The 53,348-nt window shown below is 48.5% G+C and carries 44 protein-coding genes and 1 other RNA gene; 29 read left to right on the forward strand and 16 right to left on the reverse strand.

Features of this window, described 5'->3' with window-relative positions:
* Together P8H32_RS04660 and gshB are read right to left on the reverse strand one after the other, a co-directional pair.
* The coding region (locus P8H32_RS04660) for an energy transducer TonB (RefSeq protein WP_301088581.1) at positions 1 to 862 on the reverse strand (862 nt) is incomplete at its 3' end.
* Between the two features lie 229 nt (positions 863 to 1,091).
* Complete coding sequence (gene gshB / locus P8H32_RS04665; RefSeq protein ID WP_297292356.1) at positions 1,092 to 2,048, reverse strand: glutathione synthase; 957 nt, start codon at positions 2,046 to 2,048, stop codon at positions 1,092 to 1,094.
* 360 nt (positions 2,049 to 2,408) lie between these two features.
* Here gshB and pilG point away from each other — a divergent pair, with 360 nt between their 5' ends.
* The 8 genes from pilG to P8H32_RS04705 all read left to right on the forward strand — a co-directional run bounded on the left by pilG (position 2,409) and on the right by P8H32_RS04705 (position 14,171).
* Positions 2,409 to 2,798: a twitching motility response regulator PilG gene (pilG, locus tag P8H32_RS04670; RefSeq protein ID WP_301088582.1), complete on the forward strand. Its 390-nt coding sequence runs from the start codon at positions 2,409 to 2,411 to the stop codon at positions 2,796 to 2,798.
* A 91-nt stretch (positions 2,799 to 2,889) separates the two neighbouring features.
* Positions 2,890 to 3,252 (forward strand): twitching motility response regulator PilH, encoded by a 363-nt coding sequence (gene pilH / locus P8H32_RS04675; RefSeq protein ID WP_297292354.1) that lies wholly within the window; start codon positions 2,890 to 2,892, stop codon positions 3,250 to 3,252.
* A 36-nt stretch (positions 3,253 to 3,288) separates the two neighbouring features.
* Positions 3,289 to 3,831, forward strand: a complete 543-nt coding sequence (locus P8H32_RS04680) for a chemotaxis protein CheW (RefSeq protein WP_297292353.1) — start codon at positions 3,289 to 3,291, stop codon at positions 3,829 to 3,831.
* A 73-nt stretch (positions 3,832 to 3,904) separates the two neighbouring features.
* Complete coding sequence (locus P8H32_RS04685) at positions 3,905 to 6,019, forward strand: methyl-accepting chemotaxis protein (protein ID WP_301088583.1); 2,115 nt, start codon at positions 3,905 to 3,907, stop codon at positions 6,017 to 6,019.
* A 150-nt stretch (positions 6,020 to 6,169) separates the two neighbouring features.
* Positions 6,170 to 7,036 carry a protein-glutamate O-methyltransferase CheR gene (locus P8H32_RS04690; RefSeq protein WP_297290807.1) on the forward strand — a complete coding sequence of 289 codons (867 nt, stop codon included), beginning with the start codon at positions 6,170 to 6,172 and terminating at the stop codon, positions 7,034 to 7,036.
* A gap of 56 nt (positions 7,037 to 7,092) precedes the next feature.
* Positions 7,093 to 12,717: an Hpt domain-containing protein gene (locus P8H32_RS04695; protein WP_301088584.1), complete on the forward strand. Its 5,625-nt coding sequence runs from the start codon at positions 7,093 to 7,095 to the stop codon at positions 12,715 to 12,717.
* Between the two features lie 8 nt (positions 12,718 to 12,725).
* Positions 12,726 to 13,670, forward strand: coding sequence for a chemotaxis protein CheB (locus tag P8H32_RS04700; RefSeq protein WP_301088585.1), 945 nt, complete (start codon positions 12,726 to 12,728; stop codon positions 13,668 to 13,670).
* 24 nt (positions 13,671 to 13,694) lie between these two features.
* Positions 13,695 to 14,171 (forward strand): chemotaxis protein CheW, encoded by a 477-nt coding sequence (locus P8H32_RS04705; RefSeq protein WP_301088586.1) that lies wholly within the window; start codon positions 13,695 to 13,697, stop codon positions 14,169 to 14,171.
* A 194-nt stretch (positions 14,172 to 14,365) separates the two neighbouring features.
* Here the strand turns inward: P8H32_RS04705 and P8H32_RS04710 are convergent, their stop codons facing one another.
* The 5 genes from P8H32_RS04710 to P8H32_RS04730 all read right to left on the reverse strand — a co-directional run bounded on the left by P8H32_RS04710 (position 14,366) and on the right by P8H32_RS04730 (position 19,823).
* Positions 14,366 to 15,109: a 16S rRNA (uracil(1498)-N(3))-methyltransferase gene (locus tag P8H32_RS04710; RefSeq protein ID WP_367279157.1), complete on the reverse strand. Its 744-nt coding sequence runs from the start codon at positions 15,107 to 15,109 to the stop codon at positions 14,366 to 14,368.
* A 107-nt stretch (positions 15,110 to 15,216) separates the two neighbouring features.
* Positions 15,217 to 16,047 (reverse strand): methylenetetrahydrofolate reductase [NAD(P)H], encoded by an 831-nt coding sequence (gene metF, locus P8H32_RS04715; protein WP_301088587.1) that lies wholly within the window; start codon positions 16,045 to 16,047, stop codon positions 15,217 to 15,219.
* Positions 16,048 to 16,159: 112 nt separating this feature from the next.
* Positions 16,160 to 17,527, reverse strand: a complete 1,368-nt coding sequence (ahcY, locus tag P8H32_RS04720; RefSeq protein ID WP_297291756.1) for an adenosylhomocysteinase — start codon at positions 17,525 to 17,527, stop codon at positions 16,160 to 16,162.
* Between the two features lie 33 nt (positions 17,528 to 17,560).
* Positions 17,561 to 18,778, reverse strand: a complete 1,218-nt coding sequence (gene metK / locus P8H32_RS04725; protein ID WP_297291757.1) for a methionine adenosyltransferase — start codon at positions 18,776 to 18,778, stop codon at positions 17,561 to 17,563.
* Positions 18,779 to 18,821: 43 nt separating this feature from the next.
* Positions 18,822 to 19,823, reverse strand: a complete 1,002-nt coding sequence (locus P8H32_RS04730) for a metalloregulator ArsR/SmtB family transcription factor (protein ID WP_301088588.1) — start codon at positions 19,821 to 19,823, stop codon at positions 18,822 to 18,824.
* A gap of 218 nt (positions 19,824 to 20,041) precedes the next feature.
* Here P8H32_RS04730 and tkt point away from each other — a divergent pair, with 218 nt between their 5' ends.
* The 5 genes from tkt (at position 20,042) to P8H32_RS04755 (ending at position 26,447) form a co-directional block, all read left to right on the forward strand.
* Positions 20,042 to 22,039: a transketolase gene (gene tkt / locus P8H32_RS04735; protein ID WP_297293156.1), complete on the forward strand. Its 1,998-nt coding sequence runs from the start codon at positions 20,042 to 20,044 to the stop codon at positions 22,037 to 22,039.
* Positions 22,040 to 22,042: 3 nt separating this feature from the next.
* Positions 22,043 to 23,065, forward strand: coding sequence for a glyceraldehyde 3-phosphate dehydrogenase NAD-binding domain-containing protein (locus P8H32_RS04740; protein WP_297293157.1), 1,023 nt, complete (start codon positions 22,043 to 22,045; stop codon positions 23,063 to 23,065).
* A gap of 54 nt (positions 23,066 to 23,119) precedes the next feature.
* A complete protein-coding gene (locus P8H32_RS04745) occupies positions 23,120 to 24,289 on the forward strand; it encodes a phosphoglycerate kinase (RefSeq protein ID WP_301088589.1) in 1,170 nt (389 codons plus the stop codon).
* Positions 24,290 to 24,352: 63 nt separating this feature from the next.
* Positions 24,353 to 25,417: a class II fructose-bisphosphate aldolase gene (gene fba, locus P8H32_RS04750; protein WP_297293159.1), complete on the forward strand. Its 1,065-nt coding sequence runs from the start codon at positions 24,353 to 24,355 to the stop codon at positions 25,415 to 25,417.
* 94 nt (positions 25,418 to 25,511) lie between these two features.
* On the forward strand, positions 25,512 to 26,447 hold the full coding sequence (locus P8H32_RS04755; RefSeq protein ID WP_301088590.1) for an alpha/beta hydrolase: 936 nt from the start codon (positions 25,512 to 25,514) through the stop codon (positions 26,445 to 26,447).
* Positions 26,448 to 26,536: 89 nt separating this feature from the next.
* Here the strand turns inward: P8H32_RS04755 and serA are convergent, their stop codons facing one another.
* Positions 26,537 to 27,766, reverse strand: a complete 1,230-nt coding sequence (gene serA / locus P8H32_RS04760) for a phosphoglycerate dehydrogenase (protein WP_297293161.1) — start codon at positions 27,764 to 27,766, stop codon at positions 26,537 to 26,539.
* Between the two features lie 128 nt (positions 27,767 to 27,894).
* Here serA and P8H32_RS04765 point away from each other — a divergent pair, with 128 nt between their 5' ends.
* Together P8H32_RS04765 and P8H32_RS04770 are read left to right on the forward strand one after the other, a co-directional pair.
* Positions 27,895 to 29,301 carry an FAD-binding oxidoreductase gene (locus P8H32_RS04765; protein ID WP_301088591.1) on the forward strand — a complete coding sequence of 469 codons (1,407 nt, stop codon included), beginning with the start codon at positions 27,895 to 27,897 and terminating at the stop codon, positions 29,299 to 29,301.
* A gap of 76 nt (positions 29,302 to 29,377) precedes the next feature.
* Complete coding sequence (locus P8H32_RS04770) at positions 29,378 to 30,073, forward strand: fumarylacetoacetate hydrolase family protein (protein WP_297293163.1); 696 nt, start codon at positions 29,378 to 29,380, stop codon at positions 30,071 to 30,073.
* Here P8H32_RS04770 and P8H32_RS04775 read toward each other — a convergent pair.
* Both P8H32_RS04775 and rpiA read right to left on the reverse strand, forming a co-directional pair.
* The gene (locus P8H32_RS04775) at positions 30,070 to 31,710 is read right to left on the reverse strand and encodes a methyl-accepting chemotaxis protein (RefSeq protein WP_301088592.1); all 1,641 of its coding nucleotides are present in this window, start codon (positions 31,708 to 31,710) and stop codon (positions 30,070 to 30,072) included. The two genes, P8H32_RS04770 and P8H32_RS04775, sit on opposite strands and share 4 nt — an antisense overlap.
* 181 nt (positions 31,711 to 31,891) lie before the next feature.
* Complete coding sequence (rpiA, locus tag P8H32_RS04780) at positions 31,892 to 32,560, reverse strand: ribose-5-phosphate isomerase RpiA (protein ID WP_297293176.1); 669 nt, start codon at positions 32,558 to 32,560, stop codon at positions 31,892 to 31,894.
* A 157-nt stretch (positions 32,561 to 32,717) separates the two neighbouring features.
* On the opposite strand from rpiA, the gene ilvA reads away from it, so the two are divergent.
* Positions 32,718 to 34,250, forward strand: coding sequence for a threonine ammonia-lyase, biosynthetic (gene ilvA, locus P8H32_RS04785; RefSeq protein WP_301088593.1), 1,533 nt, complete (start codon positions 32,718 to 32,720; stop codon positions 34,248 to 34,250).
* Positions 34,251 to 34,717: 467 nt separating this feature from the next.
* Here the strand turns inward: ilvA and P8H32_RS04790 are convergent, their stop codons facing one another.
* From P8H32_RS04790 to P8H32_RS04805, 4 genes are all read right to left on the reverse strand, one after another.
* Positions 34,718 to 35,293 carry a 5-formyltetrahydrofolate cyclo-ligase gene (locus P8H32_RS04790; protein ID WP_297293166.1) on the reverse strand — a complete coding sequence of 192 codons (576 nt, stop codon included), beginning with the start codon at positions 35,291 to 35,293 and terminating at the stop codon, positions 34,718 to 34,720.
* A 40-nt stretch (positions 35,294 to 35,333) separates the two neighbouring features.
* Positions 35,334 to 35,512: non-coding RNA, 6S RNA (ssrS, locus tag P8H32_RS04795), on the reverse strand.
* 150 nt (positions 35,513 to 35,662) lie between these two features.
* The gene (locus tag P8H32_RS04800; protein WP_297293167.1) at positions 35,663 to 35,986 is read right to left on the reverse strand and encodes a cell division protein ZapA; all 324 of its coding nucleotides are present in this window, start codon (positions 35,984 to 35,986) and stop codon (positions 35,663 to 35,665) included.
* Between the two features lie 75 nt (positions 35,987 to 36,061).
* On the reverse strand, positions 36,062 to 36,271 hold the full coding sequence (locus P8H32_RS04805; protein ID WP_297293168.1) for a TIGR02449 family protein: 210 nt from the start codon (positions 36,269 to 36,271) through the stop codon (positions 36,062 to 36,064).
* A gap of 252 nt (positions 36,272 to 36,523) precedes the next feature.
* On the opposite strand from P8H32_RS04805, the gene P8H32_RS04810 reads away from it, so the two are divergent.
* The 8 genes from P8H32_RS04810 to P8H32_RS04845 all read left to right on the forward strand — a co-directional run bounded on the left by P8H32_RS04810 (position 36,524) and on the right by P8H32_RS04845 (position 45,739).
* Positions 36,524 to 37,180, forward strand: coding sequence for a UPF0149 family protein (locus P8H32_RS04810; RefSeq protein WP_301088594.1), 657 nt, complete (start codon positions 36,524 to 36,526; stop codon positions 37,178 to 37,180).
* An 84-nt stretch (positions 37,181 to 37,264) separates the two neighbouring features.
* Positions 37,265 to 38,587, forward strand: a complete 1,323-nt coding sequence (pepP, locus tag P8H32_RS04815; protein ID WP_297293170.1) for a Xaa-Pro aminopeptidase — start codon at positions 37,265 to 37,267, stop codon at positions 38,585 to 38,587.
* On the forward strand, positions 38,587 to 39,855 hold the full coding sequence (gene ubiH / locus P8H32_RS04820) for a 2-octaprenyl-6-methoxyphenyl hydroxylase (RefSeq protein ID WP_301088595.1): 1,269 nt from the start codon (positions 38,587 to 38,589) through the stop codon (positions 39,853 to 39,855). The genes pepP and ubiH overlap by 1 nt, the downstream gene beginning before the upstream one ends.
* On the forward strand, positions 39,852 to 41,069 hold the full coding sequence (locus P8H32_RS04825) for an FAD-dependent monooxygenase (protein ID WP_301088596.1): 1,218 nt from the start codon (positions 39,852 to 39,854) through the stop codon (positions 41,067 to 41,069). The genes ubiH and P8H32_RS04825 overlap by 4 nt, the downstream gene beginning before the upstream one ends.
* Before the next feature lie 113 nt (positions 41,070 to 41,182).
* A complete protein-coding gene (locus P8H32_RS04830) occupies positions 41,183 to 42,208 on the forward strand; it encodes an extracellular solute-binding protein (RefSeq protein ID WP_297293173.1) in 1,026 nt (341 codons plus the stop codon).
* Between the two features lie 12 nt (positions 42,209 to 42,220).
* Positions 42,221 to 43,900, forward strand: coding sequence for an iron ABC transporter permease (locus P8H32_RS04835; protein ID WP_297293174.1), 1,680 nt, complete (start codon positions 42,221 to 42,223; stop codon positions 43,898 to 43,900).
* A gap of 104 nt (positions 43,901 to 44,004) precedes the next feature.
* Positions 44,005 to 44,394 (forward strand): glycine cleavage system protein GcvH, encoded by a 390-nt coding sequence (gene gcvH / locus P8H32_RS04840; RefSeq protein ID WP_297293175.1) that lies wholly within the window; start codon positions 44,005 to 44,007, stop codon positions 44,392 to 44,394.
* Positions 44,395 to 44,536: 142 nt separating this feature from the next.
* Complete coding sequence (locus P8H32_RS04845; protein WP_301088597.1) at positions 44,537 to 45,739, forward strand: class I SAM-dependent rRNA methyltransferase; 1,203 nt, start codon at positions 44,537 to 44,539, stop codon at positions 45,737 to 45,739.
* 107 nt (positions 45,740 to 45,846) lie between these two features.
* Here P8H32_RS04845 and P8H32_RS04850 read toward each other — a convergent pair whose 3' ends face one another.
* Positions 45,847 to 46,500 carry an HAD family phosphatase gene (locus P8H32_RS04850; protein ID WP_301088598.1) on the reverse strand — a complete coding sequence of 218 codons (654 nt, stop codon included), beginning with the start codon at positions 46,498 to 46,500 and terminating at the stop codon, positions 45,847 to 45,849.
* 231 nt (positions 46,501 to 46,731) lie between these two features.
* On the opposite strand from P8H32_RS04850, the gene P8H32_RS04855 reads away from it, so the two are divergent.
* Both P8H32_RS04855 and ptsP read left to right on the forward strand, forming a co-directional pair.
* Positions 46,732 to 47,235 carry an RNA pyrophosphohydrolase gene (locus P8H32_RS04855; RefSeq protein ID WP_297290915.1) on the forward strand — a complete coding sequence of 168 codons (504 nt, stop codon included), beginning with the start codon at positions 46,732 to 46,734 and terminating at the stop codon, positions 47,233 to 47,235.
* A 43-nt stretch (positions 47,236 to 47,278) separates the two neighbouring features.
* Positions 47,279 to 49,564 (forward strand): phosphoenolpyruvate--protein phosphotransferase, encoded by a 2,286-nt coding sequence (gene ptsP, locus P8H32_RS04860; protein ID WP_297290917.1) that lies wholly within the window; start codon positions 47,279 to 47,281, stop codon positions 49,562 to 49,564.
* A gap of 42 nt (positions 49,565 to 49,606) precedes the next feature.
* On the opposite strand, the gene P8H32_RS04865 is transcribed toward ptsP, so the two are convergent.
* The gene (locus P8H32_RS04865; RefSeq protein WP_301088599.1) at positions 49,607 to 50,359 is read right to left on the reverse strand and encodes an NRDE family protein; all 753 of its coding nucleotides are present in this window, start codon (positions 50,357 to 50,359) and stop codon (positions 49,607 to 49,609) included.
* 88 nt (positions 50,360 to 50,447) lie between these two features.
* On the opposite strand from P8H32_RS04865, the gene lgt reads away from it, so the two are divergent.
* The 3 genes from lgt to P8H32_RS04880 all read left to right on the forward strand — a co-directional run bounded on the left by lgt (position 50,448) and on the right by P8H32_RS04880 (position 52,826).
* Entirely contained in the window at positions 50,448 to 51,311 is an 864-nt protein-coding gene (gene lgt, locus P8H32_RS04870) for a prolipoprotein diacylglyceryl transferase (protein ID WP_297290913.1), read from the forward strand.
* A gap of 21 nt (positions 51,312 to 51,332) precedes the next feature.
* Positions 51,333 to 52,172, forward strand: a complete 840-nt coding sequence (locus P8H32_RS04875) for a thymidylate synthase (protein ID WP_301088600.1) — start codon at positions 51,333 to 51,335, stop codon at positions 52,170 to 52,172.
* 129 nt (positions 52,173 to 52,301) lie between these two features.
* Complete coding sequence (locus P8H32_RS04880) at positions 52,302 to 52,826, forward strand: dihydrofolate reductase (protein WP_297290911.1); 525 nt, start codon at positions 52,302 to 52,304, stop codon at positions 52,824 to 52,826.
* Positions 52,827 to 53,348: the final 522 nt, after the last annotated feature.

Genomic DNA, 53,348 nt, shown 5'->3' on the forward strand with positions numbered 1-53,348 from the left:
GCATGGCTTGGGGGAAAGGGTCATAGGGGGCGGCTAAGTGCACGATTTTCAGGGCTGCCTGGTCAAGAATTTTGTGGCCAGAGGATTGGAGGATTTTTACCTGATAGACATCGCCATTGGGCAGTATTGAAACCACCATCCGCAACTTGCCAAATAATTGCTGTTGCTTGGCCTTGCTGGGGTAGTGTTGGTTACCAATGGCCTCAACCTTGGTGCGCCAGTTGTGCAGGTAGAGCGCATCATCGGATTGTTTGGTGGCCACTGAAGTCAGCCTGCGAACCCTGGGCCTTTTGGCATAAGCTTGCCGCTGGATATCCAGCCTGGCCTGCAGGCTGGCAATTTCCAGGCTGCGTTCCATCACCGTCATATCATCCGTTGGTTGCTCATTGGCCTGCTCAGTCTGTTCCCGCTGCTGCTGGTGGCTGGCTTTGCTACGGCTAAAAGAATTTGTGGTGATTTTGGTATTGGCTGCTTGCTGGCGCTCACTTTGGCTTTGCTGTTTCTGCTGCGTGACTTCGCGAATAGCTGTGTCCTGAAAATCTGCCAGCTCCTGAGTTGTTAGCATGGCCTTTTCTTCCAGCGTGCCGCTACCTTGCTGGTTGCTTTGGGCTAAATAGTCGGCTTCTTCAGGGGCGGTTTTGCTGCGGTGCTGGGCCAGGGTAATTTCCAGTTTGGGTGGGGCTACGGCGGGTTTTTCGCGGGTAAAGCTAACACCAAGAATAAAAGCCGCGTGGATGGCCAGCGCCAGACAAAAGGCGAAGCCGAGGCGGTCGTGGTTAATCTCCACATCCGCGAGGCCGGGAAAATCCGGAAGGTTGTTGGTGGCTGCCCCCATTGAGCTGTTATTCCTGTTTTCTGTCATTCCCGCCCCCGACTAAAGCACTCGAGGGCAGGCTTCGGCGAAAATGACTATCGTCATTCCCGCCCCCGACCAAAGCACTCGAGGGCAGGCTTCGGCGAAAATGACTATCGTCATTCCCGCGAAGGCGGGAATCCAGTGCTGCAGATTTCCGCCTTGGCGGAAATAATAGCATAAGCATGCAGTCTGGGTTCCCGCCTTCGCGGGAACGACGAGTTTGTTTGATGATAGTTTAGCCGTTGTTATTCAACTTGCCTTCAATCGCATCCATCAGGGTCGCGGCTATATTGGTGCCAAATTGATCATCGATCTCCCTGACGCAGGTTGGGCTGGTGACATTGATTTCTGTCAGGTGCTCACCAATCACATCAAGGCCGACAAATAATAACCCTTTTTCCCTGGCCGTAGCGCCGATCTGATTCGCAATCCAGCGATCCCGGTCTGTTAAAGGTTGGGCTCGGCCAGTGCCGCCAGCGGCTAGATTGCCTCTAGTCTCACCCTGGGAAGGAATTCTGGCGAGGCAGTAATCAACAGGCTCACCGTCCACAAGCAAAATACGTTTATCACCATCAACAATTTCTGGCAGGTATTTTTGCGCCATAATCGTATTGGCGCCAAAGTCAGTCAGGGTTTCCAGAATAACGCCGAGGTTGGGATCGTCTTGCTTAACCCGGAAAATAGAGGCACCGCCCATGCCATCCAGGGGCTTAAAAATGACATCGCCATGTTCTTTGTGGAAATCACGGAGTATTTGTTCGTCACGACTCACTACCAGCGGCGGACAGCACTCCGGGAATTGAGTGGCGAACATCTTCTCATTGCAGTCCCTCAGACTCTGGGGTTTGTTAACAATCAACGTGCCCAGACGCTCAGCGGCTTCAAGGATGTAAGTGCTGTAGACAAACTCATTATCAAACGGAGGATCCTTGCGCATCAAAATTACATCGAGGTCGCCGAGGTTAATATCCTCCTCCTCCCCCAGCTGATAAAAATCCTTAGTGTTCCTGAATACTTGCAGAGGTTTGACCCTGGCTCTTGGCTCGCCGCCGGCCTGGTAAAGATCCTGCTGGCGCATATAACTAATTGACCAACCCCGGTCGCTTGCCGCCCATAGCATCGCCAGGGTGGTATCCTTTTTAATATTGATGGATTCAATAGGATCCATCACTACGCCAAGACAAATTTTCATAGATTTACTCATGATTTTTCGGGTTTGACCGAAATATATACTGATAGCTAAAACTTATCGATAATTGCTAGCGATTTCTCACTTCTCAAGGTGGGCGATATCATGAACCGCTTCTATACTGATACATTGTATACCGCTATTGCTGCAGCATTTTATCCTACCCGTGACAGCTGGCATTACGTTACGTTGCCACGAGAGACAAATCAAGGTTTCTACAAGTTTAGTCAGATAGAAATTTACTTTATTTATCTGGTACTTATGGACAAAAACTTGAGACCATGCGAAATGAAGCGCGTTAACAAAGATGTTAAGTATTAAAGGGTTAAAACCAAAAACGTCCCGGACAATAAGGCCTACGGTATGGAAGGAAATTTCGAAGATTTAAAAGTCATGGTGATTGATGATAGTAAGACCATCCGCCGCACAGCTGAGACGCTGTTGAAAAAAGTCGGCTGTGATGTCGTCACCGCTACTGATGGTTTTGATGCCCTGGCAAAAATTGCTGATACCCGGCCCAATATCATCTTTGTTGACATTATGATGCCGCGCCTCGATGGCTACCAAACCTGCGCGCTAATCAAAAACAACAGTGAATTTAAAAACACGCCAGTGATTATGTTGTCGAGTAAAGATGGCCTGTTTGATAAGGCTAAAGGTCGTATCGTCGGCTCTGATGAATATTTGACCAAGCCCTTTAGTAAGAGCGAATTATTAGGTGCTATCCAGACCCATGTGGGTGAAATTCAGTAATATTCCGATTGGGTGCCGACCAGCGGGTGCCCATCAAAACATTAAGCATAACGATACCAGGTGCTTAGCACTTTTGTGACGGGGAGGAAATATGGCTCGAGTGTTAATCGTTGACGATTCACCGACAGAAACACACAAAATGTCCACTATTTTAGATAAACATGGACATGAAGTAATCACCGCCGAGAGTGGCGAAGAAGGAGTGGCTAAAGCTAAAGAGACATTGCCCGATGTAGTACTTATGGACATTGTTATGCCAGGCTTAAACGGTTTTCAGGCAACCCGCCAGTTAAGCAAGCACGATACAACCTGCCATATCCCAGTGATTATTGTAACCACCAAAGATCAGGAGACCGATCGTTTGTGGGGTAAGCGACAGGGCGCGAAAGGCTACCTGACCAAGCCGGTTGATGACGGTACTTTGATGCATGCTATTAAGGATGTACTGCCATAATTAATCTTTAACAAGTACTTATCATGAGTAACTCTTATGAGTAGTAACCCAGCAGAACCTTTTGAGCTATTACAGGATATTGCCCAGCGCAGTCTTGGTAATGCCCGGGGTTTGCCCGCACAGGTTGATATTAAACCCCACTGGTCGGGTATTGGTTTTAAACTGGCAGGGCATCACTTTGTTGCCCCTATGGGAGAAGTTGCAGAAATTTTGGCCCAGCCACCAGCCACCCGTCTGCCGGGGGTGCAGTCATGGGTGCACGGAGTGTCCAATGTTCGCGGACGCCTCTTACCTTTAATCGATCTCGAAAGTTTTTTTGGCGGGTCACTTGGCGCCCGCAAGAAACGCAGGGTGCTAGCTTTAGAGCTAGGCGACCTTTATAGCGGTTTAATCGTTAGCGAGGTGTTTGGAATGCAGCATATTCCCACCGATTCCTTTCGCGAGGATGTACCAGAAGTATTAGGTTCCTTAAAGCCGTTTCTGGCGGGGTCTTATCAGCATAACAACCAGGTTTGGTCTGTGTTTAGTCCCTATAAACTGGCGCAAAATGCTGAATTTTTTAACGCGGCGGCAACGTGAGTTGCGGCTTAAATTTTTTAAACGATGTGTAACAGTTGTAGTTAACCTTAACTAGCAGCGGAGAGTCCCGGGCATGAACGCTAAAACCAGAGGTGCAGCAGCAAAGCTGCCCACCAACCGAGCTATAAGCTTTTTCCTCTTTTTGATGGTGGCCGGTATTATCGGCGCCGGTTTCAATGCGTATATCGTGTTGCGCGATGCGGGTTTTGATGCCCGTTATCTGGAGCTAACCGGTGAACTGCGAGTACTCTCACAACAGATATCAACCAGCTCTCGTCAAGCCACCGCGGGTGACGCGGCGGCCTTTGACGAGTTGTCAAAATCCCGGAATAAATTCAACCAGACCATCGGTATTTTGCAGAACGGAACTTCCTCACTACCGTCACCGCAAAGTATGCTCTCCAGTGAATTGTCTGAGCTGGGCGGTTTATGGAACAAGGTAAATACAGCATCGTCAACCATCGTTGATAACCGTGAAAGGATCTTGTTCCTGCACGAAGTTGCGAAAACGCTAAACGATTCTATCCCGGAATTACAGGCAGAATATAACAACGTTGTGGAAATCTTATTAGAGAACCGTGCACCGGCAGAACAGGTGGCGGTAGCACAGCGTCAATCCTGGTTGGCGGAACGTATCGCCCGTAATGTGGATAACATGCTACAGGGTGGCGAAGCGGCAAAAGATGCAGCGGACCAATTTAACCTGGATGCGAGCTTATTCGGGTCGGTACTAAACGGTATGTTGCAAGGTAACAAAGCGATGCGGATTTCCCAAGTAACGGACAAAGACGCAAAGGCCTCCCTTGAAGAAATTAACAAATTATTTGAATTCGTAAGCGGTTCGGTGGATGAAATTTTCCAGGCATCACCGGATTTGTTGAGTGCTCGTAATGCGGCCAATCAAATTGTGATTGATTCACCGCAGGTGATGGAATCTACCAGCAAGCTGGCGGAAGAAATTACTACGCTGGAAAGCAAAAGAAATATTACCGGCACCACCACCCTGATTTTTTTGGGGGTGACCTTATTTTCCTTAGCCATGATCGGTATTCAAACGTTCCGCAACACCCAGTTCCGCCTGCGTGAAACCCGTGAGATGAATGAGCGAAACCAAAACGCGATCTTGCGTTTACTGGATGAGTTGGCAGATCTCGCGGACGGTGACTTAACAACAACGGCAACCGTAACCGAGGACTTTACCGGTGCAATTGCTGACTCTATTAACTTTACTATTGACCAACTAAGAATCCTGGTATCGCAGATAAACGATACCGCGGTGAAAGTATCCGGGGCGGCACAGGAATCCCAGTCAACGGCGCTGCATCTCGCCGAAGCGTCCGAACACCAGGCGCAGGAAATTGCCGGTGCATCGGCGGCGGTTAACGAGATGGCGGTGACCATCGACCAGGTATCTTCAAACGCTGCCGAATCAGCGGGCGTTGCGGAGCGATCGGTGGCGATCGCAAACACCGGCGCAGAAGTGGTACAGAACACCATTAACGGTATGGATAATATCCGTGAGCAGATACAGGAAACTTCAAAACGTATTAAGCGACTAGGGGAGTCATCACAGGAAATCGGGGATATCGTATCGTTGATCAACGACATCGCCGACCAGACCAACATCCTCGCACTTAACGCAGCGATTCAGGCATCGATGGCGGGTGACGCTGGTCGAGGCTTCGCGGTTGTTGCGGATGAGGTACAGCGACTTGCGGAACGTTCTTCAGCTGCAACCAAGCAGATTGGGGCGCTGGTTAAAACCATCCAGTCAGATACCAACGAAGCAGTTATCTCAATGGAACAAACCACCGCGGAGGTGGTGCGTGGTGCTCGCTTGGCACAGGATGCGGGTACAGCATTGGAAGAAATCGAGGAAGTATCCCAGGAACTGGCGGAGTTGATCCAGAACATTTCCAACGCTGCACGCCAGCAGGCATCGTCAGCGGGCCACATTTCCAACACGATGAATGTTATTCAGGAAATTACCTCGCAAACCTCTTCAGGTACTACTGCAACAGCACAATCTATCGGTAACCTTGCCGATATGGCGAACGAATTACGTGAGTCGGTTGCGGGCTTCAAACTTCCAGAAGAGGCAGAGCTGGAAGTTGATATTGAAGAAGAGGACATTGAAGAAGTTTATCAAGAGGAAAAGCCAGAATTGGCGATGGCCTCCGGCGAATAAAAAAACTGCCTGTCATTCCCGCGAAGGCGGGAATCCAGCGCTGTAGATTTCCGCCTTCGCGGAAATAACAGCATAAGCATGCAGCCTGGCCCCCCCGCCTGCGCGGGGGTGTCGGAATAGCAAACAGAGAATAGTTTAAGAGTAATGGCGATGTCGACATGGTCATACAAGGCAGCGCCGGAACTCAGTGATGAACAATATGCTCGTTGGCAGTCTCTTCTGGAGAAACGCACGGGCATTTGTTTTATGCAGCACAAGTCCATTTTGCAAAAAGGTTTGCGGCAGCGAATGAGCGAAGTAGGTGCCGAAGACTATGAACAATATTTTCAACAAGTCAGTGCAATACCCGATGGTGTTGTGGAGTGGGCACAGCTGATCGACAAAATCTCGGTAAAAGAGACCAGTTTTTTTCGCGATAGTTATGCCTGTGATGTAGTAAGAGATTTTCTGTTACAGCGTGTGGCAGAAAATACAGAATCAGAAACCTATCCCTTGGATATTTGGAGCGTAGGTTGCTCAACCGGCGAAGAGGCATACTCGTTGGCGATGCTGGCAAGCGAAGTTATTGATTATTTGGCAGTAAAAAAATTTCTCGGTGTGATGGCAACTGATATTAGCCAAACCGCATTAATGATGGCGCGAAGGGGAGTTTACTCCGAACGTAAACTGGAAAACTTACCGCTGGCCATAAAGAATAAATATTTTGTAGAAAATAAAGCAGGTGATTTTCAAATATCACCGACCCTGCGCCAAAGAATTTATTTTGTGCCAGGCAATATGTTAGAGATAGAGCAGGCGCCAAAATTGGTAATGGATGTAATTTTTTGCCAAAACGTGCTGGTTTATTTCCGTCGGGAAAGACAGTGGCAAGTGCTAAATGCATTAACAGAACACTTAAAGCCCGGCGGATTGTTAATAATTGGTCCCGGTGAAGTCATAGGTTGGCAACATCCGCAGATGCAGCGCAGCGGTGATGACAAAGCACAGGCTTATATTAAACGGGAAGTCACTAACTAGTTAGTGGTAGACGATTAGCCGAGCAATCAGTTGAAGAATGAAAAGGTTGGAAAAGCATGAGTGAGCGCCAGGATTTTATCGCGCTGGATTGGGTGGCCGGAGAAATAGGTGAAACCCTAAGCCAGGCAGCCCAAGCCTTAGAGGCCTATATTGCCAATCGCGATGATGCAACCAAACTGCGGTTTTGCTTGACCCACTTACACCAGGTGCACGGCACCTTACAAATGGTGGAGTTTTTTGGTGCTGCGTTATTAGCTGAAGAAATGGAAAGCGTGGCCGAATCGCTAAGCCAAAACACGATTCATGGCAGTCACGTTGATGATGCTTTGGAAGTGCTAAGCAATGCCATTGCACAGCTGCCTGTTTATTTAGAAAAAGTTAAAGAATCTCGTCACGGCTTACCAGCAACACTAATACCCGTTTTAAACGACCTGCGCGCCGTTCGTGGTGAAAGTCTACTTTCAGAAACGGTTTTATTCGCGCCACAAATGGCATCGTCCTCGAGTAATATGGCGGGTGACCTACAGTTATCAGCGGCCGAGCTAGTAACCATTGCCCATAAGCTACGGAAAATGTTTCAAATTGCCTTATTGGGTTTTATCCGTGGCAATGATGTTAAGAATAATCTTAATTATCTGGCAAAAGTCTGTGCCCGTTTGGCGAAATTTACTGAGGGTTTTCCATCGCAGCCGTTATGGAAAGTCTGCATCGCCGTTTTGGAAGGGTTGCTTAATGGCTCCATAGAGTCCAGCGTGGCGGTAAAAATATTATTACGTCAGGTCGATCGCCAAATAAAAGGCATTATCGATGAAGGTCAAGCCGCACTGGAAACGAGCACGCCGGATGACCTGCTAAAAAACCTGCTTTACTATGTAGCCCGCAGCAAAGCCAGTTCCCGCTATATTCAGGAAATCAAAGCGGACTATAAATTGGAAAACTCACTGCTGGGTGAAACAGAACTGGAAGACAACGCATTGACCACGCCGGATGCAGCTGTGATGCAATCCGTTGTTGAAGCCTTATCCCGGGAAATGAAAGATATACAACTTACCCTGGCGGAAGTCGGCAATGATTCTGCCGCACTAACAGAGGCGTTACCCTTATTTCGTCGAGTTAACGACACCATGGCTATTTTGGGTATGGGCAGCACACTCAAACTAGTGCAAGAACCCTATGCCCGTTTAGCAAAACTGTTAGCGACACAGGAAGTGATTGCAGACCATGAATTGCAAATCATCCGTAACCAGATTGCCCAGGCAGAAACCACATTAAACCTCGGCGCTGTTATTAGCAGTAATGAAGAACAAGAATTGTTTAATGATAGCGAAGAGGCCCAGGGGCATCTGGATTTAGCCTTTGATTCTGTAGTCAGGGAATCCCGCAATGGTTTGGAGCAAGCCAAAGAAGCTATTATCGAATTTGTAGCCACCCAGTGGAATCATAATTGCTTAAGCGACTTGCCTTTATTATTAAATGAAATTTATGGCAGCTTAAATATGGTGCCATTAACCCGCGCCGCTCAAGTCATAAAGTCCTGTGAACATTATGTTAGTGAATCCCTGCTAGCAGAAAAAACCATTCCACAATGGCAGATGCTGGACACACTGGCTGATGCGATTGCTTCCATTGATTACTACCTGGAGCGTCTCAGTGATGGCAATGCTAAAGAAGGCGATGCGATTCTTGATGTGGCTGCAGAAAGTGTCGCGGAGTTAGGCTACCCGATTTCAGAAACTGCTACTGATGTTGAGCAAGAGCCTCCAGTATCAGTAATTCCAGTGTTGGCTGAAGTGATACCACTGCATGGGACTGCCGATCAATCCGAGCCAGAAGATGAAGACTACGATCCAGCGATTGTAGAAGTTTTTATCGAAGAAGCCGGTGAAGTTCTTGAACTCATCGACGAGTATCTTCCACAATGGCAGGCCGATCATAACGATGAAGAAGCGCGTTCTACCATCCGTCGTGCCTTCCATACCTTAAAAGGTAGTGGCCGTATGGTTGGCGCTACCGATATCGGTGAGTTAGCCTGGGCCGTAGAAAATATGCTGAACCGGGTGATGGAAGGCTCCATTACTATTGACCAGCATCGTTTTGATTTAATTAAGGAGGCTCGGGCTAAAGTTCCTGAATTAGTCACCGCCTTTGAACAGCGCCAGCCAGCTGATAAAACAATTTTCGAATCCCTTATTGAACCCCTTATTGAACGGGCCAATGCACTGGCAGCACAGCAAGCCCCTGATCCGGGAGCAGCTTCTGAGCCAGTTACCGAAACTGAAGCCCCAGAACTTGATGATGAACTGATCGAAATCTTTGCCGCCGAAGCTGTCATTCACGGTCAGGTACTGGATGACTTTATTGCCCACTGCAAAGAATTAGCTGGCCCTGCAGAATTAACCGATGCCCTCCAGCGCGCACTGCATACCTTAAAAGGTAGCGCCAATATGGCAGGTATTTTACCGGTGGTTGCCGTAGTAACACCGCTAGAGTATGCCGTCAAAGAATTACGCGCCAGCCAACTAAAAGTAGATATGCCCCTGGTCGACTTACTGGAACAGGGCGCACTATTAATAAAAGCGGGCATTGAACAGCTAGCCATAACACCGTTGCAACAGCTGCCCGGTGTTGAGCAATATGTCGATGCATTAATGGCGTTATTTAACCAGCGCATTGCCAGCGCGATGGATACTGATGATAGCGATAATGGCATACCGCCAGAAGCGCTTAACCAGTTCCTGACTGAAAGCCTGGATTTGTTCACCGAAATTTCTGGCCGTCTGGTGCTATGGCAACAGGGTGATGTTCAACCTGGAGACCCCGCCATACTGGAAACCTTAATGGATCGTTTTATTGGCCATGCGGAATCGGTCAATATGCTAGCCCCTGTTGAGTTTGGCCAACAAATACAAGTGTTATACCGCCGCGCAGCAGAACTGGACCCCAGTGTAGTCAGAGATGACTTCTTTAAATTATTGAATAAGGCGAATGACTGCCTAATCGATATGTTAGACCAGATTGCCGGCCACCAAACCCCCGTCTTTGATGCAGAACTTTATGCAGAAGCTGAAGACTTCGAATTTTCGGTTAATGATGAAGCTATTGTTGCGGCGATGACCCGTTTTTCACAGGCAGTCGCTGAATTAAATGAAGAGCCAGAACTAGAACCAGAACCAGAACCAGAGCCAAAACCTATAGCAGTAACCGATGAAGAAGATGAAATTGATGATGAAATTATCGAAATCTTTCTCGAAGAAGCGAATGACTTATTAGAAGATCTGGACGAAACTATTCACGGCTGGATGAGCGATCGTGGCAATGGTAGCTACCTGGATGACCTGCTCAGAATTTTACATACACTAAAAGGCGGTGCTCGCCTGGCGGGTATGACCACTGTGGGTAACCTAAGCCACAACTTTGAGACATCATTGATTGGTTTAGAAAATCAACAAGAGAATGTCAGTGATGACATCTTAAATGATATCCAAAACTATCAAGATCAGCTGCTTGCCCAGATTACGGCTATTAAAGCCGGTGAAGCGGTTGCCGATGTTACCCAGATTGACGAACCTGAAGCTACACAATTGCCAGTAGCAGAGGTTGAGAACATCGATAATATCTCTTTCGACGAAGGCTTCGTTATAGATGATATTGACATAAATGATATCGATATTGAGGCCGCTACTGGCGATGATTTGGTGACAGAAGGTTCGGAGAAAGAACAACCCCAACCTGAAACCGAGTTTGAGCCAGCAAGCAATATTGTCCCAATTGCGGATCAGCGCCCAAGAGAAGTATCGGCAGTAGAGATTGCCACACCACTGGTCGACCCCAATGTGAAAAAAGGTCCACAGGAAGTGGTAAAAGTATCCGCTTCTTTATTGGAAGAGTTAGTAAACCTCGCCGGTGAAACTTCTATCTCCCGTGGTCGAACAGAAGAACAAGTATCCGAGCTGGTATTCTCCCTCGACGAAATGCAGATCACCGTTGACCGGTTGCAAGAACAGGTGCGCCGCCTTGATATGGAAACGGAACAGCAAATTCTCTATCGCCAGGAACAGGTGGAGAGTGAAGGTCTTGAAGGTTTTGACCCATTAGAAATGGATCGATACTCACAGTTACAGCAACTATCCCGCTCGCTGTTAGAGTCCTCTTCAGATTTGACTGATATTAAGAGCACCCTCGCGGATAAATCCCGTGATATGGAAACCTTATTAATCCAGCAATCTCGTATCAATACCGAACTGCAAGAAGGTTTAATGCGTTCGCAAATGGTTCCGTTTTCCAGAATGGTGCCAAGACTGCGCAGAATTGTTCGCCAGATCAGTGGTGAGCTGAACAAGAAAGTTAACTTCCAACTAGACAATATCGAAGGTGAATTAGACCGTTCAGTATTGGAGCGTATGGTTGCACCCCTTGAGCATATGTTACGTAACGCGGTCGATCATGGTATTGAATCCGCTAAAGAGCGAGAGAAAGCAGGAAAAGCAGCACTGGGTAATGTCACTTTGGGTTTGTCCCGCGAAGGCGGCGAAGTGATAATCACACTATCGGATGATGGCGGCGGAATTAATTTAGAAACAGTTAAGGACAAAGCGATTGAGCGTGGCTTAATGCAAGCCAGTGCCGATTTAACCGATCACGAAATTCTACAATTTATATTGCAAGCCGGTTTTAGTACCACGACAGAGATCACACAAATTTCCGGCCGTGGTGTGGGTATGGATGTGGTGCACAGCGAAATTAAACAGCTGGGCGGCACCATGGATATCGATTCCAAACTGGGGCAGGGTACCCAATTTGTTGTTCGTCTTCCTTTTACCGTATCGGTTAACCGTGCCTTGATGGTCCGGGTTGGCACAGACATTTACGCCATTCCTTTAAACAGTATTGAAGGCATTGTGCGCGTTAGCCCCTTTGAGCTTGAAGCCTACTACCAGCCTGACGCCCCCATGTTTGAATACGCGGGCCAGCCTTATTTATTACGTTATATGGGTGCCTTACTGCACCGCGGTGAAAAGCCTAATCTGGAAGGCCAGTCTGCGCCACTGCCGGTGGTATTGGTAAGAGGCGCTGAGCACTCGGTGGCGATACAGGTAGATCACCTGATGGGCTCACGAGAAATTGTAGTAAAACCCTTAGGGCCACAATTTAGTATGGTGCAGGGTTTGTCCGGTGCAACCGTACTGGGTGATGGTAGCGTAGTCGTTATCCTTGATTTGTTGGCAATGATTCGTGCCGATGCATCCCATATGTACCGCGACTTTATTGCCGGCCAGGAAGAGCCGGTTGACGATGATCGCAATACCGTTGTGATGGTGGTGGATGACTCGGTAACGGTACGTAAAGTAACCTCGCGCCTGCTGGAACGTCAGGGCATGGATGTAGTGCTGGCAAAAGACGGCGTCGATGCGGTAACCCAGTTGCAGGAAATGGAAATTATCCCCGATATCATGTTGCTGGATATTGAAATGCCCCGCATGGATGGTTTTGAAGTTGCCAGTCGTGTGCGCCATAACTCTCGCTTAAAAGAGATTCCCATTATTATGATCACCTCCAGAACCGGACAGAAACACCGCGATCGAGCGCTGTCTTTAGGCGTTAATGACTATATAGGCAAGCCGTATCAGGAATCAGTTTTATTGGAAGCGATCAGTACATTAACTAATACAACGGCTGAGTAAGTTGCCTGATGTCAGCGCTTATTATGCCGCGTATTGGCTTGGTTACCGACAGCGACCTGAATCGCTATGTGTTGCAGGCGGTGTTGGTAGAAGGCAGTTATGAACTGGCGGGTTCTTTTGATACGGCGAGCTTAGGTCAGTATTTAGAGACCAATAAATCCACACCCGATATTGATGCCTGGTTAGTTGATATAGAGGATAACCAAATCCAGCAATCCCTGGATTTATTACTAGGCCAAAGTGACTTACCCTTATTGGTCAACGATGATATACCGCCCGTGCAGGAAGCCAAAGATCATCAGGTTTGGCAGCGGCGGTTGTTAGAAAAATTAGAGGTGCTGGTTATCAGGCCGGCAGAAGCGATAGCCTCATCGCCACCGGTTGATAGTAGTGTTAATAAAGTGTGGGTGTTGGTAGCCTCAATGGGCGGCCCCGATGCGGTGAAACGATTTTTAACCACCTTGCCCCAGGCACTGCCCATTGCCATGGTGTATGGCCAGCATATAGAAACCAACTTTGATGGTTTGTTAACAAGTGCCGTGACGGGCCACGATTATCCAATGCAATTGGCCAGTGGCGAGCAACAGTTAGTCAACGGTAATATTTTAGTGGTGCCGGTAGATCATCAATTACGTTTTTTATCCCGGGGCCGAGTTGTCGAAACCAGAAAGGCCTGGAGCGGTAGCTACCAGCCGGTACTGGATCAAGTGATCGCGGACCTGGCACGGATTTATCGCCAGAACTTAGGCGTGATTGTTTTTAGTGGTATGTGTAACGATGGTGAAATAGGTTGCCGTGTTGCAAAGGCTTGCGGTGGTACTGTTTGGGCGCAAACACCAAATAGTTGCCTTAGTCCCGATATGCCCAGTGCAGCTATAAGTACCGGTTGTGTATCAAAGCAGGGCACGCCAGAGCAGTTGGCAGAAGCCTTGGCTGAACAGTTTAGTCTTTAAAATATTTAATGAAAGGGCAAAGTAATGAGTGCAGAAATACAGTCGACAATCACAGCAAATGAGTTGGCAACACTCTTAATTTCCATGAGTGGCGAACAACTGGTGTTGCCCAACGTTACCGTGGCTGAAATTATTCCCTATATTGAACCACAAGCGGATAACGACAAACCGGATTGGTATTTAGGCGTCTTTAACTGGCGCAATATTGATGTGCCGCTAGTGTCTTTTGAAACGATTAATGGCGAGTCTGCTGACAACAGCCAGGGCAAAGATCGACGTATAGCGGTGCTAAATGGTTTAGTAGACAGCCAGCGTTTGCCTTTTTGCGGTATTGTTACCAGAGGTGTACCGAGGTTGATGCGGATTATGCCCGATGAAGTCTCGGTGGATGAGGGGGCCACCACAGGGCTATCAGAATTATTAAGAGTGTTAGTCAGCGGCGAAAAAGCGGTTATCCCTAACGTCGATTTTATTCAGCAAGAAGTACTAAACCTTTTATAACCCCCCGTCATTCCCGCGAAGGCGGGAATCCAGCCTGCATGCTTATGCTGTCCGGGATACATATGGCCTCATTGCACCAAAGGCGGCAATAGCAGTGCAAAGTAGGATTAATCAATGGGGAGACTCGTTTTTAGTGGTTACTCTGCAGGCTTGGGGTTTGTTAAATGGTCCCGCTGATGAGCCGGGGGTAGGGCTTACATATCTCCCCAGGTATGCTGCAATAAACTAATCGCCGCCAGCGGCGCAGTTTCAGTTCTTAATACCCTCGGCCCTAATCGCAGTGCTGCAAAATTATATTGCTCAGCAGCAGTAATTTCCCTCTCACTCAAACCACCTTCAGGCCCAATTAACAAGGCCGTGCTGCTGGCCGCCTGTGTTGAGTCCAATGCCTGTTCAGTCCGATGATGTAAAACAAATTTACGATCAGCTTCTACCGCCTTGATCCAATTATCCATCGTGCTTAAAGCATTAACCGCAGGTATACGGTTACGCCCGCACTGCTCACAGGCACTAATCACTATCTGCTGCCAGTGCTGCAATTTTTTCTCCAGCCGTTCGCCTTTTAATTTAACTTCGGTGCGCTCGCTGGTTAATGGAGTAATTGTAGTAACACCAAGCTCGGTGGCTTTTTGCATCACTAAATCCATACGGTCACCTTTGGAGATGGCGATGCCTAAATGGATGGATAGGGGGGATTCGTTATTAATGTTGTCGCATGCTTCGGTGCGGATAGTGACAGACTTTTTTTCAACCGCCTCAATAGTCGCGTTATATTGATTACCGTCGCCGTTAAAAACAATAAGCGGAGCGCTGGGTTTAAGGCGGAGGACTTTACTTAAATAATGGCTGGGTTTTTCATCAAGGGTGATGAGTTGGTGGGGGCTGAGTGTTGTGTTGAGAAAAATACGGCTTATACGCATAGTGTCGTCGTCCGTCATTCCCGCGAAGGCGGGAACCCAGTGCTGTCAATTTTCGCTTTAGCGGAAATAACAGCATAAGCATGCAGCCTGGATTCCCGCCTTCGCGGGAATGACATTATTTCGGGTTATAAACCCAGATTCTGCCAAATAGTTTTATTCGGTTCAATCTGGTTCATGGTATAAAAATGAATGCCCGGTGCGCCATTGGCTAATAGTTGTTCACACAATCTTGTCACAACTTCAGTACCAAAGGCAGCAATGCTGTCTTTATCATCACCATAGCCTTCCAACTTTTTGCAAACCCAGCGTGGAATTTCCGCGCCGCAGTTTTTAGAAAAACGGGCAAGGTTTTGGTAATTGGTAATTGGCATAATACCCGGGTAAATCGGTTTATCGATACCCGCTTGCTGGCATTGCTCGATAAAATAAGAATAGGCATCCGCATTATAAAAGTACTGGGTAATTGCGCTATTGGCTCCGGCATCAAATTTGCGCTTTAGAAATTGAATATCAGCATCATAGCTTTCTGCATCCGGATGAATCTCCGGATAAGCAGCTACTTCTAAATGGAAATGGTCGCCAGTATGCTTACGAATAAACTGAACAAGTTCTTCTGCATAAATTAAACGCTGCGCCCCCATGCCTGAAGGCATATCGCCACGTAGGGCCACAATACGATTAATGCCCGCATCTTTATAATCATTAATCAGCTCTAATATAGAAGCTTCATCGTCACCACCAAAAGATAAATGCGGTGCTGTTGAAATACCTTCATTAGTCATTGTTAAAACAGTATCTTTGGTGTTGTCCCGGGTTGAGCCGCCGGCACCATAAGTGACCGAGAAAAAATCCGGGCCTAATTGGTTTAACTCTTGACGAACCGTTTGTAATTTTTCCCGGCCAACGTCAGTCTTGGGCGGGAAAAATTCAAAACTAAAGCGCTTGTTATCGCTCATAATGGTTAACCTATAATCTTAAAATTTTTGCTGTCACCCCCGCGGAGGCGGGGGCCCAGCCTGCATGCACCTCTGGATTCCCGCCTTCGCGGGAATGACGGTTTATGCGTATTTAGTACTTATAACTCTCGACTTTGTATGGACCATCAGCCGGCACATTGATGTAGTCAGCCTGCTCTGCAGTCAGCTGAGTAATCACGCCGCCAAAGCCCTTCACCATATCCGCTGCCACTTCTTCGTCCAGCTTCTTCGGTAGTACTTCCACCGTAATCGCACTCGCCTTCATCCCCGCTTCCAGATCTGCAAACTTGCGCTCAAATAAATAAATCTGCGCTAATACCTGGTTGGAAAATGAGCCGTCCATAATGCGTGATGGGTGGCCGGTTGCGTTACCCAGGTTTACCAATCGGCCCTCTGATAACAGAATTAAATGATCATTCGCGGCTTCATCGCGGTAAACCTTATGAACCTGCGGCTTAACCTCTTCCCATTTCCAGTTCTCACGCATATACGCCGTGTCGATTTCATTATCGAAGTGGCCGATATTACAAACCACCGCGCTATTTTTTAGTGAGCGCAAGATCGCCGAGTCACAGACATTAAAGTTACCGGTGGTAGTCACTACCAAATCCGTGTTCTCTAATAGTGCTTTGTTAGTATCTTCAACCTTGCCGGTGTTAACACCATTGTTGTAAGGAGAGACCACTTCAAAACCGTCCATACAAGCCTGCATCGCACAGATAGGATCAATCTCGGTCACTTTTACAATCATGCCTTCCTGATTTAATGACTGGGCAGAACCCTTGCCCACATCGCCGTAACCGATAACCAGGGCTTTCTTGCCTGCTAGCAAGTGGTCAGTACCACGCTTGATGGCATCATTTAAAGAATGGCGACAACCGTACTTGTTATCGTTCTTGGCCTTGGTGACTGAATCGTTAACATTGATCGCTGGAACTTTAAGCGTACCTTTGTCCAGCATTTCTTGTAGACGGTGAACACCGGTTGTTGTTTCTTCAGTAATACCGTGAATGCTATCTAACATGCTGCTGTACTTTTCGTGCAACATCAGCGTTAAATCACCACCGTCATCCAGAATCATATTCGCATCCCATGGCTGGCCGTCTTTTAGGATAGTTTGCTCAAGACACCAGTCGTACTCTTCTTCGGTTTCGCCTTTCCAGGCAAACACCGGTACGCCGGCAGCGGCGATAGCGGCAGCAGCATGATCCTGGGTTGAGAAAATATTACAAGAAGACCAGCGCACCTCAGCACCCAGCTCCACCAGTGTTTCAATCAGTACGCCCGTCTGGATAGTCATATGGATACAACCCAAAATCCTGGCACCGGCCAAGGGCTTGCTGGCGCTATACTTGGCACGCATTGCCATTAACGCTGGCATTTCTGTTTCAGCAATATCGAGTTCTTTACGGCCCCAATCGGCCAGTGAAATATCAGCAACTTTATAATCTGTAGTCATTGTCTTTTTCCTTCAATTAATTCAAAGATGTAATTAGGTGTTTAAGGCCGCTTTTAAGGCGTCAGCGCGGTCAGTTTTTTCCCAGGTGAAAGCGGTAAACGTATCTGATTTCTCTGTGCCGTTTTCATCGGTCCAAGTGTAAGTGTGTTCAAACGGCTCACGACCGAAGTGACCGTAGGCTGCTGTTAATTGGTACATGGGGTGCTGAAGGTCCAGCATAGTGGTGATGGCATAGGGGCGTAGATCGAAGGTCTTGCGAATCGCTTCGATCAGCAGGTCGTCAGATACCGTGCCGGTACCGAAAGTGTTAACCGCAATAGACGTAGGTTCTGCAACACCAATTGCGTAAGACACTTGAATCTCACAACGGTCTGCAAGACCGGCAGCAACAACGTTCTTGGCAACATAGCGGCCAGCGTAAGCCGCTGAACGGTCAACCTTTGAGGGGTCTTTGCCAGAGAATGCACCACCACCGTGACGAGCCATGCCGCCGTAGGTGTCGACGATAATCTTACGGCCAGTCAAACCACAGTCACCGACAGGGCCACCGATAACGAAGTTACCGGTTGGGTTAATGTGGTACTCAGTACATTCGTGTAACCACTCTGCAGGCAGTACCGGCAGGATAATGTTTTCAAGGATGGCTTCGCGTAGGTCTTCCAAAGAAATGTCTGGATCGTGCTGGGTAGAAAGAACCACCGCATCAATCGCTACTGGCTTGCCGTCTTCATAGCGCAGGCTGACCTGTGATTTGGCATCGGGACGCAACCACGGCAATACACCGTCTTTACGAAGTTGAGCCTGGCGCTCTACTAAACGGTGAGAGTAGTACACCGCCGCCGGCATCAAGGAATCGGTTTCATTGGTGGCATAACCAAACATCAAACCCTGGTCGCCGGCACCCTGGTCTTCAGGCTTGGCGCGGTCAACACCCACATTGATATCCACAGACTGCTTACCGATGGCGTTTAATACCGCACAGCTGGCGCCGTCAAAGCCTACTTCTGAACTGTCGTAGCCAATACCGGTGATCACATCGCGGATAATATCTTCAAGGTCAACATAGCAAGAGGTGGTTAACTCACCGGCTACGATAGTCATACCGGTTTTAACCAAAGTTTCAACCGCCACACGAGCTACCGGGTCGCGGCAGATAATCGCATCCAGTACCGCATCGGATATCTGGTCAGCCATTTTGTCGGGGTGGCCTTCAGAGACTGACTCTGAAGTAAATACTGAATATTCTGACATATGAATTCCTCTTAATGTCGTCTGTGTCTTTATCAATAAAAAATTAAATTTTAATAAACTGTCTAATCTGAACTCTAAAGCCATTACGTTGGGCTAAATAAATATTTTCACCGGTTTTAAATCCGGCATCAGCGGCCCACTGGGTTAAATCTTCCGGCTCAAATCCCAGCCATAAATCTCCACAGGATTCTCTTGCCCAACTTTGGTCATGGCTGCATAAATCTGTGACAAAAAGTTGGCCGCCGGTTTTCAGGGCAGCGGCCATATCGTAAAAAATTTCAGCGGGGGAGGGTGTATGGTGTAGCACCATATTAATAGCTACACAGTCCGCATTCAGTTGCTGGACTTGTGTGTTTTTGGTGTCGCCGTAAATAAAATCAATATTGGCCAGTGCGCTTTGCTGGGCAAAGTGAGCGGCCTTATCTAACATTTGTTGTGAATTATCCAGCGCATAGACCTGTTGAAAACGCGGTGATAATTCCGCTAAAAAGGCGCCTTCACCGGGGCCGACTTCTAACGCTATACCACTGTTGCTGGTACTGAAGCTTCTGCTAATAAGGTCAATCGTATTATGGCCATAAAGCTCATACGCGGCGATCTGCTCTTGCTGCTGGCTAAACATATCCGCGTTTTCAGTAAAGAATAGTTCTGAGCTGGCCGCCCGTTCCTTTTGCACCGCATCGACTTTGCTTTGCATTGGCTCAGAGATAGCCTGCTGGTCAATGGTGTGATGGAGGGCTTGTTGTAATTCATTAAGTTGGGGGTTGCTGCTGCGGTTAGCACGCCGGTAAAAAATGGTATTGCCTTCACGGCGGGTTTTTACCAAACCTGCATTGGCCAATATCTTAAGGTGGTGGCTCATGCCGGACTGTTTGGTATCGAAAATACTACACAGTTCCAACACACCGTAAGAGTCATGACTCAGCACCTTCAATACGTCAAGGCGCAACTGGTCAGCACTGGCTTTACAGAACATCAGCAGGCTCTGCGGGTCGGCTGAAGCGGCTGGCAACGTGCTTATTGTGTTGTTGGCTTTGGTAGTCATGGCGAGGGATAATAGCAGTACTTCATATCTATATCAAAATATTTTGATATAGATTGCTGAAAAATGAGCCCCAAGCCAAGGAAAACCCCTCCTCAGCCAGCTAAAAGCCCATGATTAGTGGCTTTCCAGAGATTTTTTTCCCCTTAGCGATTGCCGTACGGTCGCCGGTAGGGGAAAATACCGCCTTTTTCCCAGCCCCTCTTTAGGAGTCTTAATAGATGCCCTCTCGTAGCGAATTAGCTAACGCCATCCGCGCCCTCAGTATGGACGCCGTACAACAGGCCAATAGTGGCCACCCCGGTGCCCCAATGGGTATGGCCGATATTGCTGAAGTTCTATGGAATGACTATCTGCAGCATAACCCCGCCAACCCCAACTGGGCTGACAGAGACCGTTTTGTATTATCTAACGGCCACGGTTCCATGCTGATTTATTCGCTGTTGCACCTTAGCGGTTATGAACTGCCGATGGAGGAGTTAAAGAACTTCCGCCAGATGCATTCTAAAACGCCGGGTCACCCGGAGTATGGTTATGCGCCCGGTATTGAAACCACCACCGGCCCATTAGGGCAGGGCATCACCAACGCCGTAGGTATGGCTGCCGCTGAAAAAATTCTGGCTGCGCAATTTAACCGCGATGGCCACGAAGTGGTTGATCACTATACCTATACCTTTTTAGGTGATGGCTGCTTAATGGAAGGTATCTCCCACGAGGCTTGCTCACTGGCGGGCACGCTTGGCCTTGGCAAGTTGATTTGTTTCTACGATGACAACGGTATTTCCATCGATGGTGAAGTTGAAGGCTGGTTTACTGATGATACCCCCAAGCGTTTTGAGGCTTATGGCTGGCATGTTATTCCCGCCATCGATGGCCATGACTCTGAAGCTATTAAAGAAGCTATAGAAGCCGCCCGTGCCGAAACCGGCAAGCCCACCATGATTTGCTGTAAAACCATTATTGGTAAAGGCTCCCCGAATAAGCAGGGTAAAGAAGATTGTCACGGCGCGCCTTTAGGTGCGGATGAAATTGATCTGGTGAGAGAAACTTTAGGCTGGTCACATCCTCCTTTCTTTGTGCCTAGCGATGTTTATGCTGGCTGGAGCGCTAAAGATAAGGGCGCGCAACTGGAACAACAGTGGAACGACCGCTTTGATGCCTATGCAGAAGCCCACCCTGAACTGGCGGTAGAATTTGCCCGCCGCCTAAGCGGTGACCTACCTGAAAACTTTGCCGAGCAAGCCGATGCTTATATCCGCGGGCTACAAAATGACGGTGTATCCGTCGCATCGCGTAAGGCCTCACAAAACACCTTAAACGCCTACGGCCCATTGCTGCCAGAAATGCTGGGCGGCTCTGCGGATTTGGCCGGTTCCAATCTGACTCTCTGGAGTGGCTCAAAAGGTGTGACTGCGGATGATGCTTCAGGCAACTACTTATTCTACGGCGTGCGTGAATTTGGTATGTCGGCGATGATGAACGGTATTGCACTACACGGCGGTTTTATTCCTTACGGTGCAACCTTCCTAATGTTTATGGAATACGCTCGCAACGCCGTACGTATGGCGGCATTAATGCAGCAGCGCAGCATTTTTGTTTATACCCATGACTCTATCGGTTTAGGCGAAGATGGCCCAACTCACCAGCCGGTTGAGCAGCTGACTTCATTGCGCTCTACACCGAACCTGGATACCTGGCGTCCCTGTGATGCGGTTGAATCAGCCGTATGTTGGAAAGAAGCTCTTGAACGTGCCGATGGCCCCGCCGCATTAATCTTCTCCCGCCAGGGTTTGGCACACCAGGCCCGCGATGATAAGCAGTTAAGCAATATTTCTCGCGGTGCTTATATCCTTAGCGATTGTGACACGGATCCCGATGCCATCATTATTGCCACCGGTTCAGAAGTGCAGTTAGCGCTAGACGCTAAAGCTGTATTGGAACAGCAGGGGCGCAAAATTCGCGTTGTCTCTATGCCGTCTACCTCTGTGTTTGATCGTCAGGATGTGGTTTATAGAGAGTCTGTTTTGCCGAGTAATGTTTTACCGCGGGTTGCGGTTGAAGCTGGTCATAAAGATTTCTGGTACAAATATGTGGGCCTTGATGGTCGTATTGTGGGGATGGAAACCTTTGGTGAGTCAGCCCCCATCAAAGACTTGATGGAACACTTTGGCTTTACCGTTGATGCCGTGGTTGAAGCGGTAGAAGATGCGCTGGGTTAATTGATGACTGAGGCGGGTGCTGCTATTCGTATAGCAATCAATGGTTATGGTCGTATCGGGCGCTGTGTGCTGCGCGCCCTTTATGAGTCTGGCCATCATCCGGCTATGCAGGTTGTAGCGATTAACGAGCCTGCGGATTTGGCAACCATTGCCCATTTAACCAAGTACGATAGTACTCACGGGCGTTTTCCAGCCTCGGTTGAAACTGATGGCAGCAACTTATTGGTTAATGGTGATGTGATTGCGGTAAGCCACCATGATGATTTGGCTGCTATCGACTGGTCAGCGGCAAAGCCGGACCTGGTGCTGGAATGTACTGGCCACTTTGCATTGGAACAGGAACTAAAAACTCATCTGGCAGCCGGCGCTAACAAAGTCCTGCTGTCACAACCGGGCATGGCACCCATCAAACCCATAGTGATGGGCCTTAACCAACAGTCGATCACACCGCAGGAGCAGATACTGTCTGCCGCCTCCTGTACCAGCAACTGTATTACACCGGTTATTGATGTACTTAACCGTGCATTGACCATTGAGTCAGGCGTGATCACCACCATTCACTCGGCCATGAACGACCAGCCAGTGATTGATGCTTACCATCACACCGACTTACGCAAAACCCGAGCGGCTGGTCAGTCAATTATTCCAGTCGACACCGGCTTGGCCGCAGGTATAGGCCGTATTCTTCCCGAGATGGAAGGCAAGTTTGAAGCGCGAGCCCTAAGAGTGCCCACCATCAATGTCTCTGCCATGGAGCTGTCTATCGTGGTTGCCGATGCTGCCAGCGTTGAAACTGTGAATAATGCGTTGCGCCAGGCCGCCCAGAGTGACTTAATAGGCATCCTTGGCTATAGCGATGAGCCGCTGGCGTCCTGTGATTACAATCACGATGCTCGCTCATGCATAGTTGATGCGGGTCAAACCCGCGTTAGCGGAAATATGATTAATGTATTGGTATGGTTTGATAATGAATGGGCCTATGCCAACCGTATGCTGGATATTGCCGCCCAGTGGTTACAGCAATAGTGGTTACAACAATAATAAATAACCATTGAATAGATTCAGGAGAGAGTGAAATCGATGTCCAGCAGTGTAATTAAAATGAGTGACCTGGATCTTGCCGGCAAGCGAGTATTGATCCGTGAAGATTTGAATGTACCCATTAAAAATGGCGCAGTTAGCAGCGATGCCAGAATCCGCGCCGCCTTACCCACTATCCAGCAGGCATTAAATGCCGGCGCCAAAGTGATTGTGATGTCACATCTGGGACGTCCCACCGAAGGTGAGTTCGAGCAGCAGTTTTCCATGCAGCCCGTTGCCGACCATTTAGGCAAACTGTTAGGTCGCAATGTACCCGTTATTAAAGATTGGCAAAACGGTCTTGAACTGGCCGATGGTGAGCTCGCCCTATTAGAAAATGTACGCTTTAATCCCGGCGAGAAAAAAGATAACCAGGAACTCTCCAAAGCCTACGCCAGCCTTTGCGATATTTTTGTAATGGATGCCTTCGGTACCGCGCACCGCGCACAGGCATCAACGCATGGTGTTGCCCGGTTTGCACCCGTTGCCTGTGCTGGCCCTCTACTAGCTGGCGAGTTAGATGCACTAGCAAAAGCCTTAGCCAATCCTGCACGCCCAATGGTAGCGATTGTTGGTGGCTCAAAAGTATCTACCAAGCTAACTGTTTTAGAAACACTGTCTGATGTTGTTGATCAGTTAGTCGTCGGCGGAGGTATTGCCAATACTTTCCTGGCGGCAAGTGGAAAGCCAGTAGGCAAATCATTATGCGAACACGACTTAATCGATGATGCCAAAAAACTGATGGCCAAAACCCATATCCCGGTACCCACCGATGTAGTTACCGGGAAAGAATTTTCTGAAACCGCCGCCGCCGAATTAAAATCAGCGGACGATGTTGCCGATGACGATATGATTTTTGATATCGGTCCTGATACCGCAACACAAATTGCCGATATTTTGAAAAACGCTAAAACCATTTTATGGAATGGCCCGGTAGGGGTGTTTGAATTTGACCAGTTTGCCGATGGCACCAAAGCCCTTAGCGAAGCTATTGCCAGTAGCGAAGGATTTTCCCTCGCTGGCGGTGGTGATACCTTGGCGGCCATCGACAAATATAATATTGCCGGGAAAGTGTCTTACATCTCCACCGGTGGTGGTGCTTTTCTTGAATATGTAGAGGGTAAAGTATTACCCGCTGTAGCGATCTTAGAAACTCGCGCCGCAGAATAAATAAACATTAAACACAATAATAAAAATATCAAACAATAGAGACACTATTAAAGGAACAAGACAATGGCACTAGTATCTATGCGTCAACTACTGGACCACGCCGCCGAATATAATTACGGCGTACCAGCATTTAATGTAAATAACCTTGAGCAAACCCGCGCCATTATGGAAGCGGCCCGCGAAACAAACAGCCCGGTAATTATGCAAGCCTCTGCCGGCGCTCGTAAGTATGCCGGCGCACCGTTTTTGCGCCATATGATTTTAGCGGCAATTGAAGAGTTTCCTGAAATCCCGGTGGTAATGCACCAGGATCATGGTACCAGCCCTTCCGTTTGTCAGCGTTCTATTCAGTTAGGTTTTTCATCGGTAATGATGGATGGCTCACTGGAAGCTGATGGTAAAACGCCATCGAGCTATGAATACAATATTGATGTGACTCGTCGCACCGTTGATATGGCCCACGCTTGTGGCGTTTCTGTTGAGGGTGAATTGGGTTGTCTGGGTTCATTAGAAACCGGTCAAGCTGGTGAAGAAGATGGTGTTGGCGCAGAAGGCACTTTATCTCATGACCAAATGCTAACCGACCCTGAAGAAGCCGCAGACTTTGTACAAAAAACGCAGGTAGATGCCTTAGCGATTGCCTGTGGTACTAGTCACGGTGCTTACAAATTTACTCGCCCGCCAACAGGCGATATCTTAGCGATTGACCGCATCAAAGATATTCACTCACGCATCCCCGGCACTCATTTGGTGATGCACGGTTCATCTTCAGTACCGCAAGAGTGGTTGGCCATCATCAATGAATTCGGCGGTGAAATTCCTGAAACTTACGGTGTCCCCGTTGAACAAATTGCCGAAGGCATCAAGCACGGCGTACGTAAAATCAATATCGATACCGATTTACGTTTAGCCTCAACCGGTGCTATCCGTCGCTTTATGGCGCAGAACAAATCAGAATTTGATCCGCGTAAATATTTGCAGCAAACCATTAACGAAATGAAAGCGATTGTTATTGCTCGTTATGAAGCTTTTGGTACAGCGGGTAATGCGGACAAAATTAAAGCCGTTAATTTAGAAGATATGTTTAAGCAGTACGAAAGCGGCTCTTTAGATGCAAAAATAAAGTAACATCACACTATGCCGTCATTCCCGCGAAGGCGGGAATCCAGCGGCACTAGATCCCCGCCTTCGCGGGGATGACAACAACTAAAAACTTTGATGCATGAACCTAGATGCCCTAGTCGCCAACATAAAAAGCCTTGATCCCACAAGGCCACCCGCTACCAGCGATGCAGAGCGAGAGTACTTTCGTTTCTACGGCATTAACTTCGAAGAAAAAAACAACCATATCACCCACCATTTCGGCCATATCCCCTGTGACCGTTTCGATATCGTCGCCCATTATTATGAAAACAAACTCGCCGTAGAAACCTGTTTTATCGTCCATGGTTTTTACGACCATGCTGGCTTATACGGCAATATTATCGACTACTGCCTAAAAAGGAACTTTTCTGTAGTGATTTTTGATTTGCCCGGCCATGGTTTATCTACAGGTGAAAGGGCCAGCATTGCTAGCTTTGAAGATTATCAGTTGGTTTTGGCGAGTGTGTTGTTGTTTTTTAAGGGCAAGGCACCATCACCCTGGAATGCTATTGGCCAAAGCACTGGCTCTGCCATCTTGATGGATTTTTTACTGTCCGGTGAGAAAATTTTTGCTAAAACGGTGTTGCTGGCGCCGCTGGTTCGGCCAAGAGGCTGGCCGGTTTCAAAAGTCATTTATACTGTAGCTAAACCCTGGTTGTCACATATTAAAAGAAAATATGCCGATACCAGCAATGACCAGGTCTTTCATGATTTTATTCAATATAAAGACCCCTTGCAGGCAAGGCGTTTACCGTTGCAGTGGGTAGGGGCATTAAAGCAGTGGATAAGAAAGTTTATCACGGCTAAGCCCAGTCCGTTAAAGCCGTTGGTGATTCAGGGTATGTCAGATGTTACGGTTGACTGGCCCTACAATATTGGTTTGATCCAAAAGAAGTTCCCTAAAGCAAAAATAGTTTATTTAAAAACAGCAAAGCACCATCTGGCCAACGAGTCAGAGGTGATCAGAAAAACGATATTCTCGGCCCTGGATATATATTTTTCACCGGAACAATAGGTATGTCAGCAGCTTTTCCGCGGCTATTGCTGGTTAATTTAGCAAAAAAAACCGAATTGGTTTGTGTTGCTGTGGTTTAGAGCAGCTGTTTAGAACAGCACCCGGCAGCGGATAGTGCCATTGACTTCACTTAACTTCTTCAGGGCAAGTTCACTGTATTCCGCATCTATATCAATCACCACATAACCAATATCTTTGGTTGTCTGCAAATACTGCGCACGAATATTAATTTCATTCTCAGCAAATACCTGGTTAATGGCCGACATGACACCGGGCACATTGCGGTGAGTGTGAAGTAAACGGTGCATATTGGTATGTGCAGGCAGCGCAACTTCCGGGAAATTAACCGAAGAGGTTGATGTACCGTTATCACTATAACGAGCCATTTTTTCCGCCACTTCCAAACCAATATTTTCCTGCGCTTCCATGGTGCTGCCACCGATATGGGGTGTTAGGAAAACATTATCAAACTTTCTTAAGGGCGAAATAAATTCATCGTCATTGGATTTGGGTTCAACGGGGAATACATCGATAGCTGCACCGGCAAGGTGGCCAGACTCTAATGCAGCCGCCAGGGCGTCGATGTCAATCACGGTACCGCGGGATGCGTTAATTAAGATCGCATCCTTTTTAATTTGCGCCAGTTCCTGTTCGCCAATCATATTTTTTGTAGAGCCGGTTTCTGGTACATGCAAACTGACGATATCGGATTTGGCTAATAACTCACTTAAGCTGGCCACTTGCATGGCATTGCCCAAAGGCAGCTTACTGGTGACATCATAAAACACCACCTGCATGCCTAATGATTCAGCAATAACACCCAGCTGCATACCAATGCTGCCATAGCCAATGACGCCTAATTGTTTGCCGCGGATTTCAAAGGAACCGGCAGCAGATTTTTGCCAAACGCCGCGGTGGGCCAGAGCATTCTTTTCGGCAACACCACGCAATAATAAAATCGCTTCGGCAATTACCAGCTCCGCCACACTGCGAGTGTTAGAGAAGGGGGCGTTAAATACCACAATGCCTTTCTCAGTGGCGGCGGTCAGGTCGATCTGGTTGGTACCTATACAGAAGCAGCCAATGGCTATTAGCCTGTTGGCATGGCCCAGTACTTCTTCAGTCAGCTGGGTGCGCGAGCGAATGCCGACAAAGTGAGCATCGGCTATTTCCGCTTTTAGTTGGTCTTCAGGTAACGCCTTGGGGTGGGTGACGATATTGGTATAGCCCGCTGCGGTTAGGGTGTCGATAGCCGACTGGTGTACGCCTTCCAATAACAGGAATTTGATCTTGCTTTTGTCGAGTGATGTCTGGCCCATGGCGGCTGGCTCCTGAGGTAACAAGGCGATTAATAATCGGTTGAAAAAGGGATGTTTTGCAAAAAGGCGCGTATGGTATCATACCCGTCTTATTCTGCTACCACCCGTTTACCCCATAAGGTCTATAAATGAGCGAAATACCCACGCTATCAGCCGCTGTGCTGGATTCACTGCAACAGATTGTTGGTACCGATAAAGTGCGTCAGGATGACGAGGCCCTAGCTACCTTTGGCACTGACTGGACCAAGGTCTACCAGCCCCAGCCCAGCGCCATTGTCTTTCCAAAGACAATAGAGCAGGTACAAGCTATTGTGTGCCTGGCCAATGAGCATAAGTTGGCCCTGGTGCCTTCCGGTGGTCGTACCGGTTTATCTGCCGGTGCAGTGGCGGCTAACGGTGAGATTGTGGTGGCTTTTGATTACATGAACCAGATCTCCGATTTTGATCCGGTTGATCGCAGTGTAATTTGTCAGGCGGGCGTTATTACTGAGCAGTTACAAATGTACGCCGAGGAGCAGGGCCTGTTCTATCCGGTGGATTTTGCCTCCAGTGGTTCCAGTCAAATCGGCGGCAATATCAGCACCAATGCCGGCGGTATTAAGGTGATTAAATACGGCATGACCCGCGATTGGGTGGCGGGCTTAAAAGTTGTTACTGGCAATGGCGATATAGTTGACCTCAATCGCGGCCTGATGAAAAACAATGCCGGTTATGATTTGCGCCAACTGTTTATTGGTGCCGAAGGGACTTTAGGTTTTGTGGTTGAGGCGACTATGCGTTTATCACGCCAGCCAAGTAATCTAACAGCATTGGTATTGGGCGTTCCCGAGTTTTCAGCGATTATGGATGTTTTAAATACCTTCCAGTCTGAAATGGATTTAACCGCTTTTGAATTTTTCTCAGAAAAAGCGCTGCAGAAAGTGGTAGCCCATGCAGACTTACAGCGCCCTTTTGAAACAGAAGCTGAGTTTTATGCTTTATTAGAATTTGAAAATACTAATGAAGAAACAGAAGCGCTAGCGATGAGTTTATTTGAGCGCTGTATGGAAGAGGGCTGGGTATTAGATGGCACCATGAGCCAAAGCATTGAGCAGCTGAATACTTTATGGCGCTTGCGGGAAGATATTTCTGAAACCATTTCCCAGTGGACGCCTTATAAAAACGATATTTCTACGGTAATTTCAAAAATCCCTGATTTCTTATCGGAAGTCGAAGCGGTGGTGAATAAAGAATACCCCAATTTTGAAATTATCTGGTTTGGCCATATTGGCGATGGCAATGTGCATTTAAATATTCTTAAGCCTGATGATTTGGCGAAAGAAGAATTTTTTGAGCAGTGTAATAGAGTGAGCAAGTGGGTCTTTGAGATTGTTGAAAAATATCAGGGCAGTGTCTCAGCTGAACATGGTGTGGGGCTGACCAAGAAAGCCTATTTGCCTTATTCGCGCAGTGAGATTGAAATTGCTCTAATGAAGCAGGTAAAACAGGTTTTTGACCCGAATGGTGTCATGAACCCGGGTAAAATATTTGATTAACCCTTTGTCGTCCCCGCGCAGGCGGGGACCCAGATTCCCGCCTGCGCGGGAATGACGGTGCTTTGAGGTTTTCCTATTGCAAACATATAGTCATCAATTAGCTTCAGATATTCTCTGCACCGATCAGTTAGGTAAAATTGTCTGCGTTGGTCGTAACTATGCCGACCATGCCAAAGAATTAAATAATCCAGTCCCTAAGCAGCCGCTGTTATTTATTAAGCCAGCAACGGCAGCTGTTTCTATGTATCAACCTATTGCCATACCCCAGAACCTCGGCGCCTGCCATCATGAGTTGGAGATGGCGATATTAATTGGTGAGCCTTTAACGCAGGCCTCAGAACAGCAAGTAGAGAAGGCGGTTGTTGGTATTGCATTAGGTCTGGATTTAACACTGCGTGATGTTCAGGATGAGTTAAAAGCAAAAGGCCAGCCCTGGGAAAGAGCAAAGGCGTTTGATGGCTCTTGTCCTTTGTCGGCTTTTATAGAAGCCGATGGTGTTGATCTTCAGGCTTTGGATATCCAGCTGGAGATCAATGGCGTGTTAAAGCAATCTGGTAATACTGGTGGTATGTTATTTTCTGTAGTGACTTTGTTACAAGAGATTAGCCGGAGTTTTACCTTGCTGCCGGGTGATGTGGTTTTGACCGGCACACCGGCGGGGGTTGGCCCTTTGCAAAATGGTGACCGCTTAAAAGCCAGTTTGGGTGATTTAATCACTATAGAAACCACCGTCATTCCCGCCGTCGCGGGAACGACGGGTGGTGGAATCTAAGTGGTAAATTCATTGACCATTGAAGCCAAGTGACTGGCAGCTTCCTTAAGCTCAGTACTGGCCTGATCCACCTCTTTAATCTGGTGCTCAGAACTTTTGGCTACATCAGAAATATTAACCACATTGCGAGAAATTTCCTGGGATACCGACATCTGTTCATCGGTGGCGGTAGCAATTTGGCTGTTCATTTCTGTGATCATTGAAACCGCACCGGAAATAGCCATTAATGAGGCGCCCGCTTTTTCTGCTTCGCTAACGGTGCGTTCCATTACCTCAGTACCATCGGCCATATTCTTAACCGCGTCTTGAGTTCCGTCTTGCAGGCGCTCAATCATTTCCTGAATTTCTTGCGTGGACTCTTGAGTCCGTTGCGCCAGTGAGCGCACTTCATCGGCTACAACCGCAAAGCCCCGGCCCTGTTCACCGGCTCGCGCCGCCTCGATAGCTGCGTTTAAGGCCAGTAGGTTGGTTTGTTCGGCAATGCTGCGAATAACATCCAGTATCGATCCGATAGTCGAGCTGTCATCGGCAACCCGATTGATGACATCACTGGCATTATTAATACGGGCGGAAAGGCTGTTAATAGAGTGAATAGCCTGCTCAAGAATTTGTGTGCCTTCGTCGGTTTCACGGTTGGCTTCCGTCGCCGCTTCAGCTGCTTGTTGGGCATTGCGGTTAACTTCTTCAATTGCGTTGGTCATTTCGGTGGAAGCGATGGCTACCTGGTCGGTTTCACGGTTTTGAACGGTGACGCCTTCACGGGTCAACTCGGTGGTATTAGACAGGATGCTGGCATAGACCTGCAGCTGGCTACTAGTCGTGCCCACATCTTCAATAATGTCGTGGAATTTATCCATCATCCGCTGGAAAGCGCTGGCAACCTGGCCGATTTCATCTTTTTGCTCAATGCAGACTTTAACGGTGAGATCCTGGTCGCGGTCCACCTGCTCAATCAGGGTGCGTAGTTCATTTAGCGGGCCCGAGATGCTGCGGCCTACCCATACACCGGAGGCAACCATAATAATAATAGCGACAGCACCCACGGTAATCGAAACACTCAAAGAGTCATCGTAAACCTGTTGGGCAGCGGTGCGCTCCTGCCTGGCTATCTTTAATTGCAGTTCAATCAAGGTGGCAATTTGCTCGGCGATAGGGTCTATAGACTCAAACAGGCCGCTGTTGTAGTCGGTAATTAAAGTGTTGCCGCCTTCATCAAACTGCAGCGTGTCACCCATCTCTGCCAGCATTTCAGCGGCTTCGATAATAATACCTTCAGCATCCGGAAACAGCGCTTCAGTGGCTCTAACGGTCTGGCTTTCATCGGTGTTAAGGGCGCCTTTGGTGTACTGCGCCCAATTGTCTTTAATCACCTTTTGACCCCGTTCTAATTCCAGCAATGCCTGGTCCGGGCTGACCAGGCCGTTGTCCGCTTTGTTGATTGCATTGATGATAGCGGTATAGCCATCCATCGTGCTTTTAAGCTGGGTCAGGGGGACTAGCCTGTCGTCATAAATTCTTCCAACACCTTGATTTATAACAGAAAAAGAGGATAGGGATGAGACAACCAGTGCAACAATAATAACCAGTGGAATACCCACCAGAATGGCTAATCGTTGACCGACATTAAGACTTTTCATTAACGGTACACCTACATAAATTTGACGGTAAACAGGGTAACCCGATTTAACACTTTCGACAGGGATTACTTAACATATTTGACTCGTAAGTATAGGAGTAATCTCTAGTAATGCGTTATGTTGGCAGCTATTTATATCTGTTTAATGAAGATATTTTGATCTTGGCGGGGGCTGATGGTAATCAGCTTAATCGTTTAATGCCATCGGGGGTGGCCAGCAGCAATATATCTGCTGGCCTGGTGGCGAATATACCATTGGTAACGACACCGGTAATATTATTAATCTTTTGCTCGGTTTCGCCGGGATTGGGGATCATAAAGTTAAAGACGTCGAGAATAATATTGCCGTTGTCGGTAACAACACCTTCACGATATACCGGGTCACCTCCCAATTTGACCAGCTCCCTGGCCACATGACTGCGGGCCATGGGGATCACTTCTACCGGTAGTGGGAATTGCCCCAGCTGATCGACCAGCTTGCTGCCATCGGCAATGCAAACAAACTCTTTGGCCACGGCGGCTACAATTTTCTCGCGGGTTAAGGCGGCGCCACCGCCTTTAATCAAGGCAAGTTGTGGGTCAGACTCATCGGCACCATCGACATAGACGGTGATTTCATCCACCGCATTTAAGTCAAATACGGGAATGCCGTGTTTCCTCAGTCGCTCAGCGGAGGCCTCGGAGCTTGCAACGGTGGCATTGACCTGGCCTTTGATCTCCGCCAGATAATCAATAAAGTAATTAGCGGTTGAGCCGGTGCCAATACCGATTACGCTGTCGTCTTCAATTTTAGGCTTGATGTAATCCAGGGCGGCACGGGCAACGGCTTGTTTGAGTTCGTCTTGGGACATTGTCATTGTCGTCATTGATGGCGGCCTTATAGCTGAGCTAGTGAAGGTCGCCATTATAGGGTTGCTATGAATGATCGGCTACTAATAGATGGGAGATTGTGCTGAATTTTTCGTCTTAAGGTATTAGTATGCATGCTTTACAGGAGAGAGTTGCCCAATGCCACAGCGTTATATCAAGAAAATCCTCGATGCCCGTGTTTACGATGTCGCTATCGAGACGCCCATAGATGAAGCTCCATTACTGAGTAAGCGCTTTAACAACCATATTTTATTAAAGCGGGAAGACTTGCAGCCGATTTTTTCTTTTAAGCTCCGTGGCGCTTACAACAAGATGATGCATCTCAGTGATGAGGAGTTGGCCAGGGGAGTGGTTGCAGCTTCTGCGGGTAACCATGCCCAGGGGCTTGCCCTGGCAGCGTTAAAGCTTGGGGTTAAGGCGATTATCGTGATGCCCAAAACCACACCGGCAATTAAAGTGGATGCTGTACGTAGCCGCGGTGCCAAAGTGGTGCTCCATGGTGACACGTATGATGAGGCGTCTACCCATGCCAAAAAACTCGTTGAAGAAAAAGGCCTGGTCTATATCCACCCTTATGACGATCCTGATGTGATTGCCGGGCAGGGCACTATCGGCATGGAAATTTTGCGCCAACTTAGCGGCCCCCTGGATGCGATCTTTGTACCGGTGGGTGGCGGAGGTTTATTGGCGGGTGTTGCCGCCTATGTGAAATACGTTCGTCCCGATGTCAAAGTGATTGGTGTTGAGCCGGAAGATGCCGCTTGTTTAAAAGCCGCGATGGAAAAAAACCGACGCGTCACCTTGCCCCATGTCGGTATTTTTGCCGACGGTGTAGCGGTAGCGCAAATAGGCAAAGAAACTTTTCGGGTGATTCGTAAAACCGTTGATGAGGTCATTACCGCCAGCACGGATGAAATGTGCGCGGCCATAAAAGATATTTTTGATGACAACCGCTCAATCGCAGAACCGGCTGGCGCCCTGGCCCTGGCCGGCTTAAAAAAATACGTTGAGCAAAATAATGTGCAAGGCCAAACCCTGGTGGCGATTGAAAGTGGTGCCAATACCAACTTTGATCGCCTGCGTTATATTTCTGAGCGCACCGAGATTGGTGAAAAGCGCGAAGCGGTTATCAGCGTTACCATCCCCGAGCGCCCCGGCAGTTTTAAAAAGTTTTGCTCGGCTTTAGGTAAGCGCAATATCACCGAGTTTAATTATCGCTATGGTCACCAGCGTGATGCACAGATTTTTGTGGGAGTGCAGGTCACCCCCGGGGGCAATGATCGCGAAGAACTTATCGCCGGCCTTGAGGCAAAACAATACCCGGTGATGGATTTAACCGATAACGAAATGGCTAAGCTGCATATTCGTCATATGGTGGGTGGGCATGCACCGGCTGAAGTGCCAGAAGAAGTGGTCTATCGCTTTGAGTTTCCAGAGCGCCCCGGCGCCTTGCTAAACTTTTTAAGCAGGCTGGGCCAGCAGTGGAATATTTCGATGTTTCATTACCGAAATCACGGTGCGGCCTATGGTCGTGTTTTGGTGGGCTTGCAGGCCTCCAGGGCTGACCGTAAATCGCTGGAGGCTTTTTTTACCCAGTTGCAATATTCCTATCAGGAAGAGACAGATAACCCCGCTTACCAGCTATTTTTAAGTGGCCAAACCGGTGCATAGCCGAGGTCAAGTTGGTGTTATTTAGTGCGGGGCTTAATCGGGGGTTAGCCCTATTAGCTGCTGCAGCTTAAGACGGAAGTATTTAACTGTTTGAAAATATTACTAAAATAAAAAGCCTCCCCCTTTCCTGCCCCTCTGGCACGGTTCTTGAAACACTCCAGGCAATCGCCGTTATGTATCGCCATGCGTCGTAGCGAACCGTTGTTCCCGCGCAGCCGGGAATAACGCTCTTTTGCGACCGGGTTAACACAGCTTATAAAGCGGCCGTCACAAGATAGCAAACAGGGCTTTGCAGGCGGTTCGGTTTTTCTTTAGTTTTAAAGGGCAACGGCAAAACAGCCAATTAAACAGCGTTTGTCAGGGGAATAGAATATGACTAAAAATGTAGATGCACTAGCAGTAACCGTTATCTTATTTAGTGTAGGTACGGTGGTAACCGGAACTTTACAGATGTTATGGGCTTAGCTTTAGTTAATCACTTCCCTGTCAGTAGCAATGGTTGGCAGCGGAATATCCCAGCTCTCCTGTTCTAATAACTCTACTTCCTGGCACTGATGCGCCAAGCCCACCAAGTGCGGTTGTTTCATCTTCGGTATAAGCTGGCTGTTTTCAAAACAGCGATCATAAAAACCTCCTCCCATTCCTAATCGCCCACCATGGCGGTCAAAACCCACTAGCGGTAAGAACACCATATCCAGTTCAAAGGCATCTATACGTTGGCTGTTGTCGGCGGGCTCCGGTATGCCAAAGCGATTGGGGGTCAGGCGATCACCAGGTTGGTAGCGGACAAACCATAGTTCATCACCTGCTACCACAGGCAGGTAGCAGCGACGATTTTGCTGGTGTGCCATAAGCAATAAGGGGAGGGGGTCAATTTCGCCATCATTGGCCAGGTAAAAGGCGATATCCTGGTGGCGGCCAAAGAGTTCAGCACCGCTGACCTGACGCTCAAGTTGCTGGCTGGCTATCTGCTGTTGTTGTTCCGATAGTGCCCGGCGCCTGGATCTGAGGCTTTGGCGCAGTTGCTGGCGTGATGTGGACACTGGTTCCAAGATAATCGCTCTTCAGTGAGGCGTAAAATAAGAGCTTCCCAGAATACCGCTGACAACATGGCCCTTGAACCCAACGGTTCAAGGTGGTGGTTCCCGTGCTATATCGGGCTTCCCGTCGAGCAGGCATGCACGCCAATAGCACTAAAACCTCCGGGGGTAATGCGCATCGGCTCAGGGGTCTAAGCTGTCTGGCAAATATCCCAGGGAGCAGCAGCGATTATAACTGAGAAATAGGCGGCTAGTAATAAAACATCTGTCATTCCCGCGCATGCGGGAATCCAGCGCTGTAGATTTCCGCCTTGGCGGAAATAACAGCATAAGTATGCAGTGTGGGTTCCCGCCTGCGCGGGAATGACGGTGTTAGCCGATTTCTAGCTGACGAAAACGGTGCAGGGCTTCATCTAGTTTAGAGTTAAGGTTTTTTAACTGGGCGCTGCCTGGGGCTTTGGCGTTATCGTCCGCTGGGGCTGAATCGCCATCTTGCTGAATTAATTCATTGCTGATGTTTAACGCCGCCATAACGGCAATACGCTCAAGGCCAATCACTTTGCCATTGGCGCGGATATTACGCATTTGCTGGTCCAGATACCGGGCAGACTGAGCCAAGGCTTCCTGTTGTCCAGGAGGACAGGCGACTTGATACTCCTTGTCCAGTAGTTTGACGATTACAGTCTCATTGCTCACGGTTCTTGCCTCAATTACGTTTTACTACAGTGTTACTACAGTGTTACTACAGTATCACTGCGGTATTGCTGATATTTAAGATTCTTGTTCAAGCATTTTTAGGCGGGATATCATCGAATCGACCTTGTTACGAGCGATTTCAGTTTTCTCGACCAGTGACTCGCGCTCATCAACCCAGCCCGCAGCATCCGCCTTTAGGGTCCGGTTTTCCTGGTCCAGTTGTTCACACAGTTGAATCAAATCGTTGATCTTGGCCGATAAAGCTTTTAATTGTGGGTCTGCCATTTATTTCCGCCGAGCCTAACTAGGGAGTTAAAATAATAATTATAAAAATACTGCTTAAATATAGTTGTGCATGGGCGGGTGGTCAATTTAATAAAGTGTTTAAATTTCAATGGTATAGGGAATATTTGAAAAATATTTATCACTATGGGAGGCCCTTCGCATAAATCCTTGCTTAAAGCTTGGTCGATTTTGCCTTAATGAGTCGGTACTATTCGCCGCTCAATTGTATCCACGTTATAAGTAGAGAAGCCCATGTCGACCGAAATCCCTATGCCTGAATTTGACCAACTTGCCGATGTTTACTGGCGCTTAGGGGGGATGCAGTCTCCTTCGCAGCTCCATGGTTATTTGGTTGGCCAGCTCGCCGTGGGTGAAGAGTTGCAACCTGAAGTCTGGTTACAGCAGGCGGAGGTATTTATTGATGCGGTGGAGCCACCTAATGAAGGCGATGCCAAGGTATTGTTGGCTTTATATGGCGCTACCCATGGTTACTTGAAAGCCGGTGAAATGGGGCTGCAAATGCTGCTACCTGACGATGCTGCGGAAATCACCCAGCGGGTGGATTCGATTGGTCAGTGGTGCCAGGGTTTTATGGCGGGTTTCGCCCAGGGGGGAAAAGCGATTGCCGAGCAGCAGGGGCAGCAACAGTATTCTCAAGATGTGTCTGAGGCTTTAAGTGACCTTGCGGCGATTAGCCAGATTAGTCTTGGTGATGACGATACCGACTTGAACCAAAGTGAGCAGAATATTTTTGAGATAACAGAATACTTAAGGTTGGCGGCGATTACGATTTATATGGAATGTGCCCATGCCGCAAAAACGGCTGCGGGCGAGAGCGCTGAAGCCAAACCCGATGCGGTCGGCACAGTGAATAATTTGTTTGGCAAGTCGGATAATAAGTTGCATTAAGGTTCGGGCTTGTTACAGTCGTTATTTGCGCAGAAACGTCATTACCGCGAAGGTGGGAATGACAAAAGTTAAGAAAAGGCACTTATGAAGATCAGCAAAAAAGAATTTGCCCGGCGCCGTAAAAACCTGATGGCTCAAATGGAGCCGGACAGTATTGCCATCGTGCCCGCGGCCCGCGAAACCATCCGCAACCGCGATGTGGATTATCCCTTTCGTCAGGACAGCGACTTTTATTACCTGACCGGCTTTGCCGAGCCCGATGCCGTCCTGGTGTTATTACCCGGCCGTAAACATGGCCAATATATTTTATTCTGCCGCGACCGCGACCCCACCATGGAATTATGGAACGGTTACCGCGCAGGGCCAGAAGGTGCAACCGTCGACTATGCGGCGGATGATGCTTTTCCAGTCAGTGATATCGATGATATTTTGCCAGGCCTGATTGAAGGCCGCGAGCGGGTCTATTACGCCATGGGTCGCCACGCTGAATTTGATCGCAAGGTAATGAAGTGGGTGAATGTGATTCGCTCACAAGTTCGCACCGGTGCACATCCTCCGGGGGAGTTTTTAGATTTAGACCACTTGCTGCATGACTTGCGTTTATATAAAAGTGCCGCCGAAGTGCGAGTGATGAAAAAGGCCGGTCAAATTTCAGCGGCTGCGCATGTGCGTGCTATGCAACTTTGTAAACCCGGTGTGGCAGAGTATCAACTGGAAGCAGAAATACAGCATGAGTTTGGTCGCAATGGCGCACGCTTTGCCGCTTATAACTCTATTGTCGGTGCTGGTAAAAATGGCTGTATTTTGCACTACACAGAAAACCGCGATGTGATTAAAGACGGTGATTTAGTCTTGATCGACGCCGGTTGTGAATTGGAACATTACGCCGCTGATATTACTCGCACCTTTCCCGCCAATGGAAAATTTTCCAAAGAACAAAAAGCGCTTTATGAATTGGTATTAAAAGCGCAGCTTGCCGCTATTAAAACCATCAAGCCTGGCAATCATTGGAATCAATCCCACGATGCCACCGTGAAAGTGATTACCAAAGGTTTAGTTGAGTTAGGTTTACTCAAAGGCACAGTCAGCAAGCTAATAGAAAAAGAAGCCTATAAAGATTTTTATATGCACCGCGCCGGTCATTGGTTAGGTATGGATGTGCATGATGTGGGTGATTATAAAGTCGGCGATGAATGGCGCGTGCTGGAAGAAGGTATGGCCATGACCGTTGAGCCTGGTATCTATGTTGCTACCGACAATAAAAAAGTGGCCAAAAAATGGCGCGGTATTGGTATTCGTATTGAAGACGATGTGGTCGTTACCAAAGACGGCTGTGAAGTCTTAACTAAAGATGTCCCTAAAACCGTTAAAGAGATTGAAGTCTTAATGAACGAGAGTGCTGCCTAATGACCTTTAGTACTGACACTTACGATATTGTTATCGCCGGTGGTGGTATGGTGGGCGCCAGTCTGGCTTTGCAGTTAAGTTGCCATAGTCAACAACAGCTACGTATTTTAGTGGTAGAAAGCTTCCCTGTTGCTGAAAAAAAATCCTCGGAAGCCCCAACCTATAGCCCAAGCTTTGATGCACGATCAACAGCACTGTCTTATAGCAGCCAGTTAATTCTTGAGCCCTTGGGTGTTTGGCCACTGCTAGCCAGGCATAATGCAGGAATAAAAAGTATTCATGTGTCAGAGCGAGGTCAGCCGGGCTCAACCATAATGCACTCGGAAGATGTAGATTGGCCTGCCCTGGGTGGTGTGGTTGAAAATGCATGGCTGGGTAATGTATTACTTAATGCACTGCATAAAAACAATAATATTGAATTCCTTGCTCCGGCATCTGTAAAAAGCATTAACCCTCAACAGCAAGGGGTTGAGTTAACTGTAGAGCAACATGATCGTGAAAAAACCATTGGTGCCCAGTTGGCCATTATTGTCGACGGTGCCAATTCGGGTTTACGGGAAAAGCTGGGGATCAGCACTAAAGAGCATAACTACCAGCAGGCAGCACTGGTCGCCAATGTTAGTTTTACCAAGGCCCATAATGGTTGCGCCTATGAACGTTTTACTGACCAGGGTCCAATGGCTTTGTTACCACTAAGTGATAGCGAGCTTAGCCAGCCTCGCTCTGCCTTAGTATGGAGCTTGCCCAATGATCAAGCTCAACATCTATTAAGCTGTGATGAAGCGGAATTTTTACAGACCTTGCAGCAACGCTTTGGTCATCGTCAGGGCGAGTTTATTCGCGTGGGTGACCGCTTTAGCTATCCGTTAAAACTGGTTGAGGCGCAAGAGCAGGTACGCTCTGGTATTGTGGTGATGGGCAATGCGGCACATTCACTGCATCCTGTTGCCGGCCAGGGTTTTAATTTGGCGTTGCGTGACTGTGCGCGCTTAACCCAGGTGTTAGCGCAAGCTTATCAGCAAAAACACGCTCTGGGTGATCTGGGCTTATTGCAAAGCTATCAACAACAGCAATACCTTGATCAACAAAAAACCATTACCTTCTCCGATCAGTTGCCGGCTTTATTTACCCGCAAGCAATGGGCTTTAAGTTTATTTCGCGGTCTTGGCTTGGGAGTGCTTGATATTGCTCCACCATTAAAATCTCAGTTTATTCATCATGCCGCAGGTTTGCATGATGGTGCCGCACTAGGTCATCACTTATCATGAATAGCGTAAAAACCTATGATGTCATCATTGTTGGCGCAGGTATTGTTGGTGGCGCATTGGCTTGTGCCTTGGGTGGCAGTGACCTTAAGGTCGCTGTTATAGAGGCGCAGCCACTTAATACTGACTGGCCAGAACAGTCAGAGGCTATTGATGGTTTTGATGCGCGAGTCAGTGCGTTAACCCTTGCCTCCAAAAACTTTTTAAACAGCATGGGTGTGTGGGAGCTTATTGCTGGCCGCCGAGTGAGCCCTTACAGAGAAATGCATGTATGGGATGCGGAGGGCACTGGCAATATCCACTTCAATGCGCAGGATGTTAACCAACCTGTGTTGGGGCATATTGTAGAAAACCGAATTACCTCCAAAGCTTTGCTGCAAAAAATTCAACAGTACAATAACATTGATTTTATTGCCCCCGCCAAACTGGAAACTATTCAATCGGGCGATGATAGTAGTTATCAGCTATTACTTGATGATGGTCGAACACTGGATGCCGCTTTATTAGTCGCAGCTGATGGCGCCAATTCTAAAGTGCGCAACCTGGCTGGTATGGAAATGCGTGAGTGGGATTATGGCCACGACGCCATTGTAGCCACGGTTAAAAATGAAAACTCCCATCAACAAACCGCCTGGCAACGATTTTTACCTGAAGGACCGCTGGCGTTTTTACCCTTGTCCACTGCGGATCATCATCAACAATACTGTTCAATCGTCTGGTCGGCTATTCCCTCGTATGCCGAAAATTTAATGGCGTTAGATGATGCAGATTTCTCAGCCGCTTTGGGCACTGCTTTTGAAAATACCTTAGGGGAAGTGTTAGAAGTTAGCCATCGTTTTAGTTTCCCGCTTCGCCAACGTCATGCGGTGGATTATGTCAAAACCGGTTTGGCTTTGATCGGCGATGCGGCACACACTATTCATCCGTTAGCGGGACAGGGTGTAAACCTTGGCCTAATGGATGCACTGGCTTTAAGTGAAGAGTTATTGCGGGCGCAGCAGCGGCAATTAAACCCGGGCTCGCTAGCTGTGCTTGAGCGCTATCAACGCCGACGCAAAGCGGCAAACCTGTCGACCATGGCGGGGATGGAAGGCTTTAAGCGTTTATTTGAACAGCCGGCACTCCCTATTCGTTGGGCGCGCAATGTCGGTATGCGTTGGTTAAATAAAACGCCGCCGTTAAAAAACCAGCTAATAAGACAGGCGATGGGTTTATAACTTTACTGAATACCCCCACCAATTAGTTGCGGTAGAGTGTTGCAAACGTTAATGATAATAATTATCATTAACGGCTTGTTATTCTATCCATTTCAGCCTCAGGGGTTTATTCAATGCGTCGTGGTCTCCGCTATAGTTTGCTGTCTTTACTGATATTGTTGGTCGCCTGTGCTGAGCCAGAGCAACCGGCCCCTGAGTTATTGGTTTATTCCGCTCGCAAAGAACACTTAATCAAGCCCCTATTTGACCGCTTTACCGAGCAGACTGGTGTGGTGGTTCGCTATGTGACGGACAAGGCCGGGCCATTATTAACCCGCCTGCAGGCCGAGGGCGAGAATTCTCCGGCTGACCTGTTAATGACGGTGGATGCCGGTAACTTGTGGCAGGCAACGGAAGTAGGTGTATTGCAGCCTGTTGAATCCGCCATCCTCAATAGCAACGTGCCGAAGCACCTGCGGGGTCGAGATAACAGTTGGTTCTCCCTGACTATCCGTGCTCGCACCATGGTATATAACACGGATACACTATCCGCCTCAGACCTCTCCACCTATGAGGCCCTGGCCCAGCCAGAATGGGCAGGCCGCCTATGCCTTCGTACCTCCAAAAAAGTCTATAACCAATCCCTGGTGGCGACCATGATCGCCACTCTGGGTGAAGAGCAGGCCGAGCAGGTTGTAGCGGGCTGGGTCGACAATCTGGCCCTTGATCCTTTTTCTAACGACACCAAGGTGATGGAAGCCGTAGCCCTTGAACAGTGTGAAGTGGGGATAGTAAACACTTACTATTATGGTCGACTGAAGAAGCAAAAGCCCGAAATACCACTGGCCTTATTCTGGCCAAACCAGCAGGGTGAAGGGGCACAAGGTCGTGGTGTTCACGTCAATGTCTCCGGTGTGGGTATTACCCGTGCCAGCCAAAATAAGGTTTTGGCGCAGCAGTTAATCGAATGGCTTACCACCCCCGAAGCCCAGCGCATGTTGATGGACTTAAACCAGGAATACCCGGTTAACCCCGGCGTTGAAATGAATGCCGAGTTGCAGGCCTGGGGTTTATTTAAGGGTGACCAGATTGATGTTAGCGAAGCCGGTCGCCTGCAAGCTGCTGCCGTTAAATTGATGGATCGAGTGGGTTACCGATAGTGTATTTACCTAATGGCTAACCCACTTCCCGCCTCCTTCTCTTCAAGTCACCCTTATCGGGGGATGGCTACTAATGGGCAAGGTTTTCGCCGGTTAAATACTGTGGTCAAAGTAGCCGGTATTTTTACCGTGCTAATGGCAATGGCGCCGTTGATCGTTATTTTATGGAGCTGGGGTTCAGACCAAACGGAAACCTGGCAGCACCTTATCGCTACCCAATTATCTACGTTGTTACGCAATACACTGGTGCTGGTTATCGGCGTGGGTGTGGGTGTCACCGTATTGGGTGTTAGCCTGGCCTGGCTAACCGTGATGTGTGAATTTCCTGGTCGGCGCTGGTTGGATTGGGGCCTGATGCTGCCCATGGCCATGCCTGCCTACGTACTGGCCTTTGTGGTGCTGGGTATTTTTGATTTTGCCGGCCCCTTGCAACAGGGTTTGCATGCCTGGCTGGGCAGTGACTATCGCTATATCGATGTGCGCCATGAAGCGGTGGTGATAGCGGTACTGGTGCTGGTGTTTTATCCCTACGTGTATATGCTCGCCCGCAGTGCCTTTTTGGCGCAAAGCACCGATGTGATGGAAGCGGCCAGAGTATTGGGAGCCAACCGCTGGCGCGCTTTTTTTGGGGTGGCTTTGCCGATGGCGCGGCCTGCTATTGTGGCGGGCAGCTCGCTGGCGATTATGGAAACACTGGCGGACTTCGGTACCGTGGCGGTGTTTAACTACGATACCTTCACTACTGCGATTTATAAGTCCTGGTTCGGCCTGTTTAATTTGCAGGCCGCTGCGCAATTAGCTTCCCTGTTGCTATTGTTTGTTGCTTTGGCCTTGATGGCGGAAAAGCAAAGTCGCGGCCGCCGCAGCTATACCCAGTCTGGCCGTAAGCAGCATCGTTTCCGCCAGCAGCTATCTCCCTTAAAAGCCTTTGCCGCCACTGCGTTCTGTAGTGTGGTGATGTTGATTGCCTTTATTTTACCGGTGCTGCAATTACTGCAATGGGTATTGGTAGAGGGTCTGGAGTTAATCGATGCCCGTTACCTTAACCTATTGTGGCGCACTCTATTATTAGGTGGTTCTGCTGCAGTATTAACGGTTGCCCTGGCCTTGTTACTGGCCTTTAGTCGCCGCCGTGCCAAAGCCCGTTTACGCACTTTCTATGACTTGGGTACCCTGGGTTATGCGCTGCCCGGCTCGGTGCTGGCGGTGGGTATTATGCTGTCTTTTACCTTTATCGATAATCAATTAATAGCACCGGTATTCGAGTGGTTGTCCCTGCCACCCAAGCCCTTATTACTGGGCAGTGTGTTTGCCTTATTGGCGGCCTACTGGGTGCGCTTTTTAGCCGTGGCCAATGGCCCGGTGGATTCCAGTTTGCAGCGTATTCGCCCCAGCATCCCGGAGGCCGCCTGTAGCTTGGGCAGTAGTGGCTGGTCCCTGTTATGGCAGGTCTACCTACCCATTCTTCGCCCGGGTTTATTAACCGCCATGGTATTGGTGTTTGTGGATGTAATGAAAGAAATGCCCGCCACGCTATTACTGCGTCCCTATGGCTGGGACACCCTGGCAGTACGCATCTATGAAATGACCTCGGAGGGGGAATGGCAGCGTGCGGCGCTACCCGCCTTAACCCTGATTTTGGTGGGCCTGCTGCCGGTGATTCAGGCGGTGCGGCAATCTGCCGGGCGCTAGTCAGTATTTATTTACCAAGCCTGGTATTAGCGGCTTGTAATTCCCATTTCCAACGGTAGAATGCACCGCATTAGTCTCCCTATTTAAGTATTAGAGGTTTATCCATGAGCAACACGCCAAGCGAACTAAAATATGCCAGCAGCCATGAGTGGGCGCGTTTGGAAGATGACGGTACCGTAACGGTCGGCATCAGTGATCATGCTCAGGAAGCGTTGGGTGATGTGGTATTTGTTGAAAACCCCGATGTGGGTGCCAGCCTTGCCGCTGGCGATGAGGCCGGTGTGGTTGAGTCGGTAAAAGCGGCTTCTGATATCTATGCGCCAATAGCCGGTGAAGTGGTTGCGGTGAATGAGGTGTTGGAAGAAGAACCAGAGACGGTCAATAGCGATCCTTATCACGACGGTTGGTTTTATAAAATAAAACCATCGGATACTACTGAGCTGGAAAATCTGTTAAGCGCTGAAGACTATATTGCTTCTTGCGAAGAAGAGTAAGCAATTTAGCGACACGATAATAAGAGCCTCGCTGAAGCGGGGCTTTTTTTTACTCCCCCGTCATTCCCGCGAAGGCGGGAACCCAGCATTGTAGATTCCCGCCTCCGCGGGAATGACAAAATAGATGGCGACAAGTGGCCCCATGACAAATCAACTCCCAGTATTAAAACTCAAAGCCAATGCCGACCGGCGCTTGCGGGCAGGTCATCTTTGGATTTACAGCAACGAAGTGGATGTTGATAAAACGCCGCTGAAAAATTTTGAGCCGGGCCAGCAAATTGCTGTAGAAAGTGCCACCGGCAAAGCGATGGGTGTGGCCTATATCAACCCCCACAGTTTAATCTGCGCACGCTTATTCAGTCGCGAAACCAAATACCGTTTAGATAAGTCATTATTCGTTCATCGTTTAAATATCGCCTTAAGCCTGCGTGAAGCCGTCACCGATCAACCTTATTACCGTTTAGTGTATGGGGACAGTGACTTTTTACCGGGTTTGGTGGTGGATCGTTTTGGTGATGTGCTGGTTGTGCAAATTGCTACGGTTGGTATGGAGTTGGTAAAAGATGAATTGATAGAAGCTTTGGTGCAGACATTAAAGCCCTCTGGCATTTTGCTGAAAAATGATTCACGCATTAGAAAGGCTGAAGAGTTACCGGAGTATGTAGAAGTGGCTTATGGCGAAGTGCCTAAGCAAGTGCCCGCTATTGAAAATGGTGTGCATTTTAATATCCCGGTTTTTGATGGGCAAAAAACCGGTTGGTTTTATGACCACCGTGCCAGTCGCGCTCGTTTGGCTGACTATGTAAAAGGCAAACGTGTATTGGATGTGTTTAGCTATGTTGGCGGTTGGGGGGTGCAGGCGGCAGCATTCGGTGCAGAGTCGGTTCTCTGTGTTGATGCATCCGAGTTTGCTCTTGACCAGGTTGAAGTCAATGCTGAATTAAATAGCGTCAGGGAAAATGTAGGAACGCTGCAAGGCAATGCCTTTGATGCCATGAAAATGCTAAAAGATGAAGGCGAGCGTTTTGATGTGGTGATTATTGATCCGCCGGCGTTTATTCCCAAGCGCAAAGATATTAAAAGTGGGGAACAGGCTTATCGACGTGCTAATGAGTTGGCGATCCGTTTGCTTAATAAAGGCGGGATTTTAGTGTCCGGCTCCTGCTCCATGCATCTGGGTCGCGATCGGCTAACGGATATTTTAAGAGCTTGCGCCCGTCACCTTGACCGCGATATTCAAATTCTGGAGCAGGGCGGACAAACCTTTGATCATCCAGTGCATCCGGCTATTCCCGAAACGGAGTATTTAAAGGCAGTGTTTGCCCGGGTGCTGACGGCAAGCTAACCGTCATTCCCGCGAAGACGGGAATCCAGTGCTGTAGATTTCCGCTTTAGCGGAAATAACAGCATAAGCATGCAGGCTGGATTCCCGCCTTCGCGGGAATGACGGTGTTATCTCAAACTAATCACCGGCCATCCCTGACTCTCAGCATACTGAGTCAAGGCCTCATCCGCATCCACCGCCACCGGGTAATCCACAATCTCCAACAAAGGCAAATCATTCCTGGAGTCACTATAAAAGTAACTCCCCTCCAACGAATGCCTGGTTTCCGCCAGCCATTCATTCAACCGTTCAACCTTGCCTGCCTGAAAACAAGGCGTACCCGCCACCCTGCCGGTATAGGCACCATCAATAAATTCAGGCTCCGTCGCCAGGATATGATCAACACCCATACTTTCGGCAATTGGCTCAGTCACAAAACGATTGGTGGCCGTAATAATCAGCAGAAAATCACCTTGGTCGCGGTGCTTCTTTAGCAGGGCATCTGCCTTGGTTAGACGCATCGGGGCAACCACCTGCTTCATAAACAACTGATGCCAGGCATCCAGCTGCGCTTTAGGGTGTTGAGACAGGGGCTTTAGAGCAAATTCCAGAAATTCAAAGACATTCATCGCCCCCTGCTGATACTGCTCAAAGAAGTAATCATTGGCCTTTTGGTAGGCATCAGCGTCGACTATGCCTTGATCTACCAGAAACTGGCCCCAGGCATGGTCGCTGTCCCCACCTAAAAGAGTATTGTCGAGATCAAAAATGGCAAGGGTCACAGAAGCTGCTCCAAAAGGTCAGTGTCATCAGTTTGTAATGGCCGCATAGCATACTGGTGACGATGTTCTTTTGCATCCCCGAAAGCCCCATAGCAGCCTGAAAAATCATCCGATTTCTATAAATCCCCGATTTATGGAACAATAGATGCTTTGTAATATGGCCTTGCAGCCTAACTTGCCGTCCAATTAACCATCGGCAAGACAACCACTGCGAGAGTTTTGGAGTAGCCATTGATTGATTCAGAGGGGTTTCGCGCCAATGTTGGCATAATAATAGCCAACGCCAAAGGCGAAGTATTATGGGCCAGGCGAGTAGGGCAAGACGCTTGGCAGTTTCCGCAAGGTGGTATTCAAGAAGGGGAGAGCGCAAAGCAGGCGCTATTCCGCGAGCTAAAAGAAGAAGTCGGGTTAACCGCAAAAGATGTCGAAGTAGTGGCCTGTACCCGGGGGTGGTTGCGTTATCGTTTGCCGCAGCGCCTGATCCGCCGGGATAGCAAGCCACTGTGCATTGGTCAAAAACAAAAATGGTTTTTGTTACGGATGTTAGCGGACGATGCCAGTGTTCGTTTTGATAACGATCATAAGCCGGAGTTTGATAGCTGGCAGTGGGCCAGTTATTGGTACCCGTTGGGTCAGGTCATTCCTTTTAAGCGCGAAGTCTATCGTCGCGCACTAAAAGAATTGGCGCCCAGACACAGCCGCATGGTTGTTGATGCGGCTGCGCAAAATGACTGAGAACGACCAACAAGGACTAAGAGTTAACTAAATGCAAAAAAACATGCTCGACTCGCTACGCAGTATTGTTCAGGAAGTAAATACTGCCGACCACTTGCAATCGGTATTAGATATTACCGTGGCGCGAGTGCAAGATACGATGGGCACAGAAGTTTGCTCTATTTACCTGCGCGAATCGACCCAGGGTCGCTATGTCTTTAGTGCCACCGAAGGTCTGAATAAAGAATTTGTCGGTAAAATTTCCATGGCCCCAACCGAGGGTCTGGTCGGTCAGGTAGCGGCACGAGAAGAGCCGCTCAACCTGGAAAACGCCGAGTCCCATCCCCAGTTTTTATTTATGCCCGGTATTGGCGAAGAACGCTACAGTGCATTTTTGGGTGTGCCTATTATCCACCAGCGCAATGTGTTGGGTGTGCTGGTTATCCAGCAACAAACCCGCCGCCGGTTTGATGAAGATGATGAAGCTTTTCTGGTAACGGTTTCCGCGCAGTTAGCCGGTGTTATTGCCCACGCCCAGGCGACGGGTTTATTAGTTGCGCTGGATGATAGCGGCGAGCGTCAGGGCAGTGCCAGGTTTCGCGGTGTGGCCGGTGCGCCGGGTATTGCCATTGGTCATGCGATTGTAGTGGCGCCCACCGCTGACCTTAACTCCGTGCCAATGCGTCGCAGCAAAGATATTCAGGATGAGCTGGATTTTTTCCATGAATGTTTAGAGGCCGTTAGGGAAGATATCAAAGCACTGGGGCGCAAACTGGCAACCCGTCTGGCGAAAGAAGAGCGGGCACTGTTTGATGTTTATCTAAGTATGTTAGCCGATGACGCCCTGGCCGCTGAAGTGGATGTACATATTCTTCAGGGTGAGTGGGCCCAGGGTGCTTTAAGTAAAGTTATTCTTAAACACGTTCGCACCTTTGAAATGATGGAAGATGCCTACTTAAAAGAGCGGGCTACTGATGTAAAAGATTTAGGTCGCAGGGTGTTATCGTATTTACAGGCTGCTAATAGCGGGCCTGTAGATTATCCCGAGCGCACAGTTTTAGTGGGTGAAGAGCTGACAGCCTCCATGTTGGGCGAAGTTCCCCCTGAAAATTTAGTGGGCCTGATTTCCGTTCGTGGTTCCAGTAATTCCCATGTTGCCATTCTTGCGCGGTCAATGGGCATACCCACAGTGATGGGTGCTGTGGATTTACCCTATACCCAAATTGAAGGCAGTGAAATTATTCTTGATGGCTACAACGGTCATGTTTATTTCAACCCTTCCGCAGAACTGCAACATCGTTTCCAGACTATCTATGAAGAAGAACTACAGTTTTCAAAAGAACTGGAAGCTTTAAAAGATGAGCCCTGTGTTACCACCGATGATTATCGCTTGCCGCTTTGGGTGAATACCGGTTTGCAGGCCGATATTGCCAGATCGTTAGATCGAGGTGCCGAAGGTGTCGGTCTGTTTCGTACTGAAGTGCCTTTTCTATTGCGCGAACGTTTTCCCAGTGAAGAAGAGCAACGCAAAATATATCGCGACCAGTTAGAAGCTTTTGCCCCTATGCCGGTGACTATGCGAACGCTGGATGTTGGTGGTGATAAATCGCTGCCGTATTTCCCCATCGAAGAAGATAATCCCTTTTTAGGTTGGCGCGGTATCCGAGTCACACTTGATCACCCGGAAATTTTCCTGGTGCAAGTACGAGCGATGATGAAAGCCAATGCGGGCTTGGGTAACTTACGCATCATGCTACCAATGATTAGCAGCGTGCCGGAATTGGAAGAGGCGTTGGAATTAATTTACCGGGCTCATGATGAATTGGTAGAAGAGTTGGATTTTGAATTGGAGTTGCCATTAATTGGTGTGATGGTTGAAGTGCCGGCCGCAGTTTACCAGGCCAGGCAATTTGCCAAACGGGTTGGTTTTCTTTCCGTAGGCTCTAATGATTTAACTCAGTACCTGCTAGCTGTTGACCGCAATAACGCTCGTGTTGCTGATATATACCAGACCTTTCACCCTGCGGTATTGCAGGCCCTGCAACATGTGGTTAACGATGGCCATGCAGAAGGGCGCAAGGTGAGTATTTGTGGTGAGTTGGCCGGTGAGCCAGGTGCGGCCGTGTTATTAATGGCCATGGGTTACGATGTGTTATCGATGAACGCCACCACTTTGCCAAAAGTAAAATCAGTCATTCGTAATATCAGCATGAAAAAAGCCAAAGAAATGCTGGCCCATGTGATGACCTTGGAAAATGCTGCAGAAATTCGCGAGTATATGGAGCAGTCGATTCAGGAATCCAGCTCCCAGCGTTTAGCTAAAGCGATGATGGTAGACTCAGCGCATTAAGCATGCAGGCTGGATTGCCGCCTTCGCGGGAATGACGGTATGCTAGAAACTGTGTGAGCGTATCCCGCTAGTTGCCCCTTTAGCATCAAAACTTTGTTCAAGCCACGCAACCCCGCCATTACGATCAACACATAAAACCGTTGAACTGCGCGTGCCATAGTTTTCCGATTGAATAAATCGGCTGGACAGCATCCTTTCCATTTCAATATCAATACCGGTGCTGGGCAGTTCATGGTCACTGGCCCGTTGCTGGTCCAATAACAGCGTGAGTATTTGTTTCGGGTCTGTCGTCGAGGCAATGATATTTTCAAGGCTCGCCACACCCGTATCCACTTTAGGCCAGCTGGTATTTAACAAGCTATTACTTAAGCCATGAACCCCTGGGGCCAGCGGTTTAATCTCACCCTGGCGATTGGAATAGTAATAGAGTTGATTCATTGTCCCCGCCAATAAATTAAAACCGGCGTACTGCTGTTTTTGCTGATCAATACTCTGCAGGTAACTGACCGTATTGTTATCGCTGCGCAAAAAATCGCTACATAAATTGCCGCGACTAATGGCATCAGCCGGTACCACAGTGTTTTCCCGGTAATTAGTGACTGCGGCAAAGCGCCCCTGCTTATTCACCCCCATCCATGTTCCGCCAGCTTCCAAATCCCTGCCGGCAAACAGCGACGGTGCCTCTGGCCAAAAGTGCCCAGCCTGGGTTGGACGCTGGTAAAACTCATCACGATTGGCAGCAACGATCAAAGGAAAGTCAGGATGATGTTGATAAGCGAATAAAATTAAGCACATTGCGGCAGTTTATCACGCTGGCTGTTGGGTGTGGGCTTGGCTTGCGGCATAATAGGCGCCTCTCGAATTAGCGATGATAACTGGCAGCATGCTTACACACCCCAACTTCGACCCGGTGGCGGTTTCACTAGGGCCCATTTCAATACATTGGTATGGACTAATGTATTTACTGGCCTTTGCCTCTGCCTGGTTTTTGGCCTCACGTCGCGCCGGTTTTGATTACACGCCTATCAATCGCAAACAGATAGATGACCTGATTTTTTACGGTGCCTTAGGGGTAGTGTTAGGTGGGCGCTTTGGCTATGTGTTTTTTTACAACTTTGATAAGTTTTTAGATAACCCCCTGTGGCTATTAAAAGTGTGGGAAGGGGGCATGTCCTTCCATGGTGGCTTTTTGGGGGTGATGGTGGCGATGATCATCTATGCTCGCCGACTGAACTTACAGCCGGGCCAGATGCTGGACTTTGTAGTGCCAATAGTACCGCTCGGTTTGGGCTTTGGCCGTATCGGTAATTTTATTGGCCAGGAATTATGGGGCCGCCAGGCAGACCCTGAGCTAGTACCCTGGGCGATGATTTTCCCCGCTGACCCCAGCGGTTTGGCCCGCCACCCTTCGCAGCTATACCAGGCAGGCCTGGAAGGGTTATTACTTTTTTTAATTGTCTACGGTTTCTCTCGCCGGTCGCGGCCAGTATGGTCAGTGTCCGGAGTCTTTATGGTGGCTTATGGCTGCTTTCGGTTTATCGTTGAGTTTTTCCGCCAGCCCGATGGCCATATTGGCTTTGATGCTTTTGGTTGGTTAACCCGGGGGCAGTTGCTGTCACTGCCGATGATAGTCGCGGGGATACTGCTGATTGTTTATGCTTACCGCCATGCATCAGCTCCGCCGGCGCCAAAATCTACTGCGGTAACAAAAACCAAAAGATCTAAAAAGAACAAACGCAAAAAATAGCGCAATGAGGTTTAACAAGGCATGAAACAATATCTGGAATTAATTCAGGACGTCATTGATAACGGTACCGATAAAGGCGACAGAACCGGTGTGGGCACTCGTTCTGTATTTGGCCGCCAACTGCGGTTTGACTTAAGCGAAGGTTTTCCGCTGGTAACCACCAAGAAAATTCACCTGAAAAGTATTATTTATGAGCTGATCTGGTTCTTAAATGGCAGTACCGATAACAACTGGTTAAAAGAACGTGGCGTATCGATTTGGGACGAGTGGGCTTTGCCTGATGGCGACCTGGGCCCCATCTACGGCAAGCAATGGCGCAGCTGGGAATGCCCCGATGGCTCCACCATCGACCAGATCAGCGATTTGATTCGCACGATTAAAACCAAGCCCGACTCTCGCCGCCTGATTGTCAGTGGCTGGAACCCGGCGGACCTGCCCGATGAATCCATTGGCCCGCAAGAAAATGCCGAGCAAGGTCGCGCTGCGCTGCCTCCCTGTCATACTTTATTTCAGTTCTATGTACTGGACGGCAAGCTGTCCTGCCAGCTCTACCAGCGCAGCGCTGACCTGTTTTTAGGGGTGCCTTTTAATATCGCCAGCTATGCCTTGCTAACCCATATGGTGGCCCAGCAATGCGATCTGGAAGTGGGCGACTTTGTTCATACCTTTGGTGACTGCCACCTGTATAGCAACCATCTAACGGATGAGATTGCTTTTGAGCAGCTTAAGCGTGAGCCGCGCTCATTGCCCAAGCTGGTCATCAAGCGTAAACCTGGTTCGATATTTGGATATGACTTTGAGGATTTTGCCTTTGAGGGCTATGAGCCGCACCCGTTAATTAAAGCGCCTATTGCTGTGTAGAATCCCAGTCATTCCCGCGCAGGCGGGAATCTACTGGCCTGAGTGGCATGCAGTCTGGGTTCCCGCCTGCGCGGGAATGACAGGTGTGGTTAAGAGGCGGCGCCATGCAAATAAGAGAAAGTGTTAGTTATGAGTGAAGAGTTTGAAGTACGCATAGCCATGATTGTTGCCATGGCAGAAAACAGGGTCATTGGCCGCAATAACCAGCTACCCTGGTATCTGCCTAACGACCTTAAATATTTTAAAGCCGTCACCATGGGCAAGCCCATTATTATGGGCCGCAAAACCTATGAATCCATCGGTAAACCGCTGCCTGGGCGAACCAATATCGTGGTGACCACTCAGCCAAGTTGGACCGCTGACGGTGTGCGCGTTGCCCACAGTATTGATGAAGCTCTAACATTGGCACAAAGTGTGGCTATCGTAGAGGGTGCTGATGAGGTGATGATTATCGGCGGCGCCCAACTTTATACCGACATGTTAGACCGGGTAGAGAGGCTATATTTGACCCTGATTCATGCTGAAGTTGAAGGTGATGCCCACTTCCCTGAGTTGGATTTATCCCTCTGGAATCCCCTTTCCAGGGAAGATTTTGCCGCCGAAGGTCCAAATCCATACGACTATAGCTTTGCGGTTTATGGTTGCAATGATTAAAAAACAAACATCTTGCTTATTCCTTGATCAGAGCGTCTAAAAGGGACGCTAACATTCAGGCTCAGGCGGTGCTTTATAGAAATGGTAATTTTTCACAACTTTTTTATATGTTACCGGATTTGGCTTTTTTGATACCGATATACTCGGGATTTTGTCACTTCACTACACAGCTGAAATTTTAGAATATTTCTATTAATAAAGTGTCTAAAGAGCGTTGCTTCTTTAGAAAGCTTAATATTAAAATGCGTCGCTGTTACTGAGCCGCAAAGGCTATTTCGTAATACAAAGGTCCGGTTTTATTAAATCTGCTTTTTCAAACATTCCTGAAGGAAATGCAATCCCCATGAATATGCATCGATTCAAAACGATCGCGTTTGCCATGACTATGTCATTTGGCGCGCTAATGGGCTTACAAGCCCAAGCCAATACAGTTGACGCTGTATTAAAAGTTGGTCAGGCAAAAACGACCGCCGCACAAAAATCCCAACAGAAGGTTGATAAGTTAGCTGGTGAAACCGGCGA

This window comes from Oceanicoccus sp. (assembly GCF_029238675.1).
Lineage (GTDB): Bacteria > Pseudomonadota > Gammaproteobacteria > Pseudomonadales > Dasaniaceae > Oceanicoccus.

What these genes read in the sequence shown, in the direction of transcription:
- rpiA (WP_297293176.1), bottom strand. Translation starts at nt 32,560, where the DNA reads ATGTCCCAAGACGAACTCAAACAAGCCGTTGCCCGTGCCGCCCTGGAT.
- P8H32_RS04755 (WP_301088590.1), top strand. Translation starts at nt 25,512, where the DNA reads ATGAACCTAGATGCCCTAGTCGCCAACATAAAAAGCCTTGATCCCACA.
- P8H32_RS04730 (WP_301088588.1), bottom strand. Translation starts at nt 19,823, where the DNA reads ATGACTACCAAAGCCAACAACACAATAAGCACGTTGCCAGCCGCTTCA.
- P8H32_RS04685 (WP_301088583.1), top strand. Translation starts at nt 3,905, where the DNA reads ATGAACGCTAAAACCAGAGGTGCAGCAGCAAAGCTGCCCACCAACCGA.
- P8H32_RS04865 (WP_301088599.1), bottom strand. Translation starts at nt 50,359, where the DNA reads ATGTGCTTAATTTTATTCGCTTATCAACATCATCCTGACTTTCCTTTG.
- lgt (WP_297290913.1), top strand. Translation starts at nt 50,448, where the DNA reads ATGCTTACACACCCCAACTTCGACCCGGTGGCGGTTTCACTAGGGCCC.
- P8H32_RS04740 (WP_297293157.1), top strand. Translation starts at nt 22,043, where the DNA reads ATGACTGAGGCGGGTGCTGCTATTCGTATAGCAATCAATGGTTATGGT.
- ilvA (WP_301088593.1), top strand. Translation starts at nt 32,718, where the DNA reads ATGCCACAGCGTTATATCAAGAAAATCCTCGATGCCCGTGTTTACGAT.
- gcvH (WP_297293175.1), top strand. Translation starts at nt 44,005, where the DNA reads ATGAGCAACACGCCAAGCGAACTAAAATATGCCAGCAGCCATGAGTGG.
- P8H32_RS04810 (WP_301088594.1), top strand. Translation starts at nt 36,524, where the DNA reads ATGTCGACCGAAATCCCTATGCCTGAATTTGACCAACTTGCCGATGTT.
- P8H32_RS04700 (WP_301088585.1), top strand. Translation starts at nt 12,726, where the DNA reads ATGTCAGCGCTTATTATGCCGCGTATTGGCTTGGTTACCGACAGCGAC.
- pepP (WP_297293170.1), top strand. Translation starts at nt 37,265, where the DNA reads ATGAAGATCAGCAAAAAAGAATTTGCCCGGCGCCGTAAAAACCTGATG.
- metK (WP_297291757.1), bottom strand. Translation starts at nt 18,778, where the DNA reads ATGTCAGAATATTCAGTATTTACTTCAGAGTCAGTCTCTGAAGGCCAC.
- serA (WP_297293161.1), bottom strand. Translation starts at nt 27,766, where the DNA reads ATGGGCCAGACATCACTCGACAAAAGCAAGATCAAATTCCTGTTATTG.
- ptsP (WP_297290917.1), top strand. Translation starts at nt 47,279, where the DNA reads ATGCTCGACTCGCTACGCAGTATTGTTCAGGAAGTAAATACTGCCGAC.
- P8H32_RS04745 (WP_301088589.1), top strand. Translation starts at nt 23,120, where the DNA reads ATGTCCAGCAGTGTAATTAAAATGAGTGACCTGGATCTTGCCGGCAAG.
- P8H32_RS04765 (WP_301088591.1), top strand. Translation starts at nt 27,895, where the DNA reads ATGAGCGAAATACCCACGCTATCAGCCGCTGTGCTGGATTCACTGCAA.
- P8H32_RS04845 (WP_301088597.1), top strand. Translation starts at nt 44,537, where the DNA reads ATGACAAATCAACTCCCAGTATTAAAACTCAAAGCCAATGCCGACCGG.
- P8H32_RS04710 (WP_367279157.1), bottom strand. Translation starts at nt 15,109, where the DNA reads ATGACGGACGACGACACTATGCGTATAAGCCGTATTTTTCTCAACACA.
- ahcY (WP_297291756.1), bottom strand. Translation starts at nt 17,527, where the DNA reads ATGACTACAGATTATAAAGTTGCTGATATTTCACTGGCCGATTGGGGC.
- pilG (WP_301088582.1), top strand. Translation starts at nt 2,409, where the DNA reads ATGGAAGGAAATTTCGAAGATTTAAAAGTCATGGTGATTGATGATAGT.
- P8H32_RS04875 (WP_301088600.1), top strand. Translation starts at nt 51,333, where the DNA reads ATGAAACAATATCTGGAATTAATTCAGGACGTCATTGATAACGGTACC.
- P8H32_RS04775 (WP_301088592.1), bottom strand. Translation starts at nt 31,710, where the DNA reads ATGAAAAGTCTTAATGTCGGTCAACGATTAGCCATTCTGGTGGGTATT.
- P8H32_RS04690 (WP_297290807.1), top strand. Translation starts at nt 6,170, where the DNA reads ATGTCGACATGGTCATACAAGGCAGCGCCGGAACTCAGTGATGAACAA.
- P8H32_RS04830 (WP_297293173.1), top strand. Translation starts at nt 41,183, where the DNA reads ATGCGTCGTGGTCTCCGCTATAGTTTGCTGTCTTTACTGATATTGTTG.
- metF (WP_301088587.1), bottom strand. Translation starts at nt 16,047, where the DNA reads ATGAGCGATAACAAGCGCTTTAGTTTTGAATTTTTCCCGCCCAAGACT.
- P8H32_RS04680 (WP_297292353.1), top strand. Translation starts at nt 3,289, where the DNA reads ATGAGTAGTAACCCAGCAGAACCTTTTGAGCTATTACAGGATATTGCC.
- P8H32_RS04835 (WP_297293174.1), top strand. Translation starts at nt 42,221, where the DNA reads ATGGCTAACCCACTTCCCGCCTCCTTCTCTTCAAGTCACCCTTATCGG.
- pilH (WP_297292354.1), top strand. Translation starts at nt 2,890, where the DNA reads ATGGCTCGAGTGTTAATCGTTGACGATTCACCGACAGAAACACACAAA.
- P8H32_RS04825 (WP_301088596.1), top strand. Translation starts at nt 39,852, where the DNA reads ATGAATAGCGTAAAAACCTATGATGTCATCATTGTTGGCGCAGGTATT.
- fba (WP_297293159.1), top strand. Translation starts at nt 24,353, where the DNA reads ATGGCACTAGTATCTATGCGTCAACTACTGGACCACGCCGCCGAATAT.
- P8H32_RS04880 (WP_297290911.1), top strand. Translation starts at nt 52,302, where the DNA reads ATGAGTGAAGAGTTTGAAGTACGCATAGCCATGATTGTTGCCATGGCA.
- P8H32_RS04705 (WP_301088586.1), top strand. Translation starts at nt 13,695, where the DNA reads ATGAGTGCAGAAATACAGTCGACAATCACAGCAAATGAGTTGGCAACA.
- tkt (WP_297293156.1), top strand. Translation starts at nt 20,042, where the DNA reads ATGCCCTCTCGTAGCGAATTAGCTAACGCCATCCGCGCCCTCAGTATG.
- ubiH (WP_301088595.1), top strand. Translation starts at nt 38,587, where the DNA reads ATGACCTTTAGTACTGACACTTACGATATTGTTATCGCCGGTGGTGGT.
- P8H32_RS04805 (WP_297293168.1), bottom strand. Translation starts at nt 36,271, where the DNA reads ATGGCAGACCCACAATTAAAAGCTTTATCGGCCAAGATCAACGATTTG.
- gshB (WP_297292356.1), bottom strand. Translation starts at nt 2,048, where the DNA reads ATGAAAATTTGTCTTGGCGTAGTGATGGATCCTATTGAATCCATCAAT.
- P8H32_RS04695 (WP_301088584.1), top strand. Translation starts at nt 7,093, where the DNA reads ATGAGTGAGCGCCAGGATTTTATCGCGCTGGATTGGGTGGCCGGAGAA.